67 protein-coding genes, 1 other RNA gene, 1 pseudogene and 1 riboswitch (1 of these 70 only partly in view) are annotated in these 56,248 nt (G+C 45.3%); of the genes and pseudogenes, 53 read left to right on the forward strand and 16 right to left on the reverse strand.

Going from position 1 to position 56,248, the window contains the following annotated elements; translation table 11 throughout:
- The first annotated feature begins 639 nt into the window (after positions 1–639).
- From ERX40_RS00605 to ERX40_RS00695, 19 genes are all read left to right on the forward strand, one after another.
- Positions 640–939 (forward strand): hypothetical protein, encoded by a 300-nt coding sequence (locus ERX40_RS00605; RefSeq protein ID WP_133416562.1) that lies wholly within the window; start codon positions 640–642, stop codon positions 937–939.
- A gap of 12 nt (positions 940–951) precedes the next feature.
- Positions 952–1,473 (forward strand): hypothetical protein, encoded by a 522-nt coding sequence (locus ERX40_RS00610; protein WP_133416563.1) that lies wholly within the window; start codon positions 952–954, stop codon positions 1,471–1,473.
- Positions 1,470–1,826 carry a sigma factor-like helix-turn-helix DNA-binding protein gene (locus ERX40_RS00615; protein ID WP_133416564.1) on the forward strand — a complete coding sequence of 119 codons (357 nt, stop codon included), beginning with the start codon at positions 1,470–1,472 and terminating at the stop codon, positions 1,824–1,826. The genes ERX40_RS00610 and ERX40_RS00615 overlap by 4 nt, the downstream gene beginning before the upstream one ends.
- 297 nt (positions 1,827–2,123) lie before the next feature.
- Positions 2,124–2,921: a DUF3825 domain-containing protein gene (locus ERX40_RS00620; RefSeq protein WP_133416565.1), complete on the forward strand. Its 798-nt coding sequence runs from the start codon at positions 2,124–2,126 to the stop codon at positions 2,919–2,921.
- Positions 2,922–3,748: 827 nt separating this feature from the next.
- Positions 3,749–4,051: a hypothetical protein gene (locus tag ERX40_RS00625; protein WP_133416566.1), complete on the forward strand. Its 303-nt coding sequence runs from the start codon at positions 3,749–3,751 to the stop codon at positions 4,049–4,051.
- Positions 4,038–4,283 (forward strand): glutaredoxin family protein, encoded by a 246-nt coding sequence (locus ERX40_RS00630; RefSeq protein WP_133416567.1) that lies wholly within the window; start codon positions 4,038–4,040, stop codon positions 4,281–4,283. The genes ERX40_RS00625 and ERX40_RS00630 overlap by 14 nt, the downstream gene beginning before the upstream one ends.
- Before the next feature lie 112 nt (positions 4,284–4,395).
- Complete coding sequence (locus tag ERX40_RS00635; RefSeq protein WP_133416568.1) at positions 4,396–5,436, forward strand: sugar-binding transcriptional regulator; 1,041 nt, start codon at positions 4,396–4,398, stop codon at positions 5,434–5,436.
- 16 nt (positions 5,437–5,452) lie between these two features.
- A complete protein-coding gene (gene gap, locus ERX40_RS00640) occupies positions 5,453–6,466 on the forward strand; it encodes a type I glyceraldehyde-3-phosphate dehydrogenase (protein WP_133416569.1) in 1,014 nt (337 codons plus the stop codon).
- 99 nt (positions 6,467–6,565) lie between these two features.
- Positions 6,566–7,756: a phosphoglycerate kinase gene (locus ERX40_RS00645; RefSeq protein WP_133416570.1), complete on the forward strand. Its 1,191-nt coding sequence runs from the start codon at positions 6,566–6,568 to the stop codon at positions 7,754–7,756.
- Between the two features lie 12 nt (positions 7,757–7,768).
- Positions 7,769–8,518, forward strand: a complete 750-nt coding sequence (tpiA, locus tag ERX40_RS00650; RefSeq protein WP_133416571.1) for a triose-phosphate isomerase — start codon at positions 7,769–7,771, stop codon at positions 8,516–8,518.
- Positions 8,518–10,050 (forward strand): 2,3-bisphosphoglycerate-independent phosphoglycerate mutase, encoded by a 1,533-nt coding sequence (gene gpmI / locus ERX40_RS00655; protein WP_133416572.1) that lies wholly within the window; start codon positions 8,518–8,520, stop codon positions 10,048–10,050. Before tpiA ends, gpmI begins: the two co-directional genes overlap by 1 nt.
- 72 nt (positions 10,051–10,122) lie before the next feature.
- Complete coding sequence (eno, locus tag ERX40_RS00660) at positions 10,123–11,427, forward strand: surface-displayed alpha-enolase (protein WP_133416573.1); 1,305 nt, start codon at positions 10,123–10,125, stop codon at positions 11,425–11,427.
- A gap of 107 nt (positions 11,428–11,534) precedes the next feature.
- Positions 11,535–11,768, forward strand: a complete 234-nt coding sequence (secG, locus tag ERX40_RS00665; protein ID WP_133416574.1) for a preprotein translocase subunit SecG — start codon at positions 11,535–11,537, stop codon at positions 11,766–11,768.
- Between the two features lie 94 nt (positions 11,769–11,862).
- Positions 11,863–12,603 (forward strand): alpha/beta hydrolase, encoded by a 741-nt coding sequence (locus ERX40_RS00670; RefSeq protein WP_133416575.1) that lies wholly within the window; start codon positions 11,863–11,865, stop codon positions 12,601–12,603.
- A gap of 15 nt (positions 12,604–12,618) precedes the next feature.
- A complete protein-coding gene (gene rnr, locus ERX40_RS00675) occupies positions 12,619–14,922 on the forward strand; it encodes a ribonuclease R (protein WP_133416576.1) in 2,304 nt (767 codons plus the stop codon).
- 11 nt (positions 14,923–14,933) lie between these two features.
- A complete protein-coding gene (gene smpB / locus ERX40_RS00680; RefSeq protein WP_133416577.1) occupies positions 14,934–15,395 on the forward strand; it encodes an SsrA-binding protein SmpB in 462 nt (153 codons plus the stop codon).
- Between the two features lie 86 nt (positions 15,396–15,481).
- Positions 15,482–15,840, forward strand: a transfer-messenger RNA (tmRNA) gene (gene ssrA, locus ERX40_RS00685).
- Positions 15,841–16,132: 292 nt separating this feature from the next.
- Positions 16,133–16,858, forward strand: coding sequence for a type I 3-dehydroquinate dehydratase (gene aroD, locus ERX40_RS00690; protein WP_165980608.1), 726 nt, complete (start codon positions 16,133–16,135; stop codon positions 16,856–16,858).
- 67 nt (positions 16,859–16,925) lie between these two features.
- Positions 16,926–17,465: a nitroreductase family protein gene (locus ERX40_RS00695; protein WP_133416579.1), complete on the forward strand. Its 540-nt coding sequence runs from the start codon at positions 16,926–16,928 to the stop codon at positions 17,463–17,465.
- A 47-nt stretch (positions 17,466–17,512) separates the two neighbouring features.
- Here ERX40_RS00695 and ERX40_RS00700 read toward each other — a convergent pair whose 3' ends face one another.
- Positions 17,513–17,836: a thioredoxin family protein gene (locus ERX40_RS00700; protein ID WP_133416580.1), complete on the reverse strand. Its 324-nt coding sequence runs from the start codon at positions 17,834–17,836 to the stop codon at positions 17,513–17,515.
- Positions 17,837–17,974: 138 nt separating this feature from the next.
- Between ERX40_RS00700 and ERX40_RS00705 the strand changes: the two genes are divergently transcribed.
- The 13 genes from ERX40_RS00705 (at position 17,975) to ERX40_RS00765 (ending at position 28,756) form a co-directional block, all read left to right on the forward strand.
- Positions 17,975–18,328 (forward strand): arsenate reductase family protein, encoded by a 354-nt coding sequence (locus ERX40_RS00705; protein WP_133416581.1) that lies wholly within the window; start codon positions 17,975–17,977, stop codon positions 18,326–18,328.
- A gap of 66 nt (positions 18,329–18,394) precedes the next feature.
- Positions 18,395–18,775 carry a glycine cleavage system protein GcvH gene (gene gcvH, locus ERX40_RS00710; protein ID WP_133416582.1) on the forward strand — a complete coding sequence of 127 codons (381 nt, stop codon included), beginning with the start codon at positions 18,395–18,397 and terminating at the stop codon, positions 18,773–18,775.
- Positions 18,776–18,846: 71 nt separating this feature from the next.
- Positions 18,847–19,230, forward strand: a complete 384-nt coding sequence (locus ERX40_RS00715) for a toprim domain-containing protein (RefSeq protein ID WP_133417567.1) — start codon at positions 18,847–18,849, stop codon at positions 19,228–19,230.
- The gene (locus ERX40_RS00720) at positions 19,184–19,498 is read left to right on the forward strand and encodes a thioredoxin family protein (RefSeq protein WP_133416583.1); all 315 of its coding nucleotides are present in this window, start codon (positions 19,184–19,186) and stop codon (positions 19,496–19,498) included. The genes ERX40_RS00715 and ERX40_RS00720 overlap by 47 nt, the downstream gene beginning before the upstream one ends.
- A 27-nt stretch (positions 19,499–19,525) precedes the next feature.
- Positions 19,526–19,626: riboswitch (SAM riboswitch) on the forward strand.
- Between the two features lie 73 nt (positions 19,627–19,699).
- Positions 19,700–20,725 carry a methionine ABC transporter ATP-binding protein gene (locus tag ERX40_RS00725; RefSeq protein WP_133416584.1) on the forward strand — a complete coding sequence of 342 codons (1,026 nt, stop codon included), beginning with the start codon at positions 19,700–19,702 and terminating at the stop codon, positions 20,723–20,725.
- On the forward strand, positions 20,718–21,413 hold the full coding sequence (locus ERX40_RS00730) for a methionine ABC transporter permease (protein ID WP_133416585.1): 696 nt from the start codon (positions 20,718–20,720) through the stop codon (positions 21,411–21,413). The genes ERX40_RS00725 and ERX40_RS00730 overlap by 8 nt, the downstream gene beginning before the upstream one ends.
- A gap of 25 nt (positions 21,414–21,438) precedes the next feature.
- The gene (locus tag ERX40_RS00735) at positions 21,439–22,260 is read left to right on the forward strand and encodes a MetQ/NlpA family ABC transporter substrate-binding protein (RefSeq protein WP_133416586.1); all 822 of its coding nucleotides are present in this window, start codon (positions 21,439–21,441) and stop codon (positions 22,258–22,260) included.
- A 263-nt stretch (positions 22,261–22,523) separates the two neighbouring features.
- Complete coding sequence (gene sufC, locus ERX40_RS00740) at positions 22,524–23,297, forward strand: Fe-S cluster assembly ATPase SufC (protein WP_133416587.1); 774 nt, start codon at positions 22,524–22,526, stop codon at positions 23,295–23,297.
- A 22-nt stretch (positions 23,298–23,319) separates the two neighbouring features.
- The gene (sufD, locus tag ERX40_RS00745; RefSeq protein WP_133416588.1) at positions 23,320–24,615 is read left to right on the forward strand and encodes a Fe-S cluster assembly protein SufD; all 1,296 of its coding nucleotides are present in this window, start codon (positions 23,320–23,322) and stop codon (positions 24,613–24,615) included.
- A gap of 18 nt (positions 24,616–24,633) precedes the next feature.
- A complete protein-coding gene (locus ERX40_RS00750) occupies positions 24,634–25,869 on the forward strand; it encodes a cysteine desulfurase (RefSeq protein WP_133416589.1) in 1,236 nt (411 codons plus the stop codon).
- On the forward strand, positions 25,859–26,293 hold the full coding sequence (gene sufU / locus ERX40_RS00755; protein ID WP_133416590.1) for a Fe-S cluster assembly sulfur transfer protein SufU: 435 nt from the start codon (positions 25,859–25,861) through the stop codon (positions 26,291–26,293). The genes ERX40_RS00750 and sufU overlap by 11 nt, the downstream gene beginning before the upstream one ends.
- Before the next feature lie 12 nt (positions 26,294–26,305).
- Positions 26,306–27,703, forward strand: a complete 1,398-nt coding sequence (gene sufB, locus ERX40_RS00760) for a Fe-S cluster assembly protein SufB (protein WP_133416591.1) — start codon at positions 26,306–26,308, stop codon at positions 27,701–27,703.
- A 126-nt stretch (positions 27,704–27,829) separates the two neighbouring features.
- Positions 27,830–28,756, forward strand: a complete 927-nt coding sequence (locus ERX40_RS00765) for a magnesium transporter CorA family protein (RefSeq protein ID WP_133416592.1) — start codon at positions 27,830–27,832, stop codon at positions 28,754–28,756.
- Between the two features lie 66 nt (positions 28,757–28,822).
- Here ERX40_RS00765 and ERX40_RS00770 read toward each other — a convergent pair.
- Positions 28,823–28,909, reverse strand: a pseudogene (locus ERX40_RS00770) (ABC transporter permease); the annotation flags it as partial.
- 90 nt (positions 28,910–28,999) lie between these two features.
- Between ERX40_RS00770 and ERX40_RS00775 the strand changes: the two are divergent.
- The 5 genes from ERX40_RS00775 to ERX40_RS00795 all read left to right on the forward strand — a co-directional run bounded on the left by ERX40_RS00775 (position 29,000) and on the right by ERX40_RS00795 (position 33,400).
- Positions 29,000–29,848, forward strand: a complete 849-nt coding sequence (locus ERX40_RS00775; protein WP_133416593.1) for a DUF72 domain-containing protein — start codon at positions 29,000–29,002, stop codon at positions 29,846–29,848.
- Positions 29,849–29,858: 10 nt separating this feature from the next.
- Positions 29,859–30,677 (forward strand): sulfite exporter TauE/SafE family protein, encoded by an 819-nt coding sequence (locus ERX40_RS00780; RefSeq protein WP_133416594.1) that lies wholly within the window; start codon positions 29,859–29,861, stop codon positions 30,675–30,677.
- Positions 30,678–30,688: 11 nt separating this feature from the next.
- On the forward strand, positions 30,689–32,002 hold the full coding sequence (locus tag ERX40_RS00785) for a bifunctional metallophosphatase/5'-nucleotidase (RefSeq protein ID WP_133416595.1): 1,314 nt from the start codon (positions 30,689–30,691) through the stop codon (positions 32,000–32,002).
- A 61-nt stretch (positions 32,003–32,063) separates the two neighbouring features.
- Positions 32,064–32,969 (forward strand): lipoyl synthase, encoded by a 906-nt coding sequence (gene lipA, locus ERX40_RS00790; protein ID WP_133416596.1) that lies wholly within the window; start codon positions 32,064–32,066, stop codon positions 32,967–32,969.
- Positions 32,969–33,400: a YutD family protein gene (locus ERX40_RS00795; RefSeq protein ID WP_133416597.1), complete on the forward strand. Its 432-nt coding sequence runs from the start codon at positions 32,969–32,971 to the stop codon at positions 33,398–33,400. The genes lipA and ERX40_RS00795 overlap by 1 nt, the downstream gene beginning before the upstream one ends.
- Before the next feature lie 23 nt (positions 33,401–33,423).
- Here the strand turns inward: ERX40_RS00795 and ERX40_RS00800 are convergent, their stop codons facing one another.
- A complete protein-coding gene (locus tag ERX40_RS00800) occupies positions 33,424–33,687 on the reverse strand; it encodes a DUF3055 domain-containing protein (RefSeq protein WP_133416598.1) in 264 nt (87 codons plus the stop codon).
- Positions 33,688–33,766: 79 nt separating this feature from the next.
- On the opposite strand from ERX40_RS00800, the gene ERX40_RS00805 reads away from it, so the two are divergent.
- From ERX40_RS00805 to ERX40_RS00815, 3 genes are read left to right on the forward strand one after another with little or no spacing between them, the layout of a single operon-like run.
- Entirely contained in the window at positions 33,767–34,204 is a 438-nt protein-coding gene (locus ERX40_RS00805; protein WP_133416599.1) for a DUF86 domain-containing protein, read from the forward strand.
- On the forward strand, positions 34,191–34,979 hold the full coding sequence (locus tag ERX40_RS00810) for a TIGR01457 family HAD-type hydrolase (RefSeq protein WP_133416600.1): 789 nt from the start codon (positions 34,191–34,193) through the stop codon (positions 34,977–34,979). The genes ERX40_RS00805 and ERX40_RS00810 overlap by 14 nt, the downstream gene beginning before the upstream one ends.
- Positions 34,976–35,935, forward strand: coding sequence for a 2-hydroxyacid dehydrogenase (locus ERX40_RS00815; RefSeq protein WP_133416601.1), 960 nt, complete (start codon positions 34,976–34,978; stop codon positions 35,933–35,935). The genes ERX40_RS00810 and ERX40_RS00815 overlap by 4 nt, the downstream gene beginning before the upstream one ends.
- Before the next feature lie 48 nt (positions 35,936–35,983).
- On the opposite strand, the gene ERX40_RS00820 is transcribed toward ERX40_RS00815, so the two are convergent.
- The 4 genes from ERX40_RS00820 to ERX40_RS00835 all read right to left on the reverse strand — a co-directional run bounded on the left by ERX40_RS00820 (position 35,984) and on the right by ERX40_RS00835 (position 41,151).
- Complete coding sequence (locus ERX40_RS00820) at positions 35,984–36,685, reverse strand: helical membrane plugin domain-containing protein (protein ID WP_133416602.1); 702 nt, start codon at positions 36,683–36,685, stop codon at positions 35,984–35,986.
- A complete protein-coding gene (gene fdhF / locus ERX40_RS00825) occupies positions 36,685–39,642 on the reverse strand; it encodes a formate dehydrogenase subunit alpha (protein ID WP_133417568.1) in 2,958 nt (985 codons plus the stop codon). The genes ERX40_RS00820 and fdhF overlap by 1 nt, the downstream gene beginning before the upstream one ends.
- A 164-nt stretch (positions 39,643–39,806) precedes the next feature.
- Positions 39,807–40,805: a biotin synthase BioB gene (gene bioB, locus ERX40_RS00830; protein WP_133416603.1), complete on the reverse strand. Its 999-nt coding sequence runs from the start codon at positions 40,803–40,805 to the stop codon at positions 39,807–39,809.
- A 103-nt stretch (positions 40,806–40,908) separates the two neighbouring features.
- Complete coding sequence (locus tag ERX40_RS00835; RefSeq protein ID WP_133416604.1) at positions 40,909–41,151, reverse strand: NifU family protein; 243 nt, start codon at positions 41,149–41,151, stop codon at positions 40,909–40,911.
- Positions 41,152–41,231: 80 nt separating this feature from the next.
- On the opposite strand from ERX40_RS00835, the gene ERX40_RS00840 reads away from it, so the two are divergent.
- Entirely contained in the window at positions 41,232–41,555 is a 324-nt protein-coding gene (locus tag ERX40_RS00840; RefSeq protein WP_133416605.1) for a YuzD family protein, read from the forward strand.
- Positions 41,556–41,589: 34 nt separating this feature from the next.
- Here the strand turns inward: ERX40_RS00840 and ERX40_RS00845 are convergent, their stop codons facing one another.
- Complete coding sequence (locus ERX40_RS00845; protein WP_133416606.1) at positions 41,590–42,654, reverse strand: NAD(P)/FAD-dependent oxidoreductase; 1,065 nt, start codon at positions 42,652–42,654, stop codon at positions 41,590–41,592.
- A gap of 109 nt (positions 42,655–42,763) precedes the next feature.
- Here ERX40_RS00845 and ERX40_RS00850 point away from each other — a divergent pair, with 109 nt between their 5' ends.
- The 7 genes from ERX40_RS00850 (at position 42,764) to ERX40_RS00880 (ending at position 48,017) form a co-directional block, all read left to right on the forward strand.
- Positions 42,764–43,000 carry a YuzB family protein gene (locus tag ERX40_RS00850; RefSeq protein WP_133416607.1) on the forward strand — a complete coding sequence of 79 codons (237 nt, stop codon included), beginning with the start codon at positions 42,764–42,766 and terminating at the stop codon, positions 42,998–43,000.
- Between the two features lie 10 nt (positions 43,001–43,010).
- On the forward strand, positions 43,011–43,367 hold the full coding sequence (locus ERX40_RS00855; protein WP_243712878.1) for a HesB/IscA family protein: 357 nt from the start codon (positions 43,011–43,013) through the stop codon (positions 43,365–43,367).
- A gap of 108 nt (positions 43,368–43,475) precedes the next feature.
- Positions 43,476–44,693, forward strand: a complete 1,218-nt coding sequence (locus ERX40_RS00860) for an NAD(P)/FAD-dependent oxidoreductase (RefSeq protein WP_133416609.1) — start codon at positions 43,476–43,478, stop codon at positions 44,691–44,693.
- Positions 44,694–44,935: 242 nt separating this feature from the next.
- A complete protein-coding gene (locus tag ERX40_RS00865) occupies positions 44,936–45,256 on the forward strand; it encodes a YuiB family protein (protein WP_133416610.1) in 321 nt (106 codons plus the stop codon).
- 11 nt (positions 45,257–45,267) lie between these two features.
- A complete protein-coding gene (locus tag ERX40_RS00870; RefSeq protein WP_133416611.1) occupies positions 45,268–46,233 on the forward strand; it encodes a hypothetical protein in 966 nt (321 codons plus the stop codon).
- Positions 46,234–46,291: 58 nt separating this feature from the next.
- Positions 46,292–47,602, forward strand: coding sequence for a Na+/H+ antiporter family protein (locus tag ERX40_RS00875; protein ID WP_133416612.1), 1,311 nt, complete (start codon positions 46,292–46,294; stop codon positions 47,600–47,602).
- A gap of 49 nt (positions 47,603–47,651) precedes the next feature.
- On the forward strand, positions 47,652–48,017 hold the full coding sequence (locus ERX40_RS00880) for a PaaI family thioesterase (RefSeq protein ID WP_133417569.1): 366 nt from the start codon (positions 47,652–47,654) through the stop codon (positions 48,015–48,017).
- A gap of 43 nt (positions 48,018–48,060) precedes the next feature.
- Here ERX40_RS00880 and mnhG read toward each other — a convergent pair whose 3' ends face one another.
- From mnhG to kapB, 8 genes are all read right to left on the reverse strand, one after another.
- On the reverse strand, positions 48,061–48,402 hold the full coding sequence (gene mnhG / locus ERX40_RS00885) for a monovalent cation/H(+) antiporter subunit G (RefSeq protein ID WP_133416613.1): 342 nt from the start codon (positions 48,400–48,402) through the stop codon (positions 48,061–48,063).
- Positions 48,383–48,667 (reverse strand): Na(+)/H(+) antiporter subunit F1, encoded by a 285-nt coding sequence (locus tag ERX40_RS00890; RefSeq protein ID WP_133416614.1) that lies wholly within the window; start codon positions 48,665–48,667, stop codon positions 48,383–48,385. Before ERX40_RS00890 ends, mnhG begins: the two co-directional genes overlap by 20 nt.
- Positions 48,664–49,143, reverse strand: coding sequence for a Na+/H+ antiporter subunit E (locus ERX40_RS00895; RefSeq protein WP_133416615.1), 480 nt, complete (start codon positions 49,141–49,143; stop codon positions 48,664–48,666). The genes ERX40_RS00890 and ERX40_RS00895 overlap by 4 nt, the downstream gene beginning before the upstream one ends.
- Entirely contained in the window at positions 49,143–50,615 is a 1,473-nt protein-coding gene (locus ERX40_RS00900; RefSeq protein ID WP_133416616.1) for a Na+/H+ antiporter subunit D, read from the reverse strand. Before ERX40_RS00900 ends, ERX40_RS00895 begins: the two co-directional genes overlap by 1 nt.
- On the reverse strand, positions 50,602–50,946 hold the full coding sequence (locus ERX40_RS00905; RefSeq protein ID WP_133416617.1) for a Na(+)/H(+) antiporter subunit C: 345 nt from the start codon (positions 50,944–50,946) through the stop codon (positions 50,602–50,604). Before ERX40_RS00905 ends, ERX40_RS00900 begins: the two co-directional genes overlap by 14 nt.
- A complete protein-coding gene (locus ERX40_RS00910; protein ID WP_133416618.1) occupies positions 50,946–51,374 on the reverse strand; it encodes a Na(+)/H(+) antiporter subunit B in 429 nt (142 codons plus the stop codon). Before ERX40_RS00910 ends, ERX40_RS00905 begins: the two co-directional genes overlap by 1 nt.
- Positions 51,355–53,724: a Na+/H+ antiporter subunit A gene (locus tag ERX40_RS00915; RefSeq protein ID WP_133416619.1), complete on the reverse strand. Its 2,370-nt coding sequence runs from the start codon at positions 53,722–53,724 to the stop codon at positions 51,355–51,357. Before ERX40_RS00915 ends, ERX40_RS00910 begins: the two co-directional genes overlap by 20 nt.
- Positions 53,725–53,844: 120 nt before the next feature.
- Entirely contained in the window at positions 53,845–54,219 is a 375-nt protein-coding gene (kapB, locus tag ERX40_RS00920) for a sporulation phosphorelay system protein KapB (RefSeq protein ID WP_133416620.1), read from the reverse strand.
- 61 nt (positions 54,220–54,280) lie between these two features.
- Here kapB and ERX40_RS00925 point away from each other — a divergent pair, with 61 nt between their 5' ends.
- From ERX40_RS00925 to pruA, 5 genes are all read left to right on the forward strand, one after another.
- Positions 54,281–54,874 (forward strand): peptidylprolyl isomerase, encoded by a 594-nt coding sequence (locus tag ERX40_RS00925; RefSeq protein WP_133416621.1) that lies wholly within the window; start codon positions 54,281–54,283, stop codon positions 54,872–54,874.
- A 97-nt stretch (positions 54,875–54,971) separates the two neighbouring features.
- On the forward strand, positions 54,972–55,178 hold the full coding sequence (locus ERX40_RS00930; RefSeq protein ID WP_133416622.1) for a hypothetical protein: 207 nt from the start codon (positions 54,972–54,974) through the stop codon (positions 55,176–55,178).
- Positions 55,162–55,416: a DUF1871 family protein gene (locus ERX40_RS00935; protein ID WP_133416623.1), complete on the forward strand. Its 255-nt coding sequence runs from the start codon at positions 55,162–55,164 to the stop codon at positions 55,414–55,416. The genes ERX40_RS00930 and ERX40_RS00935 overlap by 17 nt, the downstream gene beginning before the upstream one ends.
- Before the next feature lie 67 nt (positions 55,417–55,483).
- Positions 55,484–55,849, forward strand: coding sequence for a S1 domain-containing post-transcriptional regulator Ygs (ygs, locus tag ERX40_RS00940; protein WP_424960712.1), 366 nt, complete (start codon positions 55,484–55,486; stop codon positions 55,847–55,849).
- Positions 55,850–56,015: 166 nt separating this feature from the next.
- Positions 56,016–56,248, forward strand: partial view of an L-glutamate gamma-semialdehyde dehydrogenase gene (pruA, locus tag ERX40_RS00945; RefSeq protein WP_133416625.1) — the beginning only. The gene runs 1,312 nt beyond the window's last position; only the first 233 of its 1,545 coding nucleotides appear in the window; it begins with the start codon at positions 56,016–56,018; the stop codon falls past the right edge of the window.

Consider the following 56,248-nt stretch of genomic DNA (forward strand, 5'->3'; position numbering starts at 1 on the left):
TTCAACTTTATTTTCACTGATTGCCTTTAATTCCTTGCATGCAGCTGCCAGTGTGCCAGCAGTGTGTCTATACCCTCTAAATACAGCTTGAGAGCCTTGTATTGCTCATATTCGAGGTATTTGAGGTTAGCAGCCTTACTTTCCTTTCCGCCCACTGTAACGGCCTTATACGTGGGATTTTTGAGAATCAGACCATCATGTATGGCATCATCCATCACGTCACGCACTGCAGCGTTCAGCTTACGTACTGAATCAGTGGAATGTGTAGCTGCATATTCACTGAGAAACTTCTGATAGATCGGCTTAGTGATGTCTTTCAGCAGATCATAAGGTGAGCAACTGGAACAGAAAGAAGCATCCTAAAGCGTGCTGAGTTTATGCTCAATCCCGACACCAAACGGCAGAACTTAGTTTATAACGAATCAGTAACGATTATCGAAACAGAGCCGAAGCTAAGCGATCAGAACAGGGCTTTAGACTTACTGGGTAAATACCATTCACTATGGACAGAGAATCAGAATGTGCATATGTCATCACCCGTTTTCATAGTAGATGATATACCCGAAACCGATGAAGTATTGAAGTATCATAATGGTAGCGTGTTTACTGACAGCATACTGAAACGAGGGGGAAAGGCTGATGAAGAAACACTATGAACGGATAGGGGATAAGATGGTCATCGTCATTAAAGATGAGATGTTTAAGAACATCAGCAGAGTTGGCCGGTATCTAGTCACTATGCTAGTTGGACACACTGAGTACCTTATGAAGCTCAATGTAAAAGAAGTGGATGACAAGAAAGTGATTTCTGTCTGCTGCCCGTTATGCGATGAACTGGCAACTCAACTATATATGAAGCCTTTCGACAGTACACCCGATTCAAAAAATGTTCCTTTGTGTAAAACGTGCTATAAAGAAAAAGTTTTACCAGCTAAATAGTGAGGTGGCTTCATGCGATTAATTAAAGTAAATCAATGTTACACCTATAAAACATATGGCCGATTATCTGACTGGGAACTATTGAACAAATTCAATCCTTATCTAATCAGCAGCAAGATAGCCATGCTGGAAGAACAGATTGAATCAATGTATGGCCTGAATGTCAGTCATTCTGAATCTACTGTATATGGCTTTATGTCTGTATCATATCCATTAGATAAGCTGGCTATATGGATAATCGAACAAAAGGATGCACTGGAACGCTACCGTAAGAAGTCATCACACCATATGCAGCTACTGAAACAGGTCATGGCCACATATTCACCTAAAGAGCAGCAGCAGATTAAGCGTTACATGCGTTCACAAGGCACATACAGACCGGCAGAGGTCGTCGAACGTTTACAGGTAGATTTATATCAACTGGTGCAGAATGAACGTGTAGAACGCAATAGACAGCGTGAGAATGCAAGACAACGGGCAAGAAATGAACATGTGACCATGATTAAATTAAGCCGCCAGGTGACGACTGTATGAAGTATGACAGAGACTATATCAAGCAGTTCATCAAAGAGTTTCATCATGTGGACTTGATACCGGAATCAGAGTTTGATGAAGAGGACGACTTCTTTTCACTTGATAAAGGCAGCACAATGAACATGGATGATACGGTTAAAGTCATGCAGGCATCGGATGAGGTGGCTTACTATGTGGCCTATTTCAATGAATTGCTAGATCGTGTAGATGTCTTATGTACGGATAGGGAATACTTTGTATTTGTATTGAGGTGTGAGGGCAGGACTTTAGAACGAATTGGTAAGGTGTTTGAACTATCCAGGGAACGAATTAGGCAGATATTGATGAATGTATTGGATAAGATATGTGAGTAAACACGGCTGGTAGAGGTACTAGTGGTGTTTTAATTCGTGAAGAGTTGATTCAAAATGATATAAAAAAATCCATTACTATAATTAAGTAATGGATTACACTTTTTATTAAGCATTCCTATATTTTAGAGGCTTTATAAAAATTGATCTATATTCCTATGTGTGTACTTGCTTTATATATATTACTTACTAATTGTTGCCTCTTAATTAATAATATACTTACTTTTTTTTGCTTTGTCTAGACATTTGAATAGAATAATGTGAAAATTATATTACATATTATGGATTAGGAGAGGTCAAATGCAGCACAATTATAATAATTCAAGAAACCAACCACCTTTGAATAAATTCGCATTCTTAGGTAATTTTAATGATAAATTAATTTATTTATCTAAATTAGCAGAACCGGAAAATTGGTATTATGATAGTCCGAAAATGAATGAAAATGAAAAGGAAACTGGTGTCTTATTTCAGTATATACATCATACATTTTCTAAAGCTTTTGATGATAATTTAATATTAATGAATGATGACTATGCCATTATGAACACAGGCTTATTATCTAAGCAAGGTGAAGAAATATTTATGCTTTTCTCCCGAAATAAATATCCTGATAAACAAGATTGGTTTTTTAAGAGTTTTTACAAGCAATCTTCTCACGATATTCCGGTAGAGTTTAGACATCAATTACCTCAACACATCGATTACTTCAAAAAGACACCTGAAAGTTATTATTTTAATCCGTCTTTAAAAATTCACAGTAACCTTGAACATATTATAGATGATAATTTTGACAGACTACCAAAAGCTATGAGAGAACTACCGGAAGATATTTTAAGCAGTGTTTTATCGGCTCAAATTTCTATTATTGAAAAGAGATTACTGAGAAACAATAGACTTGCAATTCCTCAATACTATAATAAAAAAATAATGTATTTAATTCCCTTAGCATTTGGAGATGAGGTTATAGCACTGGCAATAGAAAAACACGATAATTCATATAGAGTAAATACTGTCTTAACAAAAGAAATGGCATACTGTAATGCTAGACTATTAATGAAGCCAGAGAGCAACTGGTTAACGAATGAGCAGCATTAGTGATATTTATTTTGTAGATTAAGCTATCGTATCATTATGATTGAGTAAATTAGCTTTTCATATACAATTTAAAAATATTAAGGACTGTCTATAATTTCAAATGCTTAGGGTATTGTATTAACATCCCTATTCTAAGCACGTTTTCTACACTCACTCGACCAACTACCCGTAAAGTACTCTTAGAATGGCAATCACAGACCATGTATCTTAATAGATATGTGGTTTTTCTGTATATTTAAGTAAATTAATGTTAAATTTACACTATACAATATAAGGGGAGGCTCATCTCATGAAAAAATCAGAAAAAGATAATCTCACAATTATTGCGTTTGTTAGTGCTGCTATTGGTGCAGTATTAGGATTACTAGCTTATACGCAGAATTGGTTAGGTTAATTTATAAAGTGGACATTATTGATATGTGGAATATTATTATTTTCAGCTATTGAAACATTTTTATCAGTTAGAGTTTATAAAAAGCAAGTGGATGCAGGAACATATCAGCAGAATAAAATGAAAATTATATCATTGCGATTAACAATATACTTTATATTCTATCTTATAGCAGGTATGATTTACGCATTTTCACGGTAAACCATAATTATTAAATTACTATCAAAATAAGTCATCAAAATCAGCACTTTTTAACCTTTTATCCCCACACAGTCCCCAAAAGCCTTATAAATAGCGTGTTTAAAGCACTTCAAACGTCCTCCGAGGGCGTTATAAACAGATTACCTTAAACCCACCAATATCTGGTGGGTTTTTTGTATATTCTTTTTTAAAATGGGGTATATATCAGATAATACATTTTTAGGAGGAGACCAGTATGGAAAAAGATCGGCTGAAATTTATCGTTTTGTATGAGCTGAGAAAGGGGACGGTCCTTGCTAATTTTTTTGGCTGGATTGACGTTGAGCTACTTAAAGATATATTTATTGAGATGAAGGAATCAGAAGTCATTTCGGGTGAGGTTCTTGTGGATGATGTTATCGTTCTGAAGGATATCGAGATCACTGAGAAAGGTCGCCTGCAACTTGAGGAGATGCTAAAGAATCCGGAATACGAAAAAGGCTATCACCTCTGCTGCGAGAACAAGCGTCTTAAGGACTGGGTCTATGGCAGAGAGTAACTATCATCTCATTATTTACACGCAGCCTGGTTGTTCACTGTGTGAAGAAGCAAAGCGACAGCTGAATTTTGTGGATCTCCCTATTACATACGAAGAAATCAATATAACAGATCATGACGAACTGATGATGGAATATCAGATACGTGTACCGGTTATCGTCTATGAGGATCAGGTCATTCAGGAAGGAATCATTGACTTTGTTACTGTAACCGAGCGCCTTGAACAATGTTAATATTGTTCAAGGTTATTTCTTGCAATCAAATATTTATCTTGCTAACATAGAGTTGTAACACAGTTTGTCCCAATCGGGACGTTTTATGTCTCGTTGAATTGGAGGAAGTCTGATGGATCACATTTTTGCCGTTCAGCAGAGACTGATTCCAGATATCATTGAGAAAATGCAGCGTCGTTTTAATGTGCTTTCTTTGATACAGCACCAGCAGCCTATCGGTCGACGGGCACTGGCTGAACGACTCAATATGACGGAACGCATTTTACGCAGTGATGTTGAGAGTCTTAAGGCGGAGCACCTCATCGATATTTTACCTAAAGGCATGATCATCACTGCTGAGGGTGAAGAAGTCCTCGCCGTGCTGTCGCGATATATGTCAGTCTACAATGATTTATCGGCGCTCGGTTCTGAGCTCAGTAAACTGACAGGAATCAGGAAAATCATTGTAGTTAAAGGCGATGCAGACGAAAACACTGAGACGGTGACCCTTCTCGGTATTGAAGCGAGTCGTTATCTGCAGTCCTTGCTCTGTCCTGATATGACAGTGACGGTGACAGGAGGGTCGAGTACAGCGAGTATTGCCAGTCATCTGGCAGAATTACCGTTCGATGTGACTTTCACACCTGCCCGCGGTGGCCTTGGTGAAGATATGATTCACCAGGCGAACTTTATAGTAGCGAAGATGGCAGAATTCACCGGCGGCCATTACGAAACGCTGTATGTTCCGGATCAGGTAAGTGAGAAGACCTATAAGAATCTGATTGAAGAACCTTCTGTGCGTTCTGTTCTTGATCAGATCAAATCAGCAGATATTGTTGTCCATGGAATTGGTGATGCAAGCAAGATGGCAGCCAGAAGAAGGACAGACCCTGAAGTCAGAGCATTATTGAAACAAAATCATGCAGTCGGTGAAGCTTTTGGTTATTATTACGATAAAAAGGGTAATATTGTCTATAAGGTCCGAACTATCGGTCTGCAACGGGAGGATGTCCTTACTAAGGAACATATCATAGCAGTTGCAGGTGGCACGAGTAAGACTGAGGCCATTTCCGCCTACCTTAGAATAGCACCGCCTCAGACCACGCTTATCACTGATGAAGCAGCAGCAAAGCAGTTATTGAAGGCTTTAGCCTTTGACAATAATAAAAATTAGAAGGAGGCCATTATTCATGGCAGTAAAAGTAGCAATCAACGGATTTGGACGTATCGGCCGTTTAGCATTCAGAAGATTACAGGAAGTTAAAGATATCGAAGTTGTAGCGGTTAATGATTTAACAGAAGATGATATGCTTGCACATCTTTTAAAATACGATACAACACAAGGCCGCTTCAAAGAGGAAGTACGTGTCGTTGAAGGTGGTTTCCTTGTAAATGGTCGTGAAATCAAATCATTCGCCAACCCGAAAGCAGAAGAACTTCCATGGGGAGAACTGGGCATCGATGTTGTATTGGAATGTACAGGTTTCTACACTAGTGAAGAAAAAGCACAGGCTCACATTAAAGCAGGTGCTAAAAAAGTATTGATCTCTGCACCAGCAACGGGAGATCTTAAAACAGTTGTTTATAACGTTAACCATGACATTTTAGATGGCTCTGAAGAAATCGTATCAGGTGCATCTTGTACAACAAACTGTTTAGCACCTATGGCTAAAACTCTGAATGATAAATTCGGTATCATCGAAGGTTTAATGATGACTGTTCACGCTTATACAGGTGACCAGAATACACTTGATGCACCACATGCTAAAGGTGACTTCCGCCGTGCGCGTGCAGCAGCTCAGAACATCGTGCCTAACTCAACAGGAGCTGCCAAAGCGATTGGTTTAGTTATCCCTGAATTAAAAGGTAAATTAGATGGTTCAGCACAACGTGTACCAGTCGCGACAGGTTCAATCACTGAGTTAACATGTATCTTAGATAAAGAAGTGACAGTTGAAGAAATCAACCAGGCAATGAGAGAAGCTTCAAATGAATCATTCGGTTATACAGAAGACCAAATCGTCTCTTCTGATATCATCGGTATTACTTACGGTTCATTATTTGATGCGACTCAGACTCGCGTCATGACAGTCGGTGATCATCAGATGGTTAAAACTGTAGCATGGTATGACAATGAAATGAGCTACACTGCTCAGTTAGTGCGTACTTTACAACATTTAGCCGAACAAGCACAGCAAGCTTAATTAAAGTTAAGCGTAAGCAGGAGAAGATACGCTTCTCCTGCTTATTTTTTCTTAATAATTGTTATACTGTTAGTGACACTATTTTAAGGAGGAAATGTAATGGCTAAGAAGATTGTTTCAGATTTAGAATTGAAGGACAAAAAGGTTCTGGTAAGAGCAGATTTTAACGTTCCGATGAAAGACGGTGAAATCACGAATGATAACCGTATCGTTGAAGCATTACCGACAATCAAATACATCATCGAGCAAGGCGGCACCCCAGTTATTTTCTCTCATCTAGGTAAAGTGAAAACAGAAGAAGACAAAGCACAGTTATCACTTCACCCCGTTGCTCGTCGCTTAGCTGAGCTGTTAGGAACTGAGGTCGGGTTCACAGATGCGACGCGGGGCGAGAAATTAGAAGCATCAATCAACAACTTGACACCAGGCGACGTGTTCTTAGTGGAGAACACACGTTTTGAAGATATAGATGGTAAGAAGGAAAGCAAAAATGATCCTGAACTGGGCAAATACTGGGCTTCTCTTGGCGATGTTTTTGTCAATGACGCGTTCGGGACTGCGCATCGTGAGCATGCCTCTAACGTCGGAATTGCTTCTCATTTAGAATCAGCAGCAGGATTCCTGATGGAAAAAGAGATCAAATTCATCGGTGGCGTTGTAGAAAGTCCGGAACGTCCATTCGTAGCGATTTTAGGTGGCGCGAAAGTGTCTGATAAAATCGGCGTGATTGAAAACTTACTGGAAGTCGCTGATAAAGTATTGATCGGCGGTGGAATGGCCTATACATTCTTAAAAGCACAAGGCAAAGAAATTGGTCAGTCATTATTAGAGGAAGATAAGATTGACTTGGCGAAAGATTTACTGGCACGCGGGGAAGGCAAAATTGTCCTGCCGGTCGATGCTAAAGTCACTGAAGAATTCTCAAACGATGGCGAAATCAAAGAATTATCAGTCGATGAAATTCCAGCAGACGAACAGGCACTGGATATCGGTCCTAAAACTGTTGAATTATTCGAAGAACAGCTTCAGGGCGCGAAAACAGTTGTCTGGAATGGACCGATGGGTGTCTTTGAAATGAGCAACTTCGCACAAGGGACAATCGGTGTCTGTGAAGCAATCGCGAATTTAGAGGATGCAACAACGATCATCGGTGGTGGTGATTCAGCTGCAGCAGCGATGGAACTGGGCTTTGCTGATAAATTCACGCATATCTCAACAGGTGGCGGCGCGTCACTTGAATATTTAGAAGGTAAGGAACTACCAGGTATCAAATCGATTTCAGATAAATAGGAGTGTAGACTAATGAGAAAACCAATTATTGCAGGTAACTGGAAGATGAACAAGACAGTAGCAGAAGCAAAACAGTTTGTACAGAACTTACCGACATTACCTTCAACTGAAGAAGTGGACACAGTAATCTGTGCGTCCGCTATTCATCTTGATGCATTAATCAGTGCTGATGTTGAAGGTCTTCATATCGGTGCTCAGAATGCCTATTTTGAAGAGAGTGGTGCATTCACTGGAGAGACAAGCCCTCAGGCACTCAAAGACTTGGGCGTTGAATATGTAGTACTGGGTCATTCAGAACGTCGTGAGTATTTCAGTGAGACAGACGAAGATGTAAACAAAAAAGCGCTTGCCGTCTTCAGAAACGGGATGACTCCTATCATCTGTGTCGGTGAAACATTAGAACAGCGTGACGCAGACGAATTTGAAACGGTGATCGGTCAACAGGTATCTGCTGCACTGCAGGGCTTCACAGAAGAACAGGTGAGGCAGGCTGTCGTTGCCTATGAACCAATCTGGGCAATCGGTACCGGTAAATCTGCGACTTCACAGGATGCACAAGATAGCTGCCAGTTTGTCCGTTCAGTTGTAGAGAAGGACTTCTCGAAAGAAGCGGCAGAAGCCGTCCGTATTCAGTACGGGGGCTCCGTGAAACCTGAAAATATTAAGGAATATATGGCTCAGCCTGATATCGACGGTGCATTAGTCGGCGGTGCTTCTCTTGAAGTGGATTCATTCGTAAAATTGTTAGAAGGTGCTAAGTAATGACAGAACCAACGGCTCTTATTATATTGGACGGGTTCGCTAATCGCGATGAAGTGAAAGGGAATGCAGTCAAACAGGCCCATAAACCCAATTTCGACCGTTATTATAATCAGTTCCCGCATAATCAGCTCAGCGCATGTGGACTGGATGTAGGCCTTCCTGAAGGGCAGATGGGTAACTCAGAAGTGGGACATCTGAATATCGGTGCTGGCCGCATCGTCTATCAGAGTCTGACACGCATCAACAAATCTATCGAGGACGGTGACTTCTTCAAGAATGAAGTGCTGCTTGAGACGATGAAACATGTGACGGAACACGAAAGTGCTCTGCACTTAATGGGTTTACTCTCTGACGGCGGCGTCCACAGCCACTATAAACATCTCTTTGCTTTACTCGAGATGGCGAAAGTTCAGGGTGTTAAACGTGTCTATGTGCATGCATTTCTCGATGGCCGTGACGTCGGTCAGGAAACAGCTCTTCAGTATATCGAAGAGACCGAAGCAAAGTTCAGAGAGCTCGGTATCGGTCAGTTCGCTTCAGTATCAGGTCGTTATTATGCGATGGACCGTGATAAACGCTGGGAACGTGAGCAGATGGCATACGATGCAATGACTTATGGTAAGGGCAAGGAATATCAGACAGCGGCTGAGGGCGTTAAAGCAAGTTACGCTGAGGGTGTAACGGATGAGTTCGTCATTCCTTTTGTTGTTAAAGACCACGAAGCTTACCACGAGAATACAGGTGTCAATGACGGTGATGGCATGATCTTCTTCAATTTCCGCCCTGACCGTGCAGCCCAGCTTTCAGAAGTCTATACAAATGAAGAATTTGTCGGATTTGAGATGGACCGCCGCTTAATCGGTATTAAATTTGTGACTTTCACAAAATACAGCGATACGGTGAAGGCGGATGTGGTTTTCGAAAAAGAGAACTTAGTGAACACAATCGGTGAAGTTGTTGCTGATGAAAACAAGAAGCAGCTGCGTATCGCTGAGACTGAGAAATACCCGCACGTCACTTATTTTATGAGTGGCGGCCGTAACGAAGAGTTCGCAGGTGAACACCGCGTACTGATCAATTCGCCGAAGGTGGCAACATATGACTTGAAGCCTGAAATGAGTGCGTATGAAGTGAAAGACGCTTTAATCACCGAGCTTGATAAGCAAGATCTCGACCTGATCATTCTGAATTTTGCTAATCCTGATATGGTCGGACATAGCGGTATGCTTGAACCGACAATCAAGGCGATTGAAGCGGTAGATGAGTGTCTGGGTGCTGTTGTTGACAAGATTCTTGCACAAGGCGGACGCGCGATCATCACAGCTGATCACGGGAACTCTGACGAAGTGGTCACGATGGACGATAAACCAATGACTGCTCATACCACTAATCCTGTGCCTGTGATTGTGACAGATGAGTCCGTGAAGCTCCGTGATGGCGGCCGTCTTGCTGATTTAGCACCGACGTTACTTGATATGATGGGTATTAAGCAGCCGGTAGAGATGACCGGTGAATCACTTATCATCAAGTAAATGATATTAGTTGATTAAATACAGTGAATACTCAATAATATAAGAGAAAATACATTCAAAGGAGTTTTAACTATGCCAATTATTACAGACGTATACGCACGTGAAGTCCTTGACTCACGTGGTAATCCGACAATCGAAGTAGAAGTATTAACTGAAAGCGGCGCATTCGGTCGTGCACTTGTACCATCAGGTGCATCAACGGGTGAACATGAAGCGGTTGAATTACGTGACGGCGACAAAGAACGCTATTCAGGTAAAGGTGTAGAAAAAGCTGTTGAAAATGTAAACGAAATTATTGCACCAGAAATCATCGAAGGAGAGTTCTCAGTGCTCGAGCAGGTCTCTCTTGATAAGATGATGATTGCTTTGGACGGAACACCTAACAAAGGCAAACTGGGCGCTAATGCCATTCTCGGTGTCTCTATGGCTGTTGCGCGTGCAGCGGCTGACTATTTAGGTCAACCCCTGTATAAATATTTAGGCGGCTTCAACGGCGTACAATTACCAGTGCCGATGATGAATATCGTTAACGGTGGTTCTCACTCAGATGCACCGATCGCATTCCAGGAGTTCATGGTATTACCAGTCGGCGCTGAAACATTCAAGGAAGCATTACGCTGGGGCGCTGAAATCTTCCACAACTTAAAATCAATCCTTAAAGAACGCGGACTTGAAACATCAGTCGGGGACGAAGGTGGATTCGCACCGCGTTTCAAAGGAACTGAAGACGGTGTTGAGACAATCTTGGAAGCTATCAAAAAATCAGGGCTTGAACCGGGTAAAGATGTCTACCTTGGATTTGACTGTGCCGCTTCTGAGTTCTACGAAGACGGCGTATATAACTATGCGAAGTTCGAAGGGGAAGGCGGCGCGAAACGTTCTTCTGCTGAACAGGTTGATTACTTGGAAGAGTTAGTAAACAAATATCCGATCATCTCCATTGAAGATGGTATGGACGAAAACGACTGGGACGGCTGGAAGCTCCTTACTGACCGCCTGGGCGATAAAGTTCAGCTTGTCGGTGATGATCTGTTCGTTACAAATACTGAAATTCTGGCACGTGGAATCGAACAGGGGGTCGGTAACTCGATTCTGATCAAAGTCAACCAGATCGGTACCCTGACAGAAACATTCGAAGCCATCGAAATGGCTAAAAAAGCTGGTTACACTGCTGTTGTCTCTCACCGTTCAGGTGAGACAGAGGACACGACAATTGCTGACATCGCTGTTGCGACAAATGCAGGCCAGATCAAAACAGGTTCATTATCAAGAACTGACCGTATTGCGAAATACAACCAGTTACTTCGTATTGAAGATGAGTTATATGAAACAGCTAAGTTTGAAGGACTCAAATCTTTCTACAACTTAAATAAATAGTTGATAAGCTGAGGACACGGGACGCCGTGTCTTCTTTTTGTTGTTGTTTCTTTTTTCTCTCATTCGTGGTAAAATGGAACGAGTCATTATTAGTAGGAGGACCCTCTATGCATACAGCCCTTACGGTTTTACTCGTCATCGTCTGCATCGGATTGATTACGGTTGTTTTACTGCAGGAAGGTAAAAGTAATGGATTATCCGGCGCTATCAGTGGTGGTGCGGAAACTTTATTCGGCAAACAGAAGACACGCGGTGTTGATCTGATTTTACTGCGTACAACCATTGTGCTGTCAGTGTTATTCTTCTTAATTATGCTGGCGCTAACTTATTTCAACATGTAAACGATAAGTCCGGTGGGTTCACCGGACTTTTTTATTTTGAATCGGCGCCAAAAACACATACAATAGAAGTAATACATTAAAAGGAGTTATCACCATGAAAATTCGATTACCTGAACCCTTTTTCTTTGAGGAAGGGCCAAGAGCAGTGCTCCTGCTGCACGGATTCACCGGCAATTCTTCTGACGTCAGACAGCTGGCGCGTTTTCTGCAGAAGAAAGGGTATACGTCTTATGCACCGCATTATGAGGGGCACGGGGTACCGCCGGAAGAACTGCTGAACTCAAGTCCGCATGTCTGGTGGGGACAGGTTCTCGAGGCATACGATTTCCTGCAAGACAAAGGGTACAGTGAGATTTCAGTTGCCGGTCTGTCACTCGGTGGAGATTTCGCGCTCAGACTCAGTCAGAATCGTGATGTGAACAGTGTTGCGACGATGTGTTCACCGATGTATATCAAGACAACTGGCAATATGTTTGAAGGTGTACTGGAATATGCACGAGAATTCAAGAAACGTGAAGGTAAAGATGGTGCTCAGATTGAGCGTGAGATGGCGGCGTTTCAACCCACTGAGCTGCTCGAAGATCTGCAGCAGACGATCAAGAAAGTAAGAGAGTCCGTTGATAATGTCTTCGCACCGCTGTTTGTAGCACAGGGTAGACTTGACACGATGATCAACCCGGACTCAGCGAATATCATTTACGAAGAATCCTCAAGTGACAAGAAGGAAATTCACTGGTATGAGCAATCAGGCCATGTCATCACTATAGATAAGGAAAAAGAACAGCTCTTTGCAGATTATTTTGCATTTTTAGAAGGGCTGGAATGGTCTCACTAAAGAGAGGAGAAGACTATGACATTAACGAATAATTTATTAAATATATTTCAGGCAAGAAAACAGGAGGCACTGTCAATCAGTGAGATTGAACAGGCACTGAATCTGACATCAGCTGATGAGTTTAAAGCACTGGTCAAAGAACTTGTTGAACTGGAGCAGAAGGCTAAGATCAGACGCACGAAAGAGGACCGCTATATCCTGAATGATTCTGACCTTGTTGAAGGGATTGTCAGTCAGAACAAAAAAGGATTCGCATTTGTAAGACCCACTACTGAAGGTATCGAGGATATCTTTATCCCGCCGAACGCCATCAATCAGGCGATGGACGGTGATACGGTTATCGTCAAAGTCTCAAAAGGACGTGACGGCCGCGAGGAAGGCGTGATCAAGGAGATCAAGAAACGTGCCATCACCCAGGTGGTCGGGACTTATACGGAAGCGAAGCATTTCGGCTTTGTACTGCCGGATGACAAACGTATCACACAGGATATCTTCATTCCGAAGAACCGCAATCTGGGCGCCGTGGAAGGTCATAAAGTACTGGTTGAGCTGACGGCTTACCCTGACGGCACAAGCAATCCGGAAGGGCATGTGACAGCAATCCTCGGGCATAAGAACGACCCGGGCGTGGATATTCTGTCCATCATCTATCAGCATGGCATCAATATTGACTTTGCACCGGATGCCATTAAGGAGGCGGAGCAGGTACCGGATGAAATCAGTGAATCTGAGATCAGAGGACGCCGTGACCTGAGAAACAAGCTGACGATCACGATCGACGGTGCAGATGCGAAGGACCTGGATGATGCGATCAGCATTGAACGTAAGGGTGAAAACTATGTGCTGACGGTCAGTATCGCTGACGTCAGTCATTATGTGACTGAAGGCTCAGCCCTTGACAGAGAAGCTTATGAGCGCGGAACAAGCGTCTACCTGGTTGACCGCGTGATTCCGATGATTCCGCACCGCCTGTCAAATGGTATCTGTTCGCTTAATCCGCATGCAGACCGTCTGACGATGAGCTGTGAGATGGAGATCGATCCGTCAGGTCAAGTCATCCGTCATGATATTTATGACAGTGTGATCTATTCCGATGAACGGATGACCTATCGTGACGTCAATGCGATTTTAGACGGCGATAAGGAACTTCGCGATAAGTATGCGCATATCGTGCCGATGATTGAGGACGCGCAGGCACTGAATACCGTTTTAGTGGCTATGCGTAAGCGTCGCGGCGAAGTCGACTTCGACTTCAAGGAAGCAAAAATTCTCGTGAACGAAGACGGTGTCCCTTATGATGTCGCCATCCGTGAACGCGGTAAAGGTGAACGTCTCATTGAGTCATTCATGCTGGCGGCCAATGAGACAATCGCAGAACACTTCAGTAAGATGAAAGTCCCGTTCATCTACCGAATCCACGAGGAACCGAAAGCTGATAAGATTAAACGGTTCTTCGAGTTCATCGCGAACTTCGGTATATTAGTGCGCGGGGGAACAGAGAACATCCATCCGAAGACTCTGCAGTCTATCGCGAAGGAGATCAAAGGGAAACCAGAAGAGATGGTCATTTCAACGCTTATGCTTCGCAGCATGCAGCAGGCGAAATACTCTGAGCAGTCTCTCGGTCACTTCGGTCTGTCCGCTGAATACTATACGCACTTCACATCACCGATCCGACGTTACCCTGACCTCATTGTCCATCGACTGATCCGTAAATACCTTATTGAGAAATCGATGGATGAACAGGCGCAAGATAAATGGGAAGAGATGCTGGTCGAAATCAGCGACCATACATCCAAACGTGAACGCCGCGCAGTTGATGCAGAGCGCGATACGGATGATCTGAAGAAAGCGGAATATATGCTGCAGCATGTCGGAGAGGAATTCGAGGGCATCATTTCATCAGTTGCGAACTTCGGTATGTTCGTCGAGCTTGAGAATACGATTGAAGGCATGGTTCACAATTCGAATATGACCGATGATTACTACAACTTCGACGAGCGCCAGATGGCACTGATCGGCGAGCGTGGCGGCAAGGTCTTCCGTATCGGCGATAAAGTGAAGATCAAGGTGCTCAGCGTCAATATCGACGAGCGCATGATTGACTTCAGTATCGTCGGCATGGAACCGCGACAAGTCGAACGTAAATCCCGTGGTACTGTCATCCGCACCGAGAAAAAGGATGGCGGGGACGACCGTAAGCCCCGTGGTAAAGGACGCGGCAAAGGTAGAAGTAATAGTCGTGGCAGCAGCGACAATAAAAAACCGTTCTATAAATCAAAAGCGGTGAAGAATGCAGGGCGCGGCAAGAAGAAATAGAGGTGAGATAAATGCCAAAAGGTGACGGTAAAACACTCGCACAGAACAGAAAGGCGAGTCATGACTATACGATAGAAGAGACGATAGAAGCGGGCATTGAGCTGAAAGGAACAGAAATCAAATCCATCAGACGCGGCAGTGCGAATCTCCGTGATTCATACGCCCGTGTCTATCAAGATGAGATGTATGTCTACAATATGCATATCGCGCCCTACGAAGAAGGGAACCGTTTCAACCATGATCCGCTTAGAACACGTAAACTTCTGCTTAAACGCAAGCAGATTGACAAACTCTTCGGAGAATCACGGGAAAAAGGCTATGCCCTTATTCCACTGAAACTCTACATCAAGAATGGCTACTGCAAGATGCTCTTAGGTCTCGCCAAAGGTAAGAAGGACTATGACAAACGTCATACCTTAAAAGCGAAGGAAGCCAAACGTGAGATGGACCGTGCGATGAAAGGGAAATACTAGATGGACCGCGGTGCAGAACAGTTGCACCGCAGTTCCTTATTTGTTATATTATATGTTGCTAGTTAAAAATAATGATTACTTATCCAGGGGACGTTACGGATTCGACAGGGGTCACTTGGGTTGGTATAGCGTGCCGGAGGGTTGTCTCCGTATCAACACAACAGTTATAATAACTGGCAAAACAAACAACTTCGCAGTAGCTGCCTAATCGCACTCTGCACCTCTCTCAAGCATCGCCTATGTGCCTGATGCAGAGGTTCAACCTTAAGTAGGATACGACTGACACTTCCGCCTGGAGTCTGTCAGTAAGAGGTCAATCGGGCTAGTCATTAAGTAGGTTGTCCATTGTCAGCTTAATGATGAAACCTTAACAATGCGACTACGCACGTAGAAGTATCAATTGCAGGATCTTTGGACGCGGGTTCGACTCCCGCCGTCTCCATACATACAGCAGCCGCTCATTTCGAGCGGCTGTTTTTTATATTACCCCATACGAAAAATGACGATATACTTGACGTATACGACAAAAGAAATGGTGATGGATCAGCTGGACAATCTGTCTCAGCCCCTTATCATATGATTGGTGGAATAGGTAATGAATATTCAGTTGACCCGATAAATGACGTCAATCAGCAAGCATTGTCTGGCGTCTGGAACATTGTTCCGGACTCTTCTTTTATCCGTTTACTTCCTGTCTTTGAATGGTATATATTTATAATGAGGACGGAGGGAACGTTATGGAAAATGTAAATGTAAAACCGAAGATTGTAGTCACACTGTCCGCGGCCAAGAATCAGTGGGACGACCTGTACAAGAAAATAGAGGATAATGAGCTGTATATCGATATCATTGAATACAGAGCTGACTTATGTGACAGCCAGGAGGTGCCTGATTATGTAGAGGATATCAAGGCGTTGAAAGAGAAGTTCAACAGACTGCCGCTTATCTTCACCTATCGTACACGCGGTGAGGGTGGTCAAGGGAGTAAAGAACCCAATGACTATTATGAGCTCAATAAAGCGATAATCGAAGAGGAATGCATTGATATCATTGATATTGAGATGCTGCTCTACGAAGATCTGCGCGATGAACTGATTCAGCTGGCACGTGCTAAGGGGATACAGGTTCTGGTCTCTCATCATGAGATGGAGCATACGCCGAGCTTAAAAGAATTAAAGGCACTCTACCAGCATATGCAGCAACTGAATGTGGATTACAGTAAACTTGCCGTCATGCCGGAAGACGGCCGTGATGTGCTGAAGCTCCTGACGGCAGTCTACGAAACAAAGCAGGATTCCCATCATCATATCGTCGGAATTGCCATGGGTGAACAAGGCAAACTCAGCCGTCTCGCAGGTGGCGCATTCGGTTCGGACCTGACTTATGGCCATATCGGACAGGAAGCAGCACCGGGTCAACTTCATGTACAGCAGCTGAAGTCCTTGATGGAAATCTATCAATAAACATTTTACAAAACGTCAAGCCTTCCCTATAATTGATAATAGTTATCAATTGGGAGGGTTTATTTTAATGGACTTTAATGAGCTGGTTAAGAATAGAAGAAGTATAAAGAAGTTTGAAGAGGATTATAAAGTAGATGATGCTGTCATTCAGGAGGCGATCGAACTGGCAGCTTATACACCTAATCATGGGATGCGTGAACCGTGGCGCGTCATCTGGGTGAAGAAAGAGCGTCTTGCTGATTATGGACGTCTGTTCGCTGAAGTGAACTTTAAAAATGATGTCATTAAAATGCAGAACTATATTGAAATGGTACAACGACTCGGCGGGATTCTTATTATCGCAGGACCTGTTGACCGCAGACAGAAGCAGCGTTTTGAAGATGTTCTGGCAGTCGGTGGCTATATGCAGACCTTATCACTCGCGCTCTTCAGCAGCGGGGTCGGTAGCTGTATCAAAACACCCGCGACTATCTTTGAGCCTGCATTCAACGACGGCCTGAACATTCATGCAGGTGAAATGGTATATGGCATGGTCTACCTCACGGCCTTACCAGCAGAAACCGAAGTAAAAGTGCGTCAGAATACTGATCTGATAAGTGAGTTCTAATGCAGATAAACGATACCATATAAAAAAGCCGGCATAGCCGGCTTCAATTATTTCTGGATATGTTCTGCAAGGAATGCTTTGACTTCTTCAGGCGTCTTAGCATTTGCTGAATGAAGATGCGCCTGTTTCTCACCATTCCTGAAAATCAGTAAACTTGGAATACCCATGACATCATTTTCAGTTGCTGCTTCTGGTACTTGATCACGATTGATTTTATACCAGGTGATATCATGATATTCGTCAACAATCGGATCGATCCAGTAGTCCATACGTGAGCAGTCCGGGCACCAGTCTGCAAAAAACTTAACGATAATCTGTTCGTCCTGATTGATGATTTCCTCAAATTCTGCATATTGACTTATTGTTCTCATAGTCATACTCCTCTTTTTATATTTATAAGTATTATATACCATCATATAGAGAAAAATAAACGAAGAGTACCTTATAACTATTTGTCGTATTGTCAAAATATTGGTACTATTGAATTATATCAATTATGGAGGACGAGTATGCTTAAATTTTATCAGTTACCGAATTGTTCAACCTGCAAAAAGGCAGCACAGTTTCTGACAGAGCACGGCGTCAGTTTTGAGCCGATTAATATTGTAGAACTTACACCGACTGCTGACGCCCTGAAAAAGTTTGTCGCAGATACAGGTGTTGATATCAATCAGTTATTTAACCGTCAGGGAGTGAAGTTCCGCGAGCTTGAATTGAAAGACAGACTGGAAACGTTATCAGAGACAGAGAAGTTCGAACTTCTTGCTTCTGACGGCATGCTGATCAAAAGACCGCTTGCTGTGAATGGCAAGCAGCTGACGCTTGGTTTTAAGGAAGATGAATATCGCAGTACCTGGTTATAAAAAAGTTGAATAAGCGCGGTTGCTATGTCATTATTAGAGGGTAATCATTATTAGGAGGGGATTTTTGTGGCAACTCTTGAAGGCTTAAAATATTCTAAAGATCATGAATGGGTAAAATCAGAAGGAAACGTAAAAACAATCGGTATCACAGACTTCGCACAATCAGAACTTGGCGATATCGTATTCGTTGAACTTCCAGAAGTAGGCGACGAAATTTCAGCAGGTCAGCCCTTCGGTAGCGTAGAGTCAGTTAAAACTGTTTCAGAATTATATGCGCCGCTTAGCGGTAAAGTCGTAGAAGTGAACAGTGAACTCGAAGATTCTCCAGAATTCGTGAATGAATCTCCATATGAAAATGCCTGGATGATCAAAGTAGAAACTGAAAATGACGACGAAGTAAATGAGTTACTTGACCAAGCTCAATATGATGAAATGATTAACGCTTAAGTGCTATAATTTCCTTGATAATACATTTATCAGGGAATTTTTTTATGACTGCATATGAAAAGGTGATGAAAATGTCTGTAATCAGTAAGGTCATAGTTGTGGAAGGCAAGTCTGACAAGATGAAGTTACAACAAGTTTTATCTGAACCTGTACATATCATCTGCACGAACGGTACGATGGGTATCGGCAAGATGGATGCGCTGCTCGATGAACTGGCAGGTCATACTGTGTATGTCATGACCGATGCGGACAAAGCGGGTAAGAAGATCCGCAGCTGGTTCAAGCGCCATCTCAGTGAAAGCAAACATATCTACATCGATCCGACATACGGTGAAGTCGGTCGCTGTCCGGTCGATTACCTGGCCAAGAAGTTAAATAAACACGAGTTTGAAGTGAAGGGTCTGGATAATGAAGATGAACATCAGAAAGTATTTGCCTTCAGCCCCGTCTGGTGATTTCATTGTCTTCGGCTACACACCGCTTTGTGGCACATGTAAGGTAGCTGAACGCATGGTGGATATCCTGCCTGGTCTGACAGGCCTTGAAGTGATGAAGATTAATCTGAACTACGAAGAAGCATTGACTCAGGCCTACCAGCTGATGAGTGTGCCGGTCCTGCTGATTATCCGAGAAGGCCAAGTGGTTGAAATCGTCTACAGGTTTGAATCGGTGACGAATATTTATGAAATTATCCGGAAAGTGTTGACGATTCAGTCTATGTAGTCTAATATGAAAAACAATTGAATATAACTCTTATCAAGAGAGGTGGAGGGATGTGCCCGATGAAGCCCGGCAACCGTCGTATGACATGGTGCCAATTCACATAAAGCGGATGCTTTAGAAGATGAGAGACGAATATACGTGTGCGTCTTTCTCTTTTACCGGGAAAGACGCTTTATTCATTTAAAGGAGGTATGTAATCAAGTGATTACGTTAAATCAAGTTGTCAAACAGTTCGCAACTAAAAAAGGGACTCTGACCGCCGTTGATCATGTTAATATGACGATTAACGAGGGTGATATATATGGGGTCATCGGATTCTCCGGTGCAGGTAAAAGTACGCTGATTCGTATGTTCAATGGTCTTGAGAAACCTACGTCCGGTGATGTGATAGTTGGCGGAGACCATATCGCTTCTCTCAGTCCGAATGACTTAAGGAAGAAACGGCAGAAAATCGGTATGATCTTCCAGCACTTCAATCTGCTGTGGTCACGTACAGTCTTCGATAATATCGCTTTTCCTCTCGAGATTGCCGGGGTATCAAAGGCAGACCGTACAGCCCGTGTCAACGACCTGATTCGCATGGTCGGTCTTGAGGGTCGTGAGAATGCCTATCCGTCTCAGCTATCAGGTGGTCAGAAGCAGCGGGTTGGTATTGCGCGCGCTCTGGCAAACAGTCCGACTGTCTTGCTATGTGACGAAGCGACAAGTGCACTTGATCCGCAGACGACGGATGAGATTCTCGAGTTACTTGTCAATATTAACAAAGAGCTGAAGCTGACCATCATTCTTATCACCCACGAAATGCAGGTCATCCGCAAAATCTGTCATCAGGTCGCTGTCATGGAGAACGGCCGCGTCGTGGAACAGGGACCTGTGATGCAGGTCTTCGAGAACCCACAGTCATCAGTCACACAGCGTTTCGTCAAAGATGACCTTAAGGATACTGAAGTCGATGCCTCCATCACTGAGATTATGGCAGCCTATCCGACCGGTTCAATTCTAAGACTGAAGTTTGTCGGTTCTACAACAGGTCAGCCGATCGTCAGTAAGATGATCCGCAAATATAATCTGGATATGAATGTGCTGGCCGGTAACATCAAGCATACTCAGAACGGTTCATTCGGTCATCTGCTTGTCCATATACCACAGCTTGATGTGCAGACCGATCTCATGTTCAAGGAATTAGGCGAGCACGGCGTACAGGTGGAGGTAGAAAGACATGGATAACACATTGATGGATACTTTAAGAGAAATGTTCAGCTTTGAGAATGTGGTCTGGCCGGATGTCTGGGTGGCGGTCTATGAAACCCTCTATATGACCATCATTTCAGCTGTCTTCACTTTTATATTTGGACTGATCATCGGCACGGCGCTCTTCCTCGCCTCAAGAAGTAAGTCACGAGGGGCAAAAATTTTCTATAATATCATGGCATTCTTCGTCAACTTGTTCCGAGCGATTCCCTTTATCATCCTGATTCTGCTCCTTATTCCCTTCACGAATGTACTGATGGGCACTATTAGTGGTGTGAAAGGGGCGCTCCCCGCACTTATCATCGGCGCTGCGCCGTTCTATGCACGTCTCGTTGAAATCGGTATGAAAGAAATTGATAAAGGGGTCATTGAAGCCGCTGAGGCTATGGGTGCAAGCAGGTGGACGCTCATCTGGAAAGTGCTCTTAAGAGAGTCCATGCCAGCACTCATTTCAGGTATTACAGTGACGACGATCTCACTTGTCGGGGCAACAGCAATCGCTGGTGTCATCGGTGCAGGGGGTCTCGGTAACCTTGCCTATCTCGTCGGTTTCACCCGCAGTCAGAATGACGTCATTCTCGTATCAACCGTCTTCATTCTGCTCATCGTCTTTGCTATTCAGTTTATCGGTGACTATCTTGCGAAACGCACGGATAAGCGTTAATCAAACATAAAAAGGAGAAATCAAAATGAAAAAATTATTCATCTTAGCTTTAACAGTTTTATTCGCTGTCGTCCTGACAGCATGTGGTTCTGACTCAAAGGACAAAAAATCTGACGACAAAACAATCACTGTCGGTGCATCACCAGCGCCGCACGCTGAGTTACTGGAACAGGTGAAACCGATTCTTGAAAAAGAGGGCTATAAACTCAGCGTGAAGATCATCAATGACTACACGACACCTAACCGCCTACTGAATGATGGAGAGCTGGATGCTAACTTCTTCCAGCATACCCCGTACCTAGACACTGAGAAGAAAGAAAAAGGCTACAAAATCCAGTCAGCAGGGAATGTTCATATCGAACCGATGGCGGTCTACTCAAAAAAATATAAATCACTTGAAGAATTACCTGAGGGTGCTGAAGTATTCGTCTCAAACAACCCGGCAGAAGAAGGACGATTCCTGTCATTTTTCACTGAAGCAGGTCTGATTAAACTGAAAGCGGGCGTTGATCCGGTTAAAGCAACATTCAAGGATATCGCTGAAAATAAAAAGAACATCAAGTTCAACAATAAACAGGCTGCAGAATTCTTGCCTAAAACATACAACAATGATGAAGGTGATGCAGTGATCATCAACTCAAACTTCGCACTTGATAACAAGCTGAACCCGGTTAAAGATTCTATCGCTTTAGAAGATAAAGATTCACCATACGCGAACCTGATCGCGGTGCAGGAAGGTCACAAAGATGACGCTAAAATCAAAGCGCTCGTAAAAGCCCTGCAGTCAGAAGAGGTACAGAAATTCATCGAGAAGAACTATGACGGTGCAGTGATTCCAGCTAAATAATGATATGAAAGGATTTTCTGATATCAGAAAATCCTTTTTTGCGTTTGTCGGTCATAGCTTCATCAAGTGGACAGCCGACTCGACATTTCTCATACCTGAAAAATCAATAGAAACACAAATAAGAAGTCACATGTATTCATAATCATTCTCAATTGCGTTATAATAGCTTCAGAAGTTTACTTTAAGGTCTTTGACCTTACTTTAAAGTTATTATAAACTAGAGAAGTATAATTAAATGATAAATATATCTGGAGGGAACACACATGGCATCAGTATTAGAGATTAAAGATTTACACGTTTCAATCGAAGGCAAAGAGATTTTAAAAGGTGTAAACTTAACCATTAAACAAGGCGAAATTCACGCGATCATGGGACCAAATGGTACAGGTAAATCTACTTTATCATCAGCAATCATGGGGCATCCTAAATATGAAGTCACTCAAGGTGAAGTGTTACTTGATGGTGAGAACGTTCTTGAGATGGAAGTCGACGAACGCGCGCAGGCAGGACTCTTCCTGGCGATGCAGTACCCATCTGAAATCTCAGGCGTGACTAACGCTGACTTCTTACGTTCAGCAATCAACTCTCGCCGCGCGGAAGGTCAGGAAATCAACTTGATGCAGTTCATCAAAAAAATGGACAAACAGATGGACTTCCTTGAAATGGATCCGGATATGGCAACGCGTTACTTGAATGAAGGTTTTTCAGGCGGTGAGAAAAAACGTAACGAAATCCTGCAGTTAATGATGCTGGAACCTAAGTTCGCTATTTTAGATGAAATCGACTCAGGCCTTGATATTGATGCACTTAAAGTCGTCTCTAAAGGAATCAACGAAATGCGCGGCGAAAACTTCGGCTGCTTAATCATCACTCACTACCAGCGTCTTCTTAACTACATCACGCCTGACCACGTTCACGTGATGATGCAGGGCCGTGTTGTTAAATCCGGCGGTGAAGAACTTGCTCAGCGTCTTGAAGCTGAAGGTTATGACTGGATCAAACAAGAATTAAACATTCAGGACGAAGCGGCTGAATAGTCTTTATTAAGGAGGAACTGTAATGAGTGACATCAACTTAGATCAAATTAAACAATTTTCACAAGCTAAACAAGAACCCTCATGGATGTCTGCCATCCGTGAAGATGCATTCAATCGTCTTGATATGATTGATATGCCGAAACCTGATAAAACAAGACTTGACCGCTGGAACTTTGAAGTGAACTATCACGAAGCAGCTGGCCAGACTTTTGCGTCTACAGACGAACTGCCAGAAGAAGTGAAGTCAGTCATTGATGTTGAAGCGGTTGAGAACCTATACGTTCAGCACAACAACACGCCTGCTTTCCTGAAAGTGTCGGACAAGCTGGTGGAACAAGGCGTTATCGTCAAAGATATTCATACGGCAATGGCTGAGAACAGTGACCTTGTGCAGCAGTACTTCATGACTGAAGGCGTGAAAGTCGATGAACATCGCCTGACTGCGCTTCACGCTGCACTCATGAACGGGGGACTTTTCATCTATGTACCTAAAAATGTGGCGATTGAGTCTCCGGTCCAGATGGTTGTTCTGCATGATGACAAAGCGGCTAATATCTTCAACCACTTACTTCTTGTGGCGGATACAGGTGCAGAAGTGACATACGTTGAGAACTACTTATCTACTGTGGATGAGGCTGCCGGTCAGCTTAATGTGATTTCAGAAGTCATCGCCAACGATAATGCGAAAATCACATACGGCACGGTTGACTTCCTTGCCAAAGGCTTCACAGGTCATGTCATCCGTCGCGGTATTGCGCATCAGGATGCGACCATTGACTGGTCACTGGGTCTTATGAATGACGGTGATACAATCAATGACAATACAACATACTTGATGGGTGACAACTCAACAAGTAACCTGAAAACGGTTGTTGTCGGCCGCGGTGAGCAGAAACTGAACTTCACGACTCAGATCATCCAGTATGGTAAGAACTCTGCTGGCCATATCCTGAAACACGGTGTGATGAAAGATGCAGCCTCTTCAATCTTCAACGGTATCGGTTACATCAAGCATGGCGCGACAAAAGCAGATGCACAGCAGGAGTCACGTGTACTGATGCTATCTGAGAAATCACGCGGGGATGCGAATCCGATTCTGTTGATTGACGAGGATGATGTAACTGCCGGCCACGCAGCGTCAGCAGGACGTGTGGATCCGATGCAGCTCTTCTATCTGATGAGCCGTGGTATCTCTAAACGCGAAGCTGAACGTCTCGTTATCCACGGGTTCCTGGCACCAGTTGTCAACGAATTACCGATTGAAGCGGTGCGCCGTCAGTTAACTGATGTAATCGAACAGAAAGTGGCAATTAAATAAGAGAAAGGTCCTGATCTAATGGCACCATTCGATATCAATAAAGTAAAAGCGGATTTTCCCATCTTGCAGGAAGTGGTCAATGGACAGTCGCTTATTTACCTTGACTCTTCAGCAACGAGCCAGAAACCGAAACAGGTCATCGATCGAATCAATGACTACTATGAGCATGAGAATGCAAACGTCCACCGCGGTGTCCATACTTTAGGGACTCGTGCAACGGACGGTTATGAGGGTGCGCGTGAAACGGTCAGACGTTTTATCAATGCGCGTTACTTCGAAGAAATCATCTTTACGCGCGGTACGACGACTGCCATCAATACAGTGGCACACAGTTACGGAGACATGGTTGTTGAGGAAGGCGACGAGATTGTCATCACTGAAATGGAGCACCATGCGAACCTCGTACCGTGGCAGCAGCTTGCCAAACGCCGTAAAGCCGTTCTTAAATATATTCCGCTCCAGCAGGACGGCACCCTTGATATGAAAGATGTAGAGGAAACCATCACAGAGAAGACGAAGATCGTCTCAGTGTCGCATGTATCAAACGTACTTGGTACAATCAATGACATCAAAGCCATCGCAGCCGTGGCTCATGCTCACGGTGCTGTGATGGTGGCGGACGGTGCACAGGCGGTTCCGCATATGACAGTGGACGTACAGGATCTGGATGTTGACTTTTATGCATTCAGTGGCCATAAGATGGTCGGTCCGACTGGGATCGGTGTCTTATACGGTCGTAAAGCGCTGCTTAATAAGATGGAACCGATTGAATACGGCGGTGATATGATTGATTTCGTCGGCTTACAGGATTCAACGTGGACAGAACTGCCGACAAAGTTCGAAGCAGGAACACCCCTGATTGCAGAAGCAATCGGTCTCGCAGCAGCCATTGATTATCTTGAAGCAATCGGGCTTGACGAAGTGCTGCAGTATGAACATGAACTGACTTCATATGCTTATGATAAAATGTCACAAATCGAAGGGCTTGAAATCTATGGTCCTGCTCCTGACAAACGTGCCGGGCTGATCACTTTCAATCTGAAAGGCGTGCATCCGCATGACCTTGCAACCGCCCTTGATTCAGACGGAATCGCGATCCGTGCGGGTCACCACTGTGCACAGCCGCTGATGAAATGGCTGAATCAGTCATCGACAGCACGCGCAAGCTTCTACATCTACAACACAAAAGAAGAAATAGACATCCTGGTCGACAGCTTGAACAAGACAAAGGAGTTTTTCAGTTATGAGTTTTAATAATTTAGATCAGCTCTATCGCTCTGTTATTATGGACCACTATAAGAACCCTCGTAACAAAGGGGTGATTGAGGATGGTTCACTGACAATCGATATGAACAACCCGACCTGTGGTGACCGCATCAGACTGACACTTGATGTGGAAGACAACATCGTGAAAGACGCCAAATTCGACGGTGATGGCTGCTCCATCTCAATGTCCAGCGCTTCAATGATGACTGAAGCCATCAAAGGTCATACAATCGAAGAGGCACTCAAGATGGGTGACGAATTCAGCCAGATGATGCTCGGCAATGATTATGAAATCACTGAGGATATGGGTGATATCGAGGCGTTATCTGGGGTGGCGAAATTCCCGGCACGTATTAAATGTGCAACCCTTGCCTGGAAAGCACTTGAAAAAGGAACAAAAAACGAAGAATAAGGAGTGAATCAAATGGCTAAAAAAGCACCAGAAGTGGGCGATTATAAATATGGTTTCCATGATAAAGACGTTTCCATTTTCCGTTCAGAAAGAGGTCTGACTGAAGAAATTGTACGTGAAATCTCTAAAATGAAAGAAGAGCCTGAATGGATGCTCGACTTCCGTCTGAAATCTTTAAAACAGTTCTACAAAATGCCGATGCCGATGTGGGGTGGCGACTTATCAGAACTGAACTTTGATGAGATCACTTACTACGTCAAACCATCTGAACATACAGAGCGTTCATGGGACGAAGTCCCTGAGGAGATTAAACAGACATTCGATAAACTGGGCATTCCTGAAGCAGAACAGAAATACTTAGCAGGTGTATCTGCTCAGTATGAATCTGAAGTTGTGTACCACAACATGCAGGAAGATTTAGAAGAGCAGGGTATTATCTTCAAGGATACAGACTCAGCACTGCGTGAGAACGAGGACATCTTCAAGGAACACTTTGCTTCAGTGATTCCGCCGGCAGACAACAAGTTCGCTGCGCTTAACTCAGCGGTATGGTCAGGCGGCTCATTCATCTATGTACCGAAGAATATAAAGCTTGAGACACCGCTTCAGGCTTACTTCCGTATCAACTCAGAGAACATGGGTCAGTTCGAACGTACACTGATCATCGTGGACGAAGGCGCAAGCGTTCACTACGTAGAAGGCTGTACAGCACCGGTTTATACAACGAACTCACTGCATTCAGCTGTTGTTGAGATTATTGTCAAGAAAGATGCTTACTGCCGTTATACAACAATCCAGAACTGGGCGAACAACGTCTATAACCTGGTGACAAAACGTACATTCGTCTACGAGAACGGGACGATGGAATGGATCGATGGGAACATCGGCTCCAAACTGACGATGAAATATCCGGCATGTTACTTGCTCGGTGAAGGTGCACGTGGTATGACATTATCAATCGCCTTAGCAGGTAAAGGACAGGTTCAGGATGCAGGTGCGAAAATGATTCACAGAGCGCCGAACACATCTTCAACCATTGTCTCTAAATCTATCTCTAAACAAGGCGGTAAAGTGGTTTACCGCGGTATCGTTCACTTCGGCCGTAACGCTGAAGGGGCACGTTCAAACATTGAATGTGATACACTCATCATGGACAACGCATCAACATCTGACACGATTCCTTACAATGAAGTCATGAACGACAATATCTCTTTAGAGCACGAAGCGAAAGTCTCAAAAGTATCTGAAGAACAGTTATTCTATCTGATGAGCCGCGGTATCTCAGAAGAAGAAGCGACTGAAATGATTGTTATGGGCTTCATCGAACCATTCACAAAAGAATTACCGATGGAATATGCAGTTGAAATGAACCGTCTCATCAAGTTCGAGATGGAAGGATCAATTGGTTAATTCACAAATAAAAAAGACGAGTCCATGACTTGTCTTTTTTATTTGTGAAAAAATTTTGGTATCTTTCTCAGCTGATATGCGTTAAGATTTTTAGGGTAAAGACGGCAGAAAGAAAGGAGACATCTGATGATTAATACATATATCAATTCTGATGAAGGTACGATTATCAAAGCCGATAAGTTCCAGCAGAACAACTGGATCAACATGACGCAGCCATCGCGTGAAGAGATGGAAGAAGTAGCGGAGTTCTTCAATATCCCGATAGAGTTCCTGGAAGACCCGCTGGATCCTGAAGAAAGTGCCCGTATTGAATACGATGAGGACACGAACAGCACGTTAATCATCAATGACTTTCCGATCATTGATGAGAATATCAAGCAGACACTCTCGTATATCACCGTGCCGATCGGTATCATACTGAGTAAAGGCTATATCATCACCATCTGTTCCAGAGAGCATGAGATGTTCAACAAGCTGATGAACCGGCGCTTTGATCTGCGTATGAAGTCCAGATTTCTGCTGGAAGTCCTGTTCACTGTTGCGACGATGTACAACAACACACTGAAACGGCTGAACAGAGAGCGTCTCCGTATTGAGAGCAATTTAAGAACGTCTCTTACCAATAAACAGCTCTATGAACTGATGGAGCTTGAGAAGAGTTTAGTCTACTTCCTGACCTCCCTGACCGCGAACGGTGATACCATCAAACGTATTTTCCGCTCACGGTCCATCAAACTGTACGATGAGGACAAGGAACTGCTTGAGGACCTGATGATTGAGAATACCCAGGCGCTAAGTACGACTGAACTCTACACACGAATCCTGGAAAGTATCGCCGGATCCTATTCCTCACTCATCGGTAATGAGATGAACAATATCATGCGGCTCCTGACGCTCGTCACGGTATTCCTGACATTGCCGACACTCGTCTTCAGTTTCTTCGGTATGAACGTCGATCTGCCGGGGCTGACCTGGTCCGGCACTGTATCCGTCGCGCTGTTCTTAATGGGGCTGACGTACATGTTCCTGGTGAAAAAGAATATCTTTAAATGAAAACAGGTCTGAACGTTGAGGTTCAGACCTGTTTTTATGTTCATTTTCCCTGAGGCTCACCGAGATACTGCGCCTCTCACTTAAGAAGCGGTTCAGGAAGAGCAGGGACAGGACCATCGAGTTACCGATGATCATCCCGCTGATCGGAATCATGGCGCTTCAAACGGGATGATATGCAAGCCGAGAAGGTTCCTTTCTGAAGAGAGTGAGGTACATATGATATGATAGGTCTAGGTGATGATTATGATAAATATAGGATTAACCGCCTGGTCGGATCACGATACATTATACCCCGAACTCGCGAACAAAAAAGATAAACTACTTGCATACGGCAGCCATTTTCCGACGGTCGAGCTGGATGCGAGTTATTACGCAATCCAGCCTGAGCGGAATATCCGTAAGTGGATCAACGAGACGCCGTCCCGCTTCAAGTTTGTCGTCAAGATACACCAGGCGCTGACAGGGCATGCTGATGTGGATCAGTATGCTGATACAAGACTGCAGCTGATTGAACAGTTCAATCTGATGGTCGGCCCTTTAATCGAGGAGGACAGGCTGGCGATGGTACTTGTCCAGTTTCCACCGTGGTTTGATTGCACGACTCAGAACATCAATTATATACTATACCTCAAGCAGCACCTGCGCAAGATGCCTGTCGCGATAGAATTTCGGCATGACAGCTGGTTCACACCGGCTATGACAGAGAACACGCTGACCTTTCTGCATGATAACGAGCTGATTCATTCGGTCTGCGACGAACCGCAGAGTGGCCATGGCTCGATTCCGATGGTCAACCGGGTGACGAATCCCATATCGCTCGTCAGACTGCACGGCCGTAATGTGGCAGGCTGGACGAAGAAAGACATGTCGGATCAGGAATGGCGTGATGTCCGTTATCTCTATGAGTACAGTGAACAGGAACTCCAGGCGCTCGCCGTCAAATTCAGGATTCTGGATCAGAAGGCGAAAGAGGTCTTCGTTATCTTCAACAATAACTCCGGCGGTCATGCTGCTGGCAATGCACTGCGTATGAAGGAGATTTTAGGAATTGAGTACGATAATCTGAACGCCAAGCAGCTGACGCTGTTTTAAGGAGGTCATCATGTCTATATTCATACTGATTCTCCTGGGTGTCTGTTCAGCCATCCTTGGTTCGTTAGTGGGTCTTGGCGGCGGGATTATCATCGTGCCTGCCCTGATCTTTCTGGGTGCTTCGGGACTGCTGACGGGTATCACACCGCAGAAAGCGATCGGCACATCTACTGTTATACTAATTGCGACCGGGTTGTCCGCCTCTACCGGATACATAAAAGCGAAGCAGGTGGATGTGAAGTCAGCGCTTCTCTTTACTGTCGGTATTGTACCGGGGGCTCTGGCAGGTGCCTATCTCAGCAATTTCCTCACGCTTAAGAGCTTTAATCTATACTTCGGCTTACTGCTGATTCTGATGAGCATTGTGCTGATGTACAGAGATAAGATCAAGCCGGTCAAGCTGTTTCAGAATCCGCAGCATATGCGCAGCTTCACGGACTCAAAAGGTGAGACATATCATTACAGCATTGCACCTGTACCGGCAATCATCGCAACGTTCTTCGTCGGCTGTCTGACAGGGCTCTTCGGCATCGGAGGCGGCGCTCTGATGACACCACTGATGATCATCGTCTTCCGTTTCCCGCCGCATATTGCTGTCGGCACGAGTATGCTGATGATCTTCTTCTCCAGTCTGTCAGGAGCCACGAGTCATATTGTCCAGGACAACGTCCTCTGGCCGTATGCTATCATCCTGGTTATTTCCAGCTATATCGGTGCTTCGCTTGGTGTACAGATCAACAAGCGCGCCAAATCTGAGACAGTTGTATTGATGCTCAGACTGATCATGCTGGCACTCGGCGTCTATCTGCTCATCAGAAGTCTGACTTAAGGGGGTAAGTTATGGAGATTAAACTGTATCACACGAATGACATACATAGTCATCTGTCGACGTTCAATAAAATCATACGCTACTTAAAGGACCGCCCGACCAATAGTTACTACGTGGACCTCGGTGACCACGTGGACAGAAGCCATCCTTATACGGAAGGGACCCTAGGAAAAGGGAATGTCGCACTTTTGAACGAAGCGGAGGTGAAAGTGGCGACACTCGGCAATAACGAAGGAATCACACTGACGCATGATGATCTGAATACATTATACGATGGAGCGGATTTTCAGGTGACATGCTGCAATCTGTTTGATCTGAAGGGTGAGCTGCCGAGACATATCAAACTGCATGTCATCGATGAATTCAACGGCATCAAGCTGGGCTTTGTAGGTGCGACAGCCGAATTCACGCCGTTCTACAAGGCGCTCGGCTGGCAGGTCACAGAGCCGATAGCTGCCATCAGACAGCAGGTGGAGATTATCAGAGGTGAGTGTGATGTCGTGATTATACTCAGTCATCTCGGTGTGTTCGCTGACCGCCGTATCGCTGAGGAGATTCCGGGCATTGATGTCATTCTCGGTGCACATACGCATCATCATTTTGACCAAGGTGAACGGGTGAACGGCGTGCTGATTGGTGCTGCCGGGCGCTATGGTCAGTATATCGGTGAGATCAGACTGGATTTCGACGAAACAGGACTCCGCCATAAGGAGGCCCGTCTGATTGATACAGATGAGCTGACAGACAGTGAGGACAGCTACTATGAGCAGGGGCGTCTCAGTCTGAGTGAAATGGTCTACAATCAGCCGGTCAATCTGCCGAGAAGATTATACAGTGCATCCTATACGACAGCACTGTTAGCGCGTGAGCTGAGAATCGAACTGGAGGCAGACTGTGCACTGATCAATTCAGGGCTGATTGTTCAGAGTTATACGGGTGACTATCTCACGAGGTATGATCTGCATAAGATGCTGCCCCATCCGATCAATCCCGTGAAAATCACCTTATCTGGGCGAGAACTGAAAGAAGTCATCGCGATGAGTGCGAAGCACGAATACCGCGACGAAATTGTCAAAGGCTTCGGTTTCCGCGGCGATATATTCGGCATGTACGTGCTGGATCATATCGGTTATATTCAGTCAGAGCGTAAGTTCTTTGTCGGTGACAGAGTGATTCAGGACCACGAGACTTATACGCTTGCGACACTTGATATGTATACATTCGGACGCTTCTTCCCGCAGTTTGTCCAGACACAGAAAGAGTACTTTATGCCGGAATTTCTGCGCGACGTGATGCAGGTTGCTTTAAATCGGCGCTTTTCATAGAACTGCCATTTTATTTTACAATATTTTCAGTTATAATTAATGGATATCGGAGGGATGTATTGTGGTGACAAAAAATGAAGAAATTCTAAGAAAACCAGAATGGTTAAAAATAAAGCTTAACACCAACCAGAACTATACAGGACTCAAGAAGATGATGCGTGAGAAGAACCTGCATACAGTCTGTGAGGAAGCAAGATGCCCTAATATTCATGAGTGCTGGGGCGAGCGTCGTACGGCGACATTCATGATTCTCGGCGCAGTCTGTACACGTGCATGCCGTTTCTGCGCGGTCAAGACCGGGCTGCCGAACGAACTGGACTTACAGGAGCCGGAACGCGTGGCTGAGTCCGTGGAACTGATGAACCTGAAACACGTCGTCATCACAGCCGTTGCGCGTGATGATTTAAAGGACGGCGGTTCTGAAGTCTATGCAGAGACAATCCGCAAAGTGCGCGAGCGCAATCCCTATACAACAATCGAAGTACTGCCATCAGATATGGGCGGCAGCTTTGACAACTGGGAACGTCTGATGAATGCACGCCCGGATATCCTGAACCATAATATCGAAACGGTCCGCCGTCTGACACCAAGAGTTCGTGCGCGTGCAACATATGACCGCTCACTAGAAGTGCTCCGCCGTTCTAAGGAGCTGCAGCCGGATATTCCGACTAAATCAAGTCTGATGGTCGGTCTCGGCGAAACATGGGACGAAATCCTGGAAGTAATGGATGATCTCCGTGCGAACGATGTTGATATCATGACAATCGGTCAGTACCTGCAGCCGTCACGTAAGCATATCAAAGTACAGAAATACTATACACCACTTGAATTCGGCAAACTTCGTAAAATCGCGATGGATAAAGGCTTCAAACACTGTCAGGCCGGGCCAATGGTACGGAGTTCCTACCATGCAGATGAACAGGTGAATGAAGCCGCAAAACAACGTCAGGCGCTCGGAGAAGCATAATGGTCGTCAAGACTGGAGATCATTACTTTGAAGTAATGGTTGATTATAAAAATGCTTTTGATCAGGAGCAGTTTGAAGCCCGCTATTCAGAAGTGCTCGATAAGTATCCGGTTATCGTCGGTGATATCGGCTACGATCAGCTTCGTCTGAAAGGTTTCTATGAGGACAAAAATAAAAAGGCTGATGTCAGCCGTAGATTTTCAAGTATTCAGGATTATCTGATGGAGTACTGCAATTTCGGTTGTCCCTATTTTGTGCTGAGCCGACTGACAGCGCATGAAGTCGTCAGACGCTCCGCAGAAAATGCGGACGTTGAAGTGATTCCGGATAAGCAGGCATCTGCTGAAACTGATAGCGCTGAAGTCGAGCATGTAGAAGAACAGAAATCGTCTGATGCTTTACCTAAAACACTCAAACATTTTTTAAAGTAACTGCCTGCTGGCAGTTACTTTTTTTATGCGATGACATCATTCAGGAATTCGATGACTTCATCTGCCTCCGCGTCACTGATGCCGAGCACATGAGCGATATAACCTTCTTCCTCAAGGTCATCCCTGCCGATGATGCCGAACTTATTGGACTGTGTATTGAGCACGATGGTCTTGCCGTAGTGGCGGTCTGTCTGGATGAGTGTCAGGTCGTGACGGATTTCGCCCAGGAAACTGACAAACCGGATATTCGCTTTCTCTGAATCGTCATATAAAAACATATCAATCATGTCTATCCCTCCTCCGGCAAGTATATCAATAATGAAGCATATAAGAAAATTTGTTAAACTAGAGGAGGAGGCGATTGCGATGTATTTTGTGGATAGAGATGAACTGGAACAGAAGCTGAACTATATAACAGGTCTGACAGAAGACTTCAAGGAAGCGGAAGGCTATGCGCTGGAACGCATCTGTCATATGCTGATTGAAAGTACGGTCGATGTCGGTAATATGATGATTGACGGCTTCATTATGCGCGACCCGGGAAGTTATCAGGATGTCATGGATATCATGGAGATGGAGAACGTCATCACGACAGGTGACGCAAAGAAAATCTCAGCGACATTACCATTAAGACAATGGGTGGTGCGTGATTATACGACAGTTGATCACGTTCAGCTTAAACAGATATTTGAAGAGAATCTGGATGCCTATCAGCAGTTCCAGCCCGCAGTGAAGAGATTTATAGAACGCGAGCTCGGACCGGTATCCGCATTCGGAAAAGGAGCGAAAAATGAAGAAGTATAAAGGTTATCTGCTGGATTTAGACGGTACGATGTATGCAGGAACACGTATTATTGAGGGGGCGAAAGAATTCATTGATTACCTGCATGAAGGAAATCTTCCCTATCTGTTTGTCACAAACAATGCATCAAAGACACCTGACGAAGTCGCGAAGAAACTGACGGACATGGGCTTCTACTGTACAGCTGACAATGTCGTGACCTCAGCCATGGCGACAGCGATGTATATCGCGGACGAGCAACCGGGAGCGGATGTCTGCTGCATCGGCGGTAAAGGTATCAGAACTGCACTCTCTGAAGCGGGGCTTAACATCGTAGAGGGTGAGAAAGCAGATTATGTGGTGATCGGTCTCGATACAGCTATCACCTATGATAAATACGCGACGGCAGCACTTGCCATCCGTAACGGTGCGAAGTTCATCTCAACGAACCCTGACCGTACCTTACCGAGTGAGCGCGGACTCCTGCCTGGAAACGGGGCTCTGACCAGCGTTCTGACGGTGGCGACTGACGTGGAGCCGACGTTCATCGGCAAACCGGCAGTGCATATCATGAATAAGGCAGTGGAAATGATCAATCTACCGAAAGAAGACCTCGTGATGATCGGTGACCTCTATATGACAGATATCTTATCAGGCATCAACAGCGGCATTGATACCCTGCACGTTCAGACCGGCGTCTCCACTTATGATGCCGTGATGGCTGAGGAAGTCCCGCCGACGTATTCCGTTAAGAATCTGAATGAAGTCATCGAGATGTATAAGGAGGGCGGCCTATGAAAATCTTAGTGACCAGACAGATTCCGGAGCGATTCATTGATGAACTGAAGGAAGCAGCAGAAGTCGTCATGCATGACGACACGCTGCAACCGATGCCGCGGGACAAATTTATCGAGGAGAGTCGTGATGCAGGCGTGGTCATCACGATGATGAGTGACAAGGTCGACCGGGAATACCTGGATGCATGTGAGAACCTGAAAGCCGTGATCAATCTCGCTGTCGGCTTTGATAATATCGATGTCAGATATGCAAATGAAAATAATATTACAGTCTGCAATACACCTGACGTGCTGACTGAGACAACGGCTGAACTTGCTTTCACATTGATGCTCGTCACGGCAAGACGTATTGTAGAAGCGGCCGAACTTGTTCAGAAGGGTGAGTGGCAGGGCTGGGAACCTTATATGATGGCCGGCAAAGATGTAGCGGGTAAATCAGTCGGTATATTCGGTATGGGATCGATCGGTACAGCCTTTGCACGACGCTGTAAGGCATTTGGTATGGATATCATGTACAACACGCGTTCAAGACACGAGGATGCGGAACGGGAACTGGGTGCCCGTCATGTCGATTTCAGCGAGTTGCTTCAGTCGGATTACGTCGTCTGTACAGCACCGCTGACCGAGGAGACAAAGGAGATCTTCAATAAGGACGCATTCAACCGGATGAAGGGCGATGCCATCTTCATCAATATCGGACGCGGAGGACACGTGGTTGAGGAAGACCTGCTCGCGGCCGTTCAGGCAGGAGAAATCGCAGCAGCAGGACTCGATGTTCTCCGTCAGGAACCGATTCAGGATGATCATCCTTTCCTGGATGAGAAACGTATTGTGGTGCTGCCTCATATCGGCAGTGCGACAGTTGAGACACGTGATGCGATGATTCAGCTCTGTGTGGATAATGCGAAGCAGATCATGAAGGGCGAGGAACCAAAGACACCTGTCAAAGTGAAATAATATGAAAAGAGACCTGGAACTAAGTTCCAGGTCTCTTTCAATTCTATATTATTTTTTCAGCAGCATAGAGCCGATAGTCAGTGCAGTACCTGCTGCAAGACCCAGCATCTTCACTTTAGGGTTGCTGCTCTGTCTTTTTTCACGGCTTGTTTTTGCCGATGCATTTCGGTCTTCTCTCGTTTCAGCGGCTTTACTTGGCAGTTCGACTGCTTTCGCGTTCTGCAGTTCACCAGAATCCGTATGAACCGGATCAACAATGCCCTGTTCCTGTTTCAGCTGCTCAAAGCTCGTACCGAAACCTCTGACGAATTTCGTCAGCACGATGGAGCCTTCAACGAAATCCTTGTTCGTCAGAACGTTCAGCAGGCCCAACCAGCCAAGTGGTTTGTTCTGATTGTATTCTGTGGACAGCTTAAGACCTTTGTTGAACTTCAGGATCATCGGTTCGATTTCAGAGAAGTTGAATTTTCCGAGTCCCTGCACCAGCAGGAGACCGTTACGAATGGCTTTATCTGTCTCGGTCTCGTTGACAGCTTTCAGAACGCGCGTCAGGATGGGGTCACTTTTAGCAAGTGCCGCATTCAGACCATTGATAACTTCATGATCATCCAGTTGATCGAGCAGTCGGAACAGTTTATGCAGGGTGTCTTTATGCATGATGAGCTGATCTTCCAGTTCACGTAATTCCTTTTCGCGGACTGCTGCAACATCAACTGCTGTTTTTCTAATGACTGTAGTCGGCTGTGCCATTATTTTGCACCTCTTCTTTCTTTAACGATATCGCCGGGGAAGACGTAATCACGACGTGCCCATTTATCCTGAACTCTTACGCCCATCTGTGGTACGCGGTGGCCGTAACGGAAGTTCGTCTTAGGAAGAGGGGACTTGCCGCCCTTATCCAGAATGATCATCTTCGCCTTCGTTTCTTTGTAGGCTGGTGTAGAAGTATCTTTATCGGCGATTGAACTTGACAGCAAGTTGATCGCAGCGTCACCGGAATCATTCATCGGCAGATATACCTCGTGACCATAGACGCGGTCTGTGACGATAGCTTTGACATCGACTTTACCGTACGGAGATTGCAGGCGTACAAGTGTCCCGTCTTCAATGCCACGTTCTGCAGCAAGTTCAGGGGAGACTTCAAGGAAGGTTTCCGGTGTTTCCATGACCAGTCCTTCGACTTTATAAGTCATGTTACCTTCATGGAAGTGCTCAAGCAGACGACCGTTGTTGACATGAATGTCATATTCCTCAGGATATTCAGTCGGCTCAGTCCAGTGAACCGGCGCGAATCTTGCTTTCTTATCATCAAACGGGAAGCCGTCTGTGAAAAGAAGTGGTGAATCTGTCCCGTCGGCGTTGACCGGCCACTGTAAGCTGTTGAAGCCTTCTAAGCGATCATAGTTGACACCTGCATAGATCGGTGTGAGTGCCGCGATCTCGTCCATGATTTCACTTGGATGATTGTAGTTCCAGTTGGCACCTAAGCGGTTTGCGATCTCCTGGATGATGATCCAGTCAGGTTTAGCGCCTTCAAGCGGTTCCATCACCTGATACAGACGCTGGATACGGCGCTCGGTGTTGGAGAATGTCCCTGTTTTCTCGAAACTTGGTGCAGCTGGTAAGACGACATCTGCGTATTCAGCGGTCTTAGAGAAGAAGATATCCTGTACGACCATGAACTTCAGTTTCTCGAAGCCGGCACGGACATAATTGACGTTAGAATCGACAATACCCATATCTTCACCTTTCAGGTAAAGAACATCGAGTTCGCCGTCATGCATCGCATCAACCATCTGATGGTTGTTCTGACCTTTTTCCGGATTCAGGTCGCATCCCCATGCTTTACTGAATTTAGCGAGCGCTTCAGCGTCATCAACCTTCTGGTAGCCTGGTAAGTGAGTCGGCATACTGCCCATATCACTCGCACCCTGGACGTTGTTATGACCACGGAGTGGGTAAGCACCTGCACCTGGTTTCATGTAGTTACCTGTGACGAGCAGCATGTTGGAGATCGCTGTAGAAGCATCACTGCCACCGCGCTGCTGTGTGATACCCATCGCCCACATCACGACTGTTGATTTCGCTTCGTGAATCATATTGGCAATTTCAATGATTTCTTCGCGTGTAAGTCCGGTATGTTTAACCGCGTAGTCGATTGTGTAAGGCTTTAGACTTTCGACTAACTCATCAAAGTTGTTGACATGTTTGTCGATGAACGCTTTATCATGCCAGTCATTATCGATGATGTATTTAGAGACTGCATTCAGCCAGACTAAGTCTGAAGCCGGGTTAGGGCGGATGAACATATCGGCGCGTTCAGCGAGCTCATGTTTACGGATATCAGAGACAAGAATCTTAGAGCCGCGTACTTTCTGCGCACTTTTCACACGTGTCGCGATGACCGGATGAGCTTCTGCTGTGTTGGTACCGATACCGATGATCAGTTCAGCACTGCCGATATCCGTGATGGAACCAGAGTCACCCCCGTAACCGACTGTGCGCCATAAGCCCATTGTCGCAGGGGACTGACAGTAACGTGAACAGTTATCGACGTTGTTCGTACCGACGACTGCACGCGCCAGTTTCTGCATCAGATAGGACTCTTCATTTGTACATTTAGATGAAGTGATGAACGCAAGACGCTCAGGTCCGCGTTTTTCAATGGTTTCTTTGAAGTTCTTCGCGATCAGTGAGAAAGCTTCTTCCCATGTTGCTTCACGGAATTCAGCGCCGTCACGGATAAGTGGTGATGTCAGGCGCTCGCCGGAGTTGACGAAGTCCCACCCGAATTTACCTTTGACACAAGTTGAGATCTGGTTTGCCGGTGCATCGGGTGAAGGCTCGACTTTGAGCACTTCACGGCCTTTTGTCCAGACTTCGAAAGAACAGCCGACACCGCAGTACGTACAGACGGTTTTCGTCTTCTTGATTCTGTCCTCCCGCATCTCAGCTTCGATATCAGAGATAGCCATCAATGGTGTGTAACCTGTTTCGACAGCTTTTGTCACATCTACAGCAGGACGGAATGCATCTTTCAGCATGCCTGTCAAGAAACCGGCTTCGCCTTCCATGCCGACCTCCATCATGGCGTTACATGGACAGACGGTTGAACAGTGACCACAGTTGACACATGATGATTCGTCGATCAAAGTAGAGCCGCTGCCGTCCCAGATAACGCGGGGACGTTCAAGTTCCCAGTCGATCATCAGAGTCTCATTGACCTGTACATTCTGACAGGCCTGAACACAGCGTCCGCAGAGGATACACTGGTCAGGATCGTAGCGATAGAATTTACCGCGGTTGACCGGTGCGCCTTTTGGTGACTGGTGCGTCGCCTGATGGTCGATTCTAAGTTTTTTGACAGTGTTATGGATTGTACAGTTACCGTTGTTGAAGTCACAGACTGTACAGTAAAGTTCGTGGTTTCTAAGGACGCGGTCCATCGCGATCATCTGTGCTTCAAATGCATCGCTCGTGCCTGTTGTGACGACATCGCCATCTTTCAGTTCAGTGCTACATGCGCGCACGAGTTCCCCGTTTACTTCAATAATACATGCGTCACACGTTTCAATAGCACCGAGGTCAGGATGGTAGCAGAGAGCAGGCACTTCAATGCCTTTGAATCTCAGATAGTCCAGCAGATTAGCTCTTGCCGGGACTTCCATCGGTGAACCGTTCAAAGTGATTCTGACAGTTTGTGTCATTACTTCGCTCATAAAAAAACCCCTCTATTCAGTATTTAAAACTTTATGCCTATCTTAATTATAAGTTTTCTGAGCATTTATACAATCTTTACCCCATGTAAAATGAAACTTTTATTTCTATTTACTCTTATACAAGAAAAAAGAATGGATTTGTCCATTCTTTTTTAAGCTTCAATCAATGAAGGATCGTTCGTGAAGGCGTTCTGTTCAATTTCAAATCCGAGGTCCTGAATCATTCTATAATCCTCAGCGTTCGGCTGACCATTCGTCACTAAATAATCACCGACAAAGATGGAGTTCGCGATATAAAGGCTCATCGGCTGCAGGGTGCGCAGATTTACTTCACGGCCGCCGGAGACGCGTATTTCCTTGGTCGGATTGACGAATCGGAAGAGGGCGAGGATCTTAAGGCAGCGGTTCGGTGTCAGTTCATCTTTATCTTCGAATTTTGTGCCGGGAATCGCATGCAGGAAATTGACAGGGATACTGTCCGCATCAATTTCTTTCAGAGCGAATGCCATATTGACGATATCCTCATCAGTCTCACCCATGCCGCATATGACACCTGAGCACGGGGAGATATGATGCTCCTTCATGATAGCAATCGTATTGACTCTGTCTTTGTAACTATGTGTCGTCACGACCTCATCGTGATAACGTTCACTCGTATTGATGTTATGGTTATAGCGGTCGACACCTGCTGCCTTCAGCTTCTTTGCCTGTTCATCTGTCGCGAGTCCAAGGCAGGCGCAGATTTTCAGCTCCGGATGCTGCGCCTTGATTTCCCCGACGGCACTGGTGACGCGTTCCACTTCACGGTTGGTCGGTTTACGTCCGCTCATGACAATGCAGTAGGTGCCGATCTGATTATTCACTGCGGCATCCGCTCCTCTGATGAGTGTCTGTTCATCGACAAGCGCATACTGACTGCAGCCTGTATCTGCCTTCGTTGACTGACCGCAGTAACCGCAGTCCTCAGCGCAAAGACCACTCTTTGCATTGAGTATCATATTGAGCTTGACGTTGTTGCCGTAGTAATGATGACGGATCTGGTAGGCATCATCTATTAGCGAAAGCAGTCGATTGTCGGGCGTATGCAGGATCTCGAGTGCCTCTTCTTTCGTCAGTGTGTAGCCGTCTATAATCCGCGGTGCGATACCCATTATTTTTCCTCCTTATAATCGTTAACTAATAACAATAATAGGTTAACAATAACGGTTTAGCAACAGATAGCCTGTAAAAAAAGACCGCTCTGATGAGCGGTCCTTAGAATACTTGTTCAACTTCAACAATGCCGGGCACTTCTTCAAGTAATGCCCGTTCGATGCCGGCTTTTAAAGTGATGGTAGATGAAGGGCATGTCCCGCATGCACCGAGAAGACGTAATTTCACGATGCCGTCCTCTACATCAACGAGCTCACAGTCGCCGCCGTCACGCAGTAAAAACGGACGTAATTTGTCGAGTACCTCGTTGACCTGATCGAATTGTGTCTGCTGTTCAGTCGTCATAATAGACTCCTTTCATTATTTACTTACTGATAGTATAATTACTATAGCATAGATTGATCAATTAATTAAGGGGGATGCATATGGAACAGGTCAAAGTAAATGTATACGGTGCTGACTTAGTCTGTGCAAGCTGTGTCAACGCACCGACATCCAAAGATATATTTGACTGGGTGCAGCCAAACTTGAAACGTAAATTCGGGCAAGTGGATTTTACTTTCAATTATATAGATATCAATGATACAGTCGGCCATTCAGATTACGATCAATCCATTGTTGAACGTATTCAGGATGATGAGCTTTTCTATCCGCTCATCACGATGAATGACGAAATCGTTGCGGATGGTTATATCCAGCTGCCGCAGCTCACTAAATACGTCGAAAAAAACTTTGTATCACAAAAATAAGAAGGGACTTTCGTGGCGAAAGTCCTTTCTTTTTTTAACCGTTATGATATTTGTAAAGCCAGAGCACGCCTGACTTCATCAGTCTGGCCAGTCGGCCTGTCACCGTGCGGTCCATAAGAAAGGCAAATCCTTCTTTGTCGCCGAGGGAACCGAGGAAGCCTTGTACCTTCAGTTCCGGCATCGTCTCTGGTAATGCCTCGCCTTTCCATCCTTTCTTCAGCACATCCACAATCTGTTCTGCCTGTACTTCAGCAAGCTGAGCGCTTGGCGCATGCGGCAGCAGCGCACAGTCACCGACCACATAGACGTTCTGATGCGTTGGGATCTGATGGTACTGATTGACGCGCACGCGGCTGCCTTCACCGAATTCAACCGGCAGATTGCGAACGATTTCAACGGGCTGGATGCCAGCTGTCCATACGCACAGATCAACGTCATATGATACATCATTATTATAAAGTTTACCGGGTTCAACTTTGACAACGTTGGAATGCGGAATGACTTCGACGTTATGCTGATCGAACCAGCGCTTCACATAATTGCTGAGCTTCTCAGGGAAGGCCGGCAGAATACGGGCGCCGCGGTCAAAGAGCTGAATGTTAAGGTCAGGACGTGATTCACGCAGTTCACTGGCAAGCTCGATACCGCTTAAGCCGGCACCGACGATTCCGACCGTGCTGCCTGACGGGAGGTCAGCAATTGCGCTGTAGGTATCACGCGCCTGCATGATGGACTGGATACTGTAAGTGAATTCATCAGCGCCCGGCACATTATGATATTTATCTTCACAGCCGAGTCCGATGATCAGCTCATCATAGTCCACATGTGTTTTACCCATCGTTACAATCTGTTTGTCGAGGTCAATTGCGGTGACCTCACCATAAGCGAAGTTCAGTTTGGCGTCCTTCGGGAAATCGACACGGACATCTTTATCAGATTCTGTTCCTGCAGCAAGTGCATAGAATTCTGTTTTCAGACCATGAAAAGGTGCGCGGTCGATTAATGTCATTGTATATTCATCTGGCAATGCATCTGGAAGCAGGCGCTGCATAATGCGCATATTTCCGTAGCCTCCACCAAGTAAAACAAGATTCTTCATAAGTTATCCCCTTTTTTTACTGAGTCAAAATCCTATTTTTTTCCGTATGCTTAAATTATAATATATTATGCGATTTATTTGTACAGATAACTGGAAATTGAGGTGAGACATGAATCCGATTGTGGAATTCTGCATATCAAATCTGGCTAAAGGCGGACAGACTGTTTTTGATGCGCTTGACAAAGATCCGGACATCGACTGTCTTGAGTATGGCTGTCTCACATACTGCGGACAATGTAACGACGGACTTTATGCGCTGGTCAACGGCGATTTTGTCGAAGGCGGGAGTCCGGACGAATTACTTGCCAACATTTATAAGCACATAGAGGAAACTTGGATTTTTTAGGAGGATGAATATGACGATTACATTAACAGAAGCAGCAGCTTTTGAAGTAAGAGATATGATGACGAAGAATGGCATGCCTGACGGTTACTTGAAGATTTCCGTTAAGGGCGGAGGATGTACAGGTCTCTCATATGGTATGAGTGCCGAGGAAGCACCAGGCGAAAATGACGATATTCTGACATTTCACGGCGTGAACGTGCTTGTTGATAAAACAGATGCCTCGATATTGAAAGGGACTGTTGTCGATTTTAAACAGTCTCTGATGGGCGGGGGCTTTGCGATTGATAATCCGAATGCCATCGCATCGTGTGGCTGCGGCAGTTCCTTCAGAACGCGTGACGTAGCCGGAACACCCGAAAACTGTTAGTTTAAATGTTGAATATTCCTGTTATTAATATTATTATTAAAGTGGAATGATTTAGGTTTAATTTGTGACATAAATCACAATAATATCATAATAAGATGGGTGAATAAAATGGGCTTTGAAAGAAAAAAAGTAGTGGTTCTTGGAGCGGGTTATGCCGGTCTGCAGACCCTCACAAAATTACAGAAAAAAGTATCAGCACAAGACTGTGATATCACACTAATCAATAAAAATGATTATCACTACGAAGCGACATGGTTACATGAAGCATCAGCAGGTACAATGAAATATCAGGATGCTTTATATCCGATCGCAAGTGTCGTTGACGCCTCTAAAGTAGATTTTGTAAAAGCGGAAGTCACTAAAATCAACCGCGACGAAAAAACGGTTGAAACTACAAACGGAACGTTCCATTTCGATATCTTAGTTGTGGCACTTGGCTTCGAATCAGAGACATTTGGAATCAGCGGCATGAAAGAACATGCCTTCCAGATTGAAAACATTCATACATCACGTCGTATCGCAAAACATATCGAAGAACGTTTTGCACATTACGCACAAAGCACGGACAAAGACGATAAAGACCTTGCGATTCTTGTCGGCGGTGCTGGATTCACGGGTATCGAGTTACTGGGTGAGTTAACAGAACGCGTACCGGAATTATGCAAGAAATATGGTATCGACCCATCAAAAGTGAAGATGACATGTGTAGAAGCAGCGCCTAAAATGTTACCGATGTTCTCAGATGAACTGGTTAACTACGTGGTGGATTATCTGGAAGCACGCGGCGTTGAATTCAAGATCGCGACACCGATCGTTGCTGCTAACGAAAATGGTTTCGTCGTGAAAAACGGCGAGCAGGAAGAACAGCTTTACGCTAATACAGTGATCTGGGCTGCGGGTGTACGTGGCAGCCACTTGATGGAAGAGTCATTCGAAGGTGTCAAACGTGGACGTATCGTCGTCCGTGAAGACAACCGTATCGAAGGCTACGATGACATTTTCGTCATCGGTGACTGTTCAGCAGTTATGGGCGGAGAAGGCGACAACAGACGTCCTTATCCGACAACAGCACAGATTGCAATGCAGCAAGGTGAATTCACAGCTGATGCCATCGTTAAATTACTGAATAACCAGCCACTGGGCACATTCGTCTACAGTGAAAAAGGGACAGTTGCTTCACTTGGCTCACATGACGGTGTGGGTGTCGTTATGGGCAAAGAAATCACGGGTAAGAAAGCAGCATTCATGAAAAAATTAATCGATACACGTGCCGTCTTTAAAATCGGTGGTATCGGAGTTGCATTCAAAAAAGGTAAATTCTTATAAGATAAATTGAGCGCAGTATCCTGATGGATACTGCGTTTTTTTGTGGTAGCTGTGAGATGACTTGGATTGTGGCGCGGAAAATGACCTGCAGTCGAGCGGCGAGAATTTCCGGGCGGAATGTCAAGGAAACTGACGATAGGCCCATTCCCATATGTCATTAATGAATCAATTCGAGTCTCATTTTCACTGCCCCCATGTTATAATAGTGCCAATGACTTTTTTTGTAACATGAGGAGGAAATAATGACTGCCTTAGTTCAGTTAATCATCAGTGTTGTATTATTCTTTGTTTTATTTTTCGGTATTGCCTTTATTTTAAATATGCTGCTTAAGTCGACCTGGATTATGACGTTCTTCTATCCGTTCGTGGTCTTTGCGATTGTAGATAAGATCTCAACAGCTGATTATATTTTAAAGCCACACTACGCCTTCAGCCAGCTCTGGCGCGGACTCACGCACCTCCTGCCGGCAGATATCATCATGCTGTCGGCAGGGCTTGTCGGCGCAGTGACTGCCGGCATTGTGATCAGAAATCTTCGTAAGAGCGGTTATACTATGTTTTAGGAGTGATGAATATGACAAACCCACAGGCACATGTAGAGAGAGTCTATATGTGCTTTTTACCGTTTCAGTACACTCAGGTCAGACAAACGGGTATCGACTGGCTGGATGAACGCGTTGTGGATTACTATCATCAGCAGGAGGACACACTGGACGACTTGACCGGCAATAACAGGCTCATCGGTATACCAGCAGGGAACCCGAAACGCTATACATCAGAAGATGAGCTGTTGCTGCATGAGAGACTCTCCTATTACCTTATTGAACAGCCACTGACCATTGATCTGACGACACTTCATTCCTATATCGATGTCTCAGGCCTTTACTGGACGATTAAAGATAAATGGCCGGAATGTGAAGTCATCGGCTATTCAGAAACCATCCCTTCAACTGTGCTTACAGAAACAAAACTGCCTGAACACCAGATGTATCAGCTTCTACCTCTGACCTATAAGACCCATAATATATCTGCATCTGAATGGTCAGCTTCTGAAACGGCTGACAACGTCCTTATCGTCCTGGACCCTGAACTACTGCCCAGCTCACTACTGGCAGCCGGTTCAGCTACAGTTGTTCTGATGATTTACTTCAAGGATTCAGAAACTGACGATGCGCGTATCGCCCGGAATGGTCAGCTTGTTCATTTCAGTTCGTTAAGAGAGGCGATCATCTATGACGCACTGCACTACGGCAGACAATACAAAGTCGAGCCTGTGGTCTTGGGACTTGCACGAGGCGAATCTTCAGTGATGACCCAGTACGGGAATGAACGGCCCTCATCTACAGCTATCAGATATCGCATGCAGAATCCGCATTATCCGCTTTTTCCTTCCAAATATCGGGACCTGAAAAACCTGTCTCTGAATCACTTTGCTGACTCTTATGGCAGCACCTTTACGATTACCGAGTTCAGTCAGCTGTTACCCCTTAAATATCAGGTTGAGCTGATTCAGGAAATGCTGATGGTTGACAACCCATAAGAAATAGATTACTTTAGTATGGTATCACTTTACCAAGATAAAGTAATGGGGTGTCTTTATGAATGCTGTTTTACTCGCTGTTCTTATCATGATTATACTCAGTCTCTGCAGACTGAATATCGTGCTGTCATTATTTATAGGCGCATTAGTGGGGGGGCTGACAGCCGGTATGGGTCTCACGGAAACGATCAGTCACTTTACAGAAGGTATCGGTGACGGCGCTGAGGTGGCACTCAGTTACGCGCTGCTTGGTGGTTTTGCTGCGTTGATCTCCTATAGTGGTATCACGGATTATTTTGTGGGACGGATCATCCGTCTCATCAAACAGGATAGTACAGTGAAGGCGCGGGTCTGGACAAAAGTTCTGATTATCGTCAGTCTCACTCTCTTATCCTGTATGTCACAGAATATGATTCCGATACATATCGCATTTATTCCGATTGTCATTCCGCCGCTGCTCAGTCTGTTCAATGAGCTGAAGCTGGATCGGCGGATGGTGGCAGTCGTTCTGACTTTCGGTCTCTGTTTTCCCTATACACTGCTGCCGTTCGGTTTCGGCCATATCTTCCATGAAATCATCAAAAAAGGGTTTGATCAGGCTCACTATGCCATTCAGTTCGGTGATATCTGGAAGGCGATGCTGATTCCATCAATGGGTTTCATCATCGGTCTTGCACTCGGTATATTCCTGTATCATAAACCACGGGAATACCGTCAGACTGAAGTGGCAGCCTTTCAAGTGAAGGATATCAGCCGCTATACCGTTACCATTACACTTTTAGCTATAATCATGACCTTTGTTGTGCAGCTCCTGACGGAATCCATGATTTTCGGTGCGCTTGCCGGTATCCTTATTTTCTTCGTTTTCCGGGTATATGACTGGAAGACACTGGATGACGAGCTGGTGAACGGCATTAAGGTGATGGCCTATATTGGAGTCGTTCTTCTGACAGCGAATGGTTTCGCGAGTGTGATGAACGAATCCGGACAGGTCAAATCGCTTGTTGAGAATATGGTGACACTGACTCAAGGTGATAAGTCACTCAGCATCATCTTTATGCTGATTGCGGGTCTCGTCATCACACTCGGCATCGGCTCGTCCTTTGCGACGATTCCGATCATTGCCGCACTCTTTATACCATTTGGCCAGCAGATCGGTCTCAGTCCGCTTGCGCTTATCAGCCTCATCGGGACGGCCGGTGCGCTGGGTGATGCGGGCAGTCCTGCCAGTGACTCCACGCTCGGTCCCACCGCAGGACTGAATATAGACGGTCAGCACGACCATATCTGGGACACGTGTGTACCGACTTTTCTGCTCTTTAATATACCGCTCCTCATTTTCGGATATATCGCGGCCATGGTACTATAGACCATGAGGTGATGATGTGAATATCGAGGAATTATTTGAGCGGCAGAATATGCTGTCGAATTTTGAAATGAAGCTGGAAGAACGGTTACCCGGCAAGCTATGCATCAGTATGCCGGTGACGGACAAAGTGCGTCAGCCGTTCGGTTATCTGCACGGCGGGGCAACCATCGCACTCTGTGAGACGGCGGCTTCTCTTGGTTCAGCAGATTTAATCGACCTTAAGACGACGCTTGCATTCGGACTTGAAGTCAATGCCAATCATATCGCGTCAGTCCGGGAGGGCAGGGTCTTTGCACACGCTGTTATCCTTCATGAAGGTCAGTCTACTCATGTCTGGGAAGTACGCGTGATAGCAGAGGATAAGCGACTGCTCTCGATATCCCGCGCTACGATTGCCATCCGTGAGAAACGATAAAAAAACCGATTCGCCGTCATCGAGACGGTGAATCGGTTTTCTGTTATTCTGCATCTTTCAGGTCGTCCCGTATGGTCGAGTCCGTATACTTCACGCCGTTATTATAGGCACTTCGCATGATTAGATGACCGCCGATAGGACCGGTCATGAAGATGAACAGGACAGCGAGCAGGAGTGATGGCTGGAAAACATGGTCTTTCCCTAGGAAGAAGAACATGACACCCACCATAATGAACATGACACCTAGCGTGGATGCCTTACTTGCCGCATGCGCGCGGGTATAGACATCGGGCAGTCTGAACAATCCGATGGCAGACACCAGGCTGAAGAGGGAGCCGACCAGAATAAAGAGAATCGCTAAACCGTTAAGAATCATCTCGCTCATATTCAATGATCTCTCCTTTATCCATAAACTTTGCAAATGACACAGTACCTAGAAATGACAGAACAGCCAGCAGCATGATGATGCTGATGTAATACTGAGTGTTCAGCAGGATGGAGAAGAGGGCGACGACCGCCATCAGTGCAATACCGATCGCATCAAGAGCGACGACACGGTCTGCCATTGACGGTCCTTTGATCGCCCGGTAGAGAAATCCGAGAATACTGATTGAAACAATGATGAGACCAATTGCAGCAACTATTTTCATCGAACGCCCACCTCCTTAATGGCATTCTCGAAAGAGGTCCGAATGCCTTCTATTTCTTCTTCCAGTGTTGAAAAGTCGATGGCATGAATATAAAGGGTCTTCTTGTCATCACTGACAGCAGCGACCACTGTCCCCGGTGTCAAAGTGATCAGTAGCGAAAGGAGTGAAATCTCCCAGTCTTTAGTCAGTTCAGTCGGATAAGCAAAAAATGCCGGCTGAATGTCTATCTTTCTGCCAAGAACAATCTTCAGCACATCGATATTTGCCTTGAATAACTCCGCAAAGAATATCAGGCCCAGTCGTATGGATTTAAACAGGGGACGCAGATAGAAGCGGCCCGGTAGAAAATTTCGCATGATATAAACAGCAAATAATCCGAACAGATAACCGAGTACCATATTACCCAGTGAGAATGACATGGTCAGCAGGCACCATAGTACGGTCAGGAGTATGTTGATCAACGCTTGTATCGCCATTACTTCACCTCCATAATCTGAGTATACTGAGAAGGATCGGTGATAGTCACTGCCGCCTCATGAAACAGTGGGAATAAATAATCCGCATAGATACCGAAAGTGACGGCCAGTAACGTCATGAGGCAGCTGACGACCATCATTTTCGAATAGGGCGCGTGTTTAACAGCTGTACTTGGTTCACCCCAGAAAACATTGATGAAGATCCTTATGACGGAATAGAGCACGATCAGGCTGCTGACAAGCACTATAATCGCTGATAGCACGTGATTTTCACTCAGCAACGCTTTGACGATATAATATTTGCCGTAGAAGCCGCTGAGCGGTGGAATGCCGGCGAGTGATAAAGTAGCGATGAAGAAAGTCCAGCCGAGGACCGGATACTTTTTGATCAGGCCGCCCGAGCGGTCATAAGCTGTCTCACCTGTAATATGGATGATGATCCCGATCAGCATGAAGAGCGCCGCCTTGATGATGATATCATGGAAGATATAGTAAATGGCCCCCAGCATGCTGTCAGTTGTCAGTATGCTGACACCGGCAATGATCACACCGACAGCAATCATGATGTTATAGATGACAATCTTCTTCATATCACGATAAGCGAGCGCACCGATACAGCCGAAAATAATGGTCAGGATCGCAAGCGTGAGCAGAATGTTCTCCACTACTTCTGTTCTGAAGAAGAGCGGATAAGTCCGCATAATCGCATAGATACCGACCTTGGTCAGCAGTGCACCGAACATCGTCAGTATCGGAATCGGTGGTGCGTAGTAAGCATGCGGCAGCCAGAAATAGAGCGGAAACATACCGGCTTTCGTCGCGAAAACGAAGATGAACATCACAGCACATATTGTAATGATAGAGTTGTTCTCGATTTTGGCTAGTTTTAAGCTGATATCAGCCATATTCAGTGAACCCACGACTGAATAAAGCATTGCTATAGCGAGAACAAAGAAAGAAGAAGAAATCACATTCACTAGAATGTATTTAATACTTTCCTGCAGCTGAATTTTTGTACCACCGATAATCATCAGCACATACGAACTCATCAGGAAGACTTCAAAGAACACGAACAGATTGAATATATCACCTGTTGAAAAAGCACCATTCAGACCAGCAAGCATGAACATGACTGAAGCATAATAGTAATAACGCTCACGTTCAATCGAAATGGACTGATAGGAATAAACGATGATCAAGAGCATGATCACTGAAGATGTGAAGACAAAGGCTGCTGACAGAAGGTCTACAGAAAGCGTAATACTGTAGGGGATCTGCCAGCTTCCGAGCTCCAGCATCTGGATGCCGTGCTGCTTGATATTGATCAGGTTGAAAGCAGCACATACTGCTGTAATAAACATGCCGGCAAAGGCAATGATACGTTTGATAACAGGCTGTTTGCCGATGAAAATCAATATAATTGCGATTATCGCAGGGATGACAATCGGCAGGACTAAACTATTGCTCATCATCTGGTACACCTCGCATTTCGGCTAGATTATCAGTGCCAAGTTCCTTATAGCTTCTGAAGGCAAGTACCAGAAAGAAAGCAGTGATCGCAAAACTGATGACAATAGCGGTCAGTATAAGAGCCTGAGGAATCGGATCGACGTAGCGTTTGACTGTCTCACCGTAAATGGGTATCGCCCCTGTCTTAAGACCGCCCATCGATAACAGCAGCAGGTTGACAGCGTGCGTCAGTACTGAAGTACCAATAATCACCCGAAGGAGACTTCTGGACAGAATCAGATAGACTGCTGCAGCGACTAGAATGCCGGCTAATATAATCATGATTATTTCCATTATTCATTCTCTCCAATCGTCAGGATGATGGTCATGCATGTGCCAATAACAGTGAGCATAACACCAATGTCAAATAACATAGCGGTATGCCAGTGAATGGCGCCGAACAGCGGCAGATGAAGATCGCCGTAGTAATGCTTGAAGAACGGCTCGCCTTTAAGAAGGGCGATAAACGGTGTGGCGAAACAGAACGTCAGTCCCCAGGCGATTACAATCTTAAAGTCGATCGGCAGCAGGCGGTTCAATGTCCTGATATCATAAGCGATCAGGATGAGAAGGAGCGCACCTGATACGAGCAGGCCGCCGACAAATCCTCCGCCCGGCGTATAGTGTCCTCCAAGAAAGATGGAGAAACTGAACATGATGATGATGAAGAAGATGACCAGTGTGCTGAACTGGAGAATGACATCATTTCTCTGTTTGTTCATTAGAGTCATCCTTTCTGTAACGTAGTTTAATCAATGTATAGATGCCGATACCGGCAATACCAAGTACAGCCGATTCAAACAAGGTGTCGAATCCGCGGAAGTCGACGAGTATGACGTTGACCATATTTTTACCCGCTGCGAGTTCGTAGACGTTCTTGATGTAATATTCATTGATGGAAGGATAGTAGCGGTGTCCGTAAGCGATAAGCCCGATGACGATAACGCTGAGCCCGGTCAGAATAGCAATAGCTGCGTTATGCAGTTTGAATTTTGCTGTTTCGCCGTATAACGTCAGTTTCGGCAGATGGAAGAAACACATCAGGAAAAGCGCTGTTGAGATCGTTTCTATCGTCAGCTGAGTCAGTGCGATGTCGGGTGCATTGAAGAACACGAAGAAGAGACCGACAGAATAACCGATTGCACTCAGCATGATGATACTGAAGATTCTTGACTTTGCGATGACGACCATATAGGTCGCCACTAAGATGATGATGACGAGTATCAGCTCATAAATACGGATATCAGCCAGCTGCCACTTCCCGAAGCCGGTCGGCGCAAAAAGCAGCGCGAGGGCAGTCAGAACGATGAATGTACCAAAAATCAGTACGAGATGCAGACGACTGCCCCCTGCGATGACTGAATGGTTGATCTTATAGGACAGATGCTCGGAATTCTTCAGCGCTGACTGATACAGTGTGTTGAACGTCCAGTGTTCAGGCTGCAGTTTGTAGACAGACTTCCATTTAGAGAAATAGAGCACCATTAACGTACCGAGCACGAAGATGGTGAGCGTTGTCAGCAGCGCCGGATTGATGCCATGCCAGTGTGCGATATGCAGGTGGTCGACCGGCTTATTCAAGACAGCACTCGATGCTGCCTCAATCATCGGTGCGAGTATATTAGGGATGAGACCTGTAACAACAACGATTGTGATCAGAATCAGTGGAGACGCGAGAAAGGCAAGCGGTGCTTCGTGCGCTTCCTTCGGCAGAGCGTGTCGTTCACCGAGAAAGACATCTTTCAGCAGCTTCACGGAATAAATGAAGGTGAAGATACTGCCGATGATAACCAGTGCGAGCAGTACAAACACCAGCACTGGGTTGAAGAGCGCACTTTCACTTGAATCAAACATGCTGGACAGAAACATCTCCTTAGAGAGGAAGCCGTTGAACGGCGGTACACCCGCCATACTTAACGCGCCGATAACAGCGGCTGTGAAAGTGATGGGCATGACCTGCATCAGGCCGCCCAGTTTGTGCAGGTCCCGTGTACCTGTCTCATGGTCGATGATACCCACCACCATGAAGAGGGCACCTTTGAATGAGGCATGGTTGAAAATATGGAATACACAGGCTGCGATACTCATGTAGAAGATTTCGTCGTGATGATAATGCAGACTGATGCCACCGATACCAAGCAGTGTCATCATCAGTCCAAGCTGACTGACGGTACTATAAGCGAGGACACCTTTTAAGTCCCGCTGTTTGACCGCATTGAACGATGCCCAGAAGAGGGTGACCGCTCCTGCGAATGTCACAGCATAGATCCAGAGCGGTGCCACCGCAAAAACAGGCGTGAACCTTGCTACAAGGTAGATACCCGCTTTAACCATGGTCGCTGAGTGCAGATAAGCACTGACTGGTGTCGGGGCCTCCATCGCATCCGGCAGCCAGATATGGAACGGGAACTGTGCGGACTTCGTGAAAGCAGCGAGCAGAATGAAGACGAGTGCCACTGTAAAGAGCGGTGACCCGGCTATCACATTCGTCATCGTGAGCATCTCACGGATACTGAATGTGTGCGTGATGCTGACAAGTGTCAGTAGTCCTCCGAGCAGCATCAGACCACCGAATACGGTAATCAGCATGGATTTGAGTGCACCCTGTATCGACTTTTCCTTATGGTTCCAAAAAGCAATCAGCAGGAAACTGGAGATACTGGTCAGCTCCCAGAACATGTAGAGGCTGAGCACATTGTCGCTTAAGACGACACCGAGCATCGCACCCATAAAAATAAGCAGGTAACAGTAGAAATGACCGAGCGCCTCACGACGTCCTAAATAATGGACGGAGTAGAAGATGACAAGCGCGCCGATGACCGTGATCAGCATCGTGAATAAAAAGGCGAAGCCATCTAAATTAAAATCAAGATTGAGACCCAGTCTCGGCATCCAGGCGAAATGACTTTCTGCCTGTCCTGATAGTCTTGAAATGATAAGCAGTGCCGCCGCCGCTACTGGAAATATCAGTGCAACAATACCTGGATGAAGACGCTTCATATAGGAATAGAAGACGGGTACCAGAACTGCACCGATAAAGGGCAGCAGGACTGCCAGCTGTAATAAATGCATAATAAACCTCCTTAGCTTAACTATAAGTATAACGAAAAATCCCGTGGCATCAAACCAGGTATGCTATGATGTACCGGAAATCTTAAATAGGAAGAAACGACATAGTTGTTCACAGAAACGTCAAAATTGAATAGAGTGATAGCGATGATATTCGTCTTTCAAATTGCTCAGCGCACGGCGCGCCTGTCTGTTATAGTCGGTATCTTCAGCCTGTAATTTCTCTTCCAGTCGAAGGACTGCAGCTTTCAGCGATTCATTGTAATGCGGCAGTTCCTCGTCAAATGGTTTCAGCAGGTTCGGATGCACAATGCGTTTCTCACGGTAGGCAAGTGCCTTTCTTTCATGGAAGAAGACAGGTGACTCATCCGGCGCATGCAGGTCGCCTTGCTTCGGGTGATGAATCACTGCCAGCACCTGAACTAAAGTGCCATTTGGATGGTCGCCGAGCTGTTCGACCACGTAGCGTCCTGTTTTGAATGGGAGTTGATAATACATATTCATCATCCTTTATGTTAATATATTATGGTACTTATCATATCATGAAGGAGCGCTAATCATGACTCAATTCCCGCAATTAAACACAGAAATTTCAGAAAATGAACGTGCAGTCAACCTTGTGACATCTAAAGGATCGATGAAAATTAAATTATTTCCTGAAGTGGCACCTAAAACAGTTGAGAACTTTATCGGTCTCGCTGAGAAAGGTTATTACGAAGGCATCACTTTCCACCGCGTCATCAACGACTTTATGATCCAGGGGGGCGATCCGACTGGTACAGGTATGGGCGGCGAAAGCATCTACGGTGATTCATTTGAAGATGAATTCTCTACGGAAGCTTTTAATCTTTATGGTGCATTATCAATGGCGAACGCAGGACCTAATACGAACGGTTCTCAGTTCTTCATCGTTCAGATGAAAGAAGTGCCTGCACAGATGCTGTCGCAGCTTAAGCAGGGTGGCTGGCCTGAGGAGATCGTTGAAGCATACGCTGAAAAAGGGGGCACACCATGGCTTGATCAGAAACATACAGTATTCGGTCAGGTGATCGAAGGGCTTGATGTACTGGAAGCCATTGCTGACGTCAAAGTGGGTCCTCAGGATAAACCGGTTGACCCTGTCATTATCGAAAAAGTGGAGATCATCAAGTAATTCTGAGTGAGTCAATAAGTCATGAAATGTTCATGACTTATTGACTTTTTTGCTTTTTCAGCATGCTATAATGCTAGGGATTAGGAGATGATGAATCATGATGGAATTTTTATATTTTCCAGAAAATAAACTGGAATACATCCCTGCTGTCTTTTCTCTTGCTGTCTTTATGCTGCTCGCTTATCTAACATTCCGTTTTTTCAAGAACCATGCTTCTAAAGAAGAAGAGAAGATGAAAGCATTTGAAGAGGACGTCCTGAAACGTCTGGAAGACAAGGACCTGAAGAATGAACGCCGCGTTTAATATCGAACTTTATAAACTGCTTGCATCGTGGAATCCGATGCACTTTGAGGATGCGACGATGGGTGATCAGGAAGTATTTGACTGCATGGATGTGATTCATCAGAAGAAGGACCGTGACGAGACCATCCGTGCGATCCAGTCCATCTACAGCTATTCCTTTGATGCAGCGCCCTCAGCTGAAGAAGTAGAGGCTATCTTAAGTCGAGTGGATCAGCTGAATCAGACATGTGAATTATAGTTTCCCCCCCTGCTCTTTATGATACAATTATGAGTATGAAGTAAAGAGAGAAAGGGGGGAATCGATCATGGTGAAATATCGTAAAGGCCAGTTTGTCAAAGTGAAAGTCACAGGGATTCAGCCTTATGGTGCGTTTGTCGAGACACCGGACCATGTAGAAGGACTGATTCATATCTCGGAAGTGATGAATGACTATATCCATAATCTGAATGTCTTTCTGTCAGTCGGCCAGACGGTAAAGGCAAAGATACTGGACGTCGCGGCAGACGGCAAACTGAATCTGACGCTGAAGGAGAATGATTATTTCAGACGTCAGGAACGTAAAAAAGAAAAGAAATCCGTGCTGGATGAAATCAGTCAGGATCAATCAATCGGCTTTGAATCGCTCAGACAGAAGCTGCCTGAATGGCTGGCGAAAGCTGAACAATTATAAGGACATCATCTGGAAAAAGGGGATGTTCTTTTTTATGATTTCTCCGGAAGGACAGTATAAAAAATTTATGTCTTTTTGTTGCAAAGGACTTGAACTTACGACACTTTTTGTTCATTATTAATGATGTAAGGGTTTTCTATGAACCTAAATTTAGGAGGATACTATAATGATTCCATACAAACACGAACCATTCACTGATTTTACTGCTTCAGAAAATCAGGAAGCAATGAAAAAAGGCCTTGAAACAGTAAACAGCTATTTAGGACAGGACTATCCGCTGATCATCGGTGGCGAACGCATCATGACAGAAGATAAAGTTCGTTCATACAACCCGTCTAAAAAAGATGAAACAATCGGTTTCATTTCAAAAGCAACGCAGGAGCACGCTGAAAAAGCGAT

It is taken from the genome of Macrococcus carouselicus (genome assembly GCF_004359515.1).
GTDB lineage: Bacteria > Bacillota > Bacilli > Staphylococcales > Staphylococcaceae > Macrococcus > Macrococcus carouselicus.

Coding starts and splice junctions, on each gene's coding strand:
- ERX40_RS00850 (WP_133416607.1), top strand. CDS start 42,764: ATGAATCCGATTGTGGAATTCTGCATATCAAATCTGGCTAAAGGCGGA.
- sufB (WP_133416591.1), top strand. CDS start 26,306: ATGGCTAAAAAAGCACCAGAAGTGGGCGATTATAAATATGGTTTCCAT.
- ERX40_RS00810 (WP_133416600.1), top strand. CDS start 34,191: ATGAAGAAGTATAAAGGTTATCTGCTGGATTTAGACGGTACGATGTAT.
- secG (WP_133416574.1), top strand. CDS start 11,535: ATGCATACAGCCCTTACGGTTTTACTCGTCATCGTCTGCATCGGATTG.
- ERX40_RS00705 (WP_133416581.1), top strand. CDS start 17,975: ATGCTTAAATTTTATCAGTTACCGAATTGTTCAACCTGCAAAAAGGCA.
- ERX40_RS00875 (WP_133416612.1), top strand. CDS start 46,292: ATGAATGCTGTTTTACTCGCTGTTCTTATCATGATTATACTCAGTCTC.
- fdhF (WP_133417568.1), bottom strand. CDS start 39,642: ATGACACAAACTGTCAGAATCACTTTGAACGGTTCACCGATGGAAGTC.
- ERX40_RS00935 (WP_133416623.1), top strand. CDS start 55,162: ATGAACGCCGCGTTTAATATCGAACTTTATAAACTGCTTGCATCGTGG.
- ERX40_RS00900 (WP_133416616.1), bottom strand. CDS start 50,615: ATGATGAGCAATAGTTTAGTCCTGCCGATTGTCATCCCTGCGATAATC.
- ERX40_RS00905 (WP_133416617.1), bottom strand. CDS start 50,946: ATGGAAATAATCATGATTATATTAGCCGGCATTCTAGTCGCTGCAGCA.
- ERX40_RS00700 (WP_133416580.1), bottom strand. CDS start 17,836: ATGAGAACAATAAGTCAATATGCAGAATTTGAGGAAATCATCAATCAG.
- ERX40_RS00890 (WP_133416614.1), bottom strand. CDS start 48,667: ATGAAAATAGTTGCTGCAATTGGTCTCATCATTGTTTCAATCAGTATT.
- ERX40_RS00730 (WP_133416585.1), top strand. CDS start 20,718: ATGGATAACACATTGATGGATACTTTAAGAGAAATGTTCAGCTTTGAG.
- ERX40_RS00800 (WP_133416598.1), bottom strand. CDS start 33,687: ATGATTGATATGTTTTTATATGACGATTCAGAGAAAGCGAATATCCGG.
- tpiA (WP_133416571.1), top strand. CDS start 7,769: ATGAGAAAACCAATTATTGCAGGTAACTGGAAGATGAACAAGACAGTA.
- sufD (WP_133416588.1), top strand. CDS start 23,320: ATGAGTGACATCAACTTAGATCAAATTAAACAATTTTCACAAGCTAAA.
- ERX40_RS00765 (WP_133416592.1), top strand. CDS start 27,830: ATGATTAATACATATATCAATTCTGATGAAGGTACGATTATCAAAGCC.
- ERX40_RS00840 (WP_133416605.1), top strand. CDS start 41,232: ATGGAACAGGTCAAAGTAAATGTATACGGTGCTGACTTAGTCTGTGCA.
- ERX40_RS00645 (WP_133416570.1), top strand. CDS start 6,566: ATGGCTAAGAAGATTGTTTCAGATTTAGAATTGAAGGACAAAAAGGTT.
- sufC (WP_133416587.1), top strand. CDS start 22,524: ATGGCATCAGTATTAGAGATTAAAGATTTACACGTTTCAATCGAAGGC.
- ERX40_RS00880 (WP_133417569.1), top strand. CDS start 47,652: ATGCTGTCGAATTTTGAAATGAAGCTGGAAGAACGGTTACCCGGCAAG.
- ERX40_RS00670 (WP_133416575.1), top strand. CDS start 11,863: ATGAAAATTCGATTACCTGAACCCTTTTTCTTTGAGGAAGGGCCAAGA.
- ERX40_RS00695 (WP_133416579.1), top strand. CDS start 16,926: ATGGACTTTAATGAGCTGGTTAAGAATAGAAGAAGTATAAAGAAGTTT.
- rnr (WP_133416576.1), top strand. CDS start 12,619: ATGACATTAACGAATAATTTATTAAATATATTTCAGGCAAGAAAACAG.
- ERX40_RS00870 (WP_133416611.1), top strand. CDS start 45,268: ATGACAAACCCACAGGCACATGTAGAGAGAGTCTATATGTGCTTTTTA.
- sufU (WP_133416590.1), top strand. CDS start 25,859: ATGAGTTTTAATAATTTAGATCAGCTCTATCGCTCTGTTATTATGGAC.
- ERX40_RS00615 (WP_133416564.1), top strand. CDS start 1,470: ATGAAGTATGACAGAGACTATATCAAGCAGTTCATCAAAGAGTTTCAT.
- ERX40_RS00610 (WP_133416563.1), top strand. CDS start 952: ATGCGATTAATTAAAGTAAATCAATGTTACACCTATAAAACATATGGC.
- ERX40_RS00780 (WP_133416594.1), top strand. CDS start 29,859: ATGTCTATATTCATACTGATTCTCCTGGGTGTCTGTTCAGCCATCCTT.
- ERX40_RS00605 (WP_133416562.1), top strand. CDS start 640: ATGAAGAAACACTATGAACGGATAGGGGATAAGATGGTCATCGTCATT.
- ERX40_RS00845 (WP_133416606.1), bottom strand. CDS start 42,654: ATGAAGAATCTTGTTTTACTTGGTGGAGGCTACGGAAATATGCGCATT.
- ERX40_RS00865 (WP_133416610.1), top strand. CDS start 44,936: ATGACTGCCTTAGTTCAGTTAATCATCAGTGTTGTATTATTCTTTGTT.
- ERX40_RS00815 (WP_133416601.1), top strand. CDS start 34,976: ATGAAAATCTTAGTGACCAGACAGATTCCGGAGCGATTCATTGATGAA.
- ERX40_RS00630 (WP_133416567.1), top strand. CDS start 4,038: ATGGCAGAGAGTAACTATCATCTCATTATTTACACGCAGCCTGGTTGT.
- ERX40_RS00735 (WP_133416586.1), top strand. CDS start 21,439: ATGAAAAAATTATTCATCTTAGCTTTAACAGTTTTATTCGCTGTCGTC.
- ERX40_RS00750 (WP_133416589.1), top strand. CDS start 24,634: ATGGCACCATTCGATATCAATAAAGTAAAAGCGGATTTTCCCATCTTG.
- ERX40_RS00775 (WP_133416593.1), top strand. CDS start 29,000: ATGATAAATATAGGATTAACCGCCTGGTCGGATCACGATACATTATAC.
- ERX40_RS00925 (WP_133416621.1), top strand. CDS start 54,281: ATGACTCAATTCCCGCAATTAAACACAGAAATTTCAGAAAATGAACGT.
- kapB (WP_133416620.1), bottom strand. CDS start 54,219: ATGTATTATCAACTCCCATTCAAAACAGGACGCTACGTGGTCGAACAG.
- ERX40_RS00860 (WP_133416609.1), top strand. CDS start 43,476: ATGGGCTTTGAAAGAAAAAAAGTAGTGGTTCTTGGAGCGGGTTATGCC.
- mnhG (WP_133416613.1), bottom strand. CDS start 48,402: ATGAGCGAGATGATTCTTAACGGTTTAGCGATTCTCTTTATTCTGGTC.
- ERX40_RS00635 (WP_133416568.1), top strand. CDS start 4,396: ATGGATCACATTTTTGCCGTTCAGCAGAGACTGATTCCAGATATCATT.
- eno (WP_133416573.1), top strand. CDS start 10,123: ATGCCAATTATTACAGACGTATACGCACGTGAAGTCCTTGACTCACGT.
- bioB (WP_133416603.1), bottom strand. CDS start 40,805: ATGGGTATCGCACCGCGGATTATAGACGGCTACACACTGACGAAAGAA.
- ERX40_RS00835 (WP_133416604.1), bottom strand. CDS start 41,151: ATGACGACTGAACAGCAGACACAATTCGATCAGGTCAACGAGGTACTC.
- ERX40_RS00805 (WP_133416599.1), top strand. CDS start 33,767: ATGTATTTTGTGGATAGAGATGAACTGGAACAGAAGCTGAACTATATA.
- ERX40_RS00910 (WP_133416618.1), bottom strand. CDS start 51,374: ATGAACAAACAGAGAAATGATGTCATTCTCCAGTTCAGCACACTGGTC.
- ERX40_RS00895 (WP_133416615.1), bottom strand. CDS start 49,143: ATGGCGATACAAGCGTTGATCAACATACTCCTGACCGTACTATGGTGC.
- ygs (WP_424960712.1), top strand. CDS start 55,484: ATGGTGAAATATCGTAAAGGCCAGTTTGTCAAAGTGAAAGTCACAGGG.
- ERX40_RS00820 (WP_133416602.1), bottom strand. CDS start 36,685: ATGGCACAGCCGACTACAGTCATTAGAAAAACAGCAGTTGATGTTGCA.
- smpB (WP_133416577.1), top strand. CDS start 14,934: ATGCCAAAAGGTGACGGTAAAACACTCGCACAGAACAGAAAGGCGAGT.
- ERX40_RS00930 (WP_133416622.1), top strand. CDS start 54,972: ATGATGGAATTTTTATATTTTCCAGAAAATAAACTGGAATACATCCCT.
- ERX40_RS00915 (WP_133416619.1), bottom strand. CDS start 53,724: ATGCATTTATTACAGCTGGCAGTCCTGCTGCCCTTTATCGGTGCAGTT.
- ERX40_RS00715 (WP_133417567.1), top strand. CDS start 18,847: ATGTCTGTAATCAGTAAGGTCATAGTTGTGGAAGGCAAGTCTGACAAG.
- ERX40_RS00625 (WP_133416566.1), top strand. CDS start 3,749: ATGGAAAAAGATCGGCTGAAATTTATCGTTTTGTATGAGCTGAGAAAG.
- ERX40_RS00795 (WP_133416597.1), top strand. CDS start 32,969: ATGGTCGTCAAGACTGGAGATCATTACTTTGAAGTAATGGTTGATTAT.
- ERX40_RS00620 (WP_133416565.1), top strand. CDS start 2,124: ATGCAGCACAATTATAATAATTCAAGAAACCAACCACCTTTGAATAAA.
- gpmI (WP_133416572.1), top strand. CDS start 8,518: ATGACAGAACCAACGGCTCTTATTATATTGGACGGGTTCGCTAATCGC.
- ERX40_RS00720 (WP_133416583.1), top strand. CDS start 19,184: ATGAAGATGAACATCAGAAAGTATTTGCCTTCAGCCCCGTCTGGTGAT.
- ERX40_RS00785 (WP_133416595.1), top strand. CDS start 30,689: ATGGAGATTAAACTGTATCACACGAATGACATACATAGTCATCTGTCG.
- ERX40_RS00855 (WP_243712878.1), top strand. CDS start 43,011: ATGACGATTACATTAACAGAAGCAGCAGCTTTTGAAGTAAGAGATATG.
- gap (WP_133416569.1), top strand. CDS start 5,453: ATGGCAGTAAAAGTAGCAATCAACGGATTTGGACGTATCGGCCGTTTA.
- aroD (WP_165980608.1), top strand. CDS start 16,133: ATGGAAAATGTAAATGTAAAACCGAAGATTGTAGTCACACTGTCCGCG.